At 61.8% G+C, this 48,510-nt stretch carries 45 protein-coding genes and 1 tRNA gene (1 of these 46 cut by a window edge); 23 read left to right on the top strand and 23 right to left on the bottom strand.

Features of this window, described 5'->3' with window-relative positions:
* From ABJ363_09510 to ABJ363_09500, 3 genes are all read right to left on the bottom strand, one after another.
* The coding region (locus ABJ363_09510) for a hypothetical protein (GenBank protein ID MEP4379223.1) at positions 1-198 on the bottom strand (198 nt) is incomplete at its 3' end.
* 205 nt (positions 199-403) lie between these two features.
* Positions 404-480 (bottom strand) — tRNA-Met (locus ABJ363_09505).
* A 111-nt stretch (positions 481-591) separates the two neighbouring features.
* Positions 592-1,614 carry a class I SAM-dependent methyltransferase gene (locus ABJ363_09500; GenBank protein ID MEP4379222.1) on the bottom strand — a complete coding sequence of 341 codons (1,023 nt, stop codon included), beginning with the start codon at positions 1,612-1,614 and terminating at the stop codon, positions 592-594.
* Between the two features lie 330 nt (positions 1,615-1,944).
* Here ABJ363_09500 and ABJ363_09495 point away from each other — a divergent pair, with 330 nt between their 5' ends.
* A complete protein-coding gene (locus ABJ363_09495) occupies positions 1,945-2,559 on the top strand; it encodes a TetR/AcrR family transcriptional regulator (GenBank protein ID MEP4379221.1) in 615 nt (204 codons plus the stop codon).
* A 74-nt stretch (positions 2,560-2,633) separates the two neighbouring features.
* Here the strand turns inward: ABJ363_09495 and rpoD are convergent, their stop codons facing one another.
* The 3 genes from rpoD to ABJ363_09480 all read right to left on the bottom strand — a co-directional run bounded on the left by rpoD (position 2,634) and on the right by ABJ363_09480 (position 7,141).
* Positions 2,634-4,694 carry an RNA polymerase sigma factor RpoD gene (gene rpoD / locus ABJ363_09490; GenBank protein MEP4379220.1) on the bottom strand — a complete coding sequence of 687 codons (2,061 nt, stop codon included), beginning with the start codon at positions 4,692-4,694 and terminating at the stop codon, positions 2,634-2,636.
* 60 nt (positions 4,695-4,754) lie between these two features.
* Positions 4,755-6,578: a DNA primase gene (dnaG, locus tag ABJ363_09485; protein MEP4379219.1), complete on the bottom strand. Its 1,824-nt coding sequence runs from the start codon at positions 6,576-6,578 to the stop codon at positions 4,755-4,757.
* 104 nt (positions 6,579-6,682) lie between these two features.
* Positions 6,683-7,141: a GatB/YqeY domain-containing protein gene (locus tag ABJ363_09480; GenBank protein ID MEP4379218.1), complete on the bottom strand. Its 459-nt coding sequence runs from the start codon at positions 7,139-7,141 to the stop codon at positions 6,683-6,685.
* 262 nt (positions 7,142-7,403) lie between these two features.
* Here ABJ363_09480 and carA point away from each other — a divergent pair, with 262 nt between their 5' ends.
* The 3 genes from carA to greA all read left to right on the top strand — a co-directional run bounded on the left by carA (position 7,404) and on the right by greA (position 12,444).
* Positions 7,404-8,576: a glutamine-hydrolyzing carbamoyl-phosphate synthase small subunit gene (gene carA, locus ABJ363_09475; GenBank protein MEP4379217.1), complete on the top strand. Its 1,173-nt coding sequence runs from the start codon at positions 7,404-7,406 to the stop codon at positions 8,574-8,576.
* Between the two features lie 2 nt (positions 8,577-8,578).
* Positions 8,579-11,845 (top strand): carbamoyl-phosphate synthase large subunit, encoded by a 3,267-nt coding sequence (gene carB / locus ABJ363_09470; protein MEP4379216.1) that lies wholly within the window; start codon positions 8,579-8,581, stop codon positions 11,843-11,845.
* A gap of 125 nt (positions 11,846-11,970) precedes the next feature.
* Positions 11,971-12,444: a transcription elongation factor GreA gene (greA, locus tag ABJ363_09465; GenBank protein ID MEP4379215.1), complete on the top strand. Its 474-nt coding sequence runs from the start codon at positions 11,971-11,973 to the stop codon at positions 12,442-12,444.
* Here the strand turns inward: greA and ABJ363_09460 are convergent.
* The gene (locus ABJ363_09460) at positions 12,441-12,923 is read right to left on the bottom strand and encodes an Lrp/AsnC family transcriptional regulator (GenBank protein MEP4379214.1); all 483 of its coding nucleotides are present in this window, start codon (positions 12,921-12,923) and stop codon (positions 12,441-12,443) included. The genes greA and ABJ363_09460 overlap by 4 nt on opposite strands.
* Before the next feature lie 226 nt (positions 12,924-13,149).
* Between ABJ363_09460 and ABJ363_09455 the strand changes: the two genes are divergently transcribed.
* The 9 genes from ABJ363_09455 to ABJ363_09415 all read left to right on the top strand — a co-directional run bounded on the left by ABJ363_09455 (position 13,150) and on the right by ABJ363_09415 (position 22,729).
* Positions 13,150-14,166, top strand: a complete 1,017-nt coding sequence (locus ABJ363_09455; GenBank protein MEP4379213.1) for a mitochondrial fission ELM1 family protein — start codon at positions 13,150-13,152, stop codon at positions 14,164-14,166.
* A gap of 2 nt (positions 14,167-14,168) precedes the next feature.
* Positions 14,169-14,786, top strand: a complete 618-nt coding sequence (locus tag ABJ363_09450) for a 2OG-Fe(II) oxygenase (protein ID MEP4379212.1) — start codon at positions 14,169-14,171, stop codon at positions 14,784-14,786.
* Positions 14,787-14,796: 10 nt separating this feature from the next.
* Positions 14,797-16,773, top strand: coding sequence for a hypothetical protein (locus ABJ363_09445; GenBank protein ID MEP4379211.1), 1,977 nt, complete (start codon positions 14,797-14,799; stop codon positions 16,771-16,773).
* 160 nt (positions 16,774-16,933) lie between these two features.
* Positions 16,934-17,725 carry a cytochrome c gene (locus ABJ363_09440; protein MEP4379210.1) on the top strand — a complete coding sequence of 264 codons (792 nt, stop codon included), beginning with the start codon at positions 16,934-16,936 and terminating at the stop codon, positions 17,723-17,725.
* A gap of 10 nt (positions 17,726-17,735) precedes the next feature.
* A complete protein-coding gene (locus ABJ363_09435) occupies positions 17,736-18,479 on the top strand; it encodes a dienelactone hydrolase family protein (GenBank protein ID MEP4379209.1) in 744 nt (247 codons plus the stop codon).
* Positions 18,480-18,582: 103 nt separating this feature from the next.
* A complete protein-coding gene (locus ABJ363_09430; GenBank protein MEP4379208.1) occupies positions 18,583-19,392 on the top strand; it encodes a sugar phosphate isomerase/epimerase family protein in 810 nt (269 codons plus the stop codon).
* A gap of 128 nt (positions 19,393-19,520) precedes the next feature.
* Positions 19,521-20,630, top strand: a complete 1,110-nt coding sequence (locus ABJ363_09425) for an S-(hydroxymethyl)glutathione dehydrogenase/class III alcohol dehydrogenase (GenBank protein ID MEP4379207.1) — start codon at positions 19,521-19,523, stop codon at positions 20,628-20,630.
* 161 nt (positions 20,631-20,791) lie between these two features.
* Positions 20,792-21,763: a thioredoxin-disulfide reductase gene (gene trxB, locus ABJ363_09420; GenBank protein MEP4379206.1), complete on the top strand. Its 972-nt coding sequence runs from the start codon at positions 20,792-20,794 to the stop codon at positions 21,761-21,763.
* A gap of 72 nt (positions 21,764-21,835) precedes the next feature.
* Positions 21,836-22,729 (top strand): LysR family transcriptional regulator, encoded by an 894-nt coding sequence (locus tag ABJ363_09415; protein MEP4379205.1) that lies wholly within the window; start codon positions 21,836-21,838, stop codon positions 22,727-22,729.
* A 301-nt stretch (positions 22,730-23,030) separates the two neighbouring features.
* On the opposite strand, the gene msrP is transcribed toward ABJ363_09415, so the two are convergent.
* The 3 genes from msrP to ABJ363_09400 all read right to left on the bottom strand — a co-directional run bounded on the left by msrP (position 23,031) and on the right by ABJ363_09400 (position 26,044).
* The gene (gene msrP / locus ABJ363_09410) at positions 23,031-24,008 is read right to left on the bottom strand and encodes a protein-methionine-sulfoxide reductase catalytic subunit MsrP (GenBank protein MEP4379204.1); all 978 of its coding nucleotides are present in this window, start codon (positions 24,006-24,008) and stop codon (positions 23,031-23,033) included.
* Positions 24,009-24,141: 133 nt separating this feature from the next.
* Positions 24,142-25,353 carry an MFS transporter gene (locus ABJ363_09405; GenBank protein MEP4379203.1) on the bottom strand — a complete coding sequence of 404 codons (1,212 nt, stop codon included), beginning with the start codon at positions 25,351-25,353 and terminating at the stop codon, positions 24,142-24,144.
* 136 nt (positions 25,354-25,489) lie between these two features.
* Positions 25,490-26,044: a tetratricopeptide repeat protein gene (locus tag ABJ363_09400; protein ID MEP4379202.1), complete on the bottom strand. Its 555-nt coding sequence runs from the start codon at positions 26,042-26,044 to the stop codon at positions 25,490-25,492.
* 129 nt (positions 26,045-26,173) lie between these two features.
* Between ABJ363_09400 and ABJ363_09395 the strand changes: the two genes are divergently transcribed.
* Complete coding sequence (locus ABJ363_09395; protein ID MEP4379201.1) at positions 26,174-27,019, top strand: DUF3883 domain-containing protein; 846 nt, start codon at positions 26,174-26,176, stop codon at positions 27,017-27,019.
* 82 nt (positions 27,020-27,101) lie between these two features.
* Positions 27,102-27,518, top strand: a complete 417-nt coding sequence (locus ABJ363_09390) for a lipocalin-like domain-containing protein (protein ID MEP4379200.1) — start codon at positions 27,102-27,104, stop codon at positions 27,516-27,518.
* Positions 27,519-27,533: 15 nt separating this feature from the next.
* On the opposite strand, the gene glcF is transcribed toward ABJ363_09390, so the two are convergent.
* The 6 genes from glcF to ABJ363_09360 all read right to left on the bottom strand — a co-directional run bounded on the left by glcF (position 27,534) and on the right by ABJ363_09360 (position 34,440).
* Positions 27,534-28,826 carry a glycolate oxidase subunit GlcF gene (gene glcF, locus ABJ363_09385; GenBank protein MEP4379199.1) on the bottom strand — a complete coding sequence of 431 codons (1,293 nt, stop codon included), beginning with the start codon at positions 28,824-28,826 and terminating at the stop codon, positions 27,534-27,536.
* A 3-nt stretch (positions 28,827-28,829) separates the two neighbouring features.
* Positions 28,830-30,029 (bottom strand): glycolate oxidase subunit GlcE, encoded by a 1,200-nt coding sequence (gene glcE, locus ABJ363_09380; GenBank protein ID MEP4379198.1) that lies wholly within the window; start codon positions 30,027-30,029, stop codon positions 28,830-28,832.
* An 8-nt stretch (positions 30,030-30,037) separates the two neighbouring features.
* Positions 30,038-31,525: an FAD-linked oxidase C-terminal domain-containing protein gene (locus ABJ363_09375; protein ID MEP4379197.1), complete on the bottom strand. Its 1,488-nt coding sequence runs from the start codon at positions 31,523-31,525 to the stop codon at positions 30,038-30,040.
* Between the two features lie 99 nt (positions 31,526-31,624).
* Positions 31,625-31,750 (bottom strand): type B 50S ribosomal protein L36, encoded by a 126-nt coding sequence (gene ykgO, locus ABJ363_09370; GenBank protein ID MEP4379196.1) that lies wholly within the window; start codon positions 31,748-31,750, stop codon positions 31,625-31,627.
* A 96-nt stretch (positions 31,751-31,846) separates the two neighbouring features.
* Entirely contained in the window at positions 31,847-32,428 is a 582-nt protein-coding gene (locus tag ABJ363_09365) for a peroxidase-related enzyme (GenBank protein ID MEP4379195.1), read from the bottom strand.
* A gap of 122 nt (positions 32,429-32,550) precedes the next feature.
* Complete coding sequence (locus ABJ363_09360; GenBank protein ID MEP4379194.1) at positions 32,551-34,440, bottom strand: calcium-binding protein; 1,890 nt, start codon at positions 34,438-34,440, stop codon at positions 32,551-32,553.
* Positions 34,441-34,845: 405 nt separating this feature from the next.
* Here ABJ363_09360 and ABJ363_09355 point away from each other — a divergent pair, with 405 nt between their 5' ends.
* Positions 34,846-35,823, top strand: coding sequence for a S1C family serine protease (locus ABJ363_09355; GenBank protein MEP4379193.1), 978 nt, complete (start codon positions 34,846-34,848; stop codon positions 35,821-35,823).
* Between the two features lie 12 nt (positions 35,824-35,835).
* On the opposite strand, the gene ABJ363_09350 is transcribed toward ABJ363_09355, so the two are convergent.
* The gene (locus tag ABJ363_09350; protein MEP4379192.1) at positions 35,836-36,810 is read right to left on the bottom strand and encodes a hypothetical protein; all 975 of its coding nucleotides are present in this window, start codon (positions 36,808-36,810) and stop codon (positions 35,836-35,838) included.
* A 161-nt stretch (positions 36,811-36,971) separates the two neighbouring features.
* Between ABJ363_09350 and ABJ363_09345 the strand changes: the two genes are divergently transcribed.
* The 5 genes from ABJ363_09345 (at position 36,972) to ABJ363_09325 (ending at position 42,213) form a co-directional block, all read left to right on the top strand.
* Positions 36,972-38,003, top strand: a complete 1,032-nt coding sequence (locus ABJ363_09345) for an amino acid ABC transporter substrate-binding protein (protein MEP4379191.1) — start codon at positions 36,972-36,974, stop codon at positions 38,001-38,003.
* Between the two features lie 78 nt (positions 38,004-38,081).
* Positions 38,082-39,272 carry an amino acid ABC transporter permease gene (locus ABJ363_09340; protein MEP4379190.1) on the top strand — a complete coding sequence of 397 codons (1,191 nt, stop codon included), beginning with the start codon at positions 38,082-38,084 and terminating at the stop codon, positions 39,270-39,272.
* A 32-nt stretch (positions 39,273-39,304) separates the two neighbouring features.
* Positions 39,305-40,381, top strand: coding sequence for an amino acid ABC transporter permease (locus ABJ363_09335; protein ID MEP4379189.1), 1,077 nt, complete (start codon positions 39,305-39,307; stop codon positions 40,379-40,381).
* A 12-nt stretch (positions 40,382-40,393) separates the two neighbouring features.
* Positions 40,394-41,167, top strand: coding sequence for an amino acid ABC transporter ATP-binding protein (locus tag ABJ363_09330; GenBank protein MEP4379188.1), 774 nt, complete (start codon positions 40,394-40,396; stop codon positions 41,165-41,167).
* 119 nt (positions 41,168-41,286) lie between these two features.
* The gene (locus tag ABJ363_09325) at positions 41,287-42,213 is read left to right on the top strand and encodes an AEC family transporter (protein ID MEP4379187.1); all 927 of its coding nucleotides are present in this window, start codon (positions 41,287-41,289) and stop codon (positions 42,211-42,213) included.
* 16 nt (positions 42,214-42,229) lie between these two features.
* Here the strand turns inward: ABJ363_09325 and ABJ363_09320 are convergent, their stop codons facing one another.
* On the bottom strand, positions 42,230-42,631 hold the full coding sequence (locus ABJ363_09320) for a hypothetical protein (protein ID MEP4379186.1): 402 nt from the start codon (positions 42,629-42,631) through the stop codon (positions 42,230-42,232).
* 245 nt (positions 42,632-42,876) lie between these two features.
* Here ABJ363_09320 and ABJ363_09315 point away from each other — a divergent pair, with 245 nt between their 5' ends.
* On the top strand, positions 42,877-43,320 hold the full coding sequence (locus tag ABJ363_09315) for a VOC family protein (protein MEP4379185.1): 444 nt from the start codon (positions 42,877-42,879) through the stop codon (positions 43,318-43,320).
* Between the two features lie 55 nt (positions 43,321-43,375).
* Positions 43,376-44,071: a cyclase family protein gene (locus ABJ363_09310; protein MEP4379184.1), complete on the top strand. Its 696-nt coding sequence runs from the start codon at positions 43,376-43,378 to the stop codon at positions 44,069-44,071.
* A gap of 6 nt (positions 44,072-44,077) precedes the next feature.
* On the opposite strand, the gene ABJ363_09305 is transcribed toward ABJ363_09310, so the two are convergent.
* The 5 genes in view from ABJ363_09305 to ABJ363_09285 are tightly spaced (at most 28 nt apart) and all read right to left on the bottom strand, a layout consistent with a single transcriptional unit that may run on beyond the window.
* The gene (locus ABJ363_09305) at positions 44,078-44,827 is read right to left on the bottom strand and encodes an SDR family oxidoreductase (protein ID MEP4379183.1); all 750 of its coding nucleotides are present in this window, start codon (positions 44,825-44,827) and stop codon (positions 44,078-44,080) included.
* Complete coding sequence (locus tag ABJ363_09300) at positions 44,824-45,363, bottom strand: cupin domain-containing protein (protein MEP4379182.1); 540 nt, start codon at positions 45,361-45,363, stop codon at positions 44,824-44,826. Before ABJ363_09300 ends, ABJ363_09305 begins: the two co-directional genes overlap by 4 nt.
* Before the next feature lie 28 nt (positions 45,364-45,391).
* Positions 45,392-46,333 (bottom strand): ketopantoate reductase family protein, encoded by a 942-nt coding sequence (locus ABJ363_09295; protein MEP4379181.1) that lies wholly within the window; start codon positions 46,331-46,333, stop codon positions 45,392-45,394.
* Between the two features lie 12 nt (positions 46,334-46,345).
* Positions 46,346-47,464 (bottom strand): ABC transporter ATP-binding protein, encoded by a 1,119-nt coding sequence (locus tag ABJ363_09290; GenBank protein ID MEP4379180.1) that lies wholly within the window; start codon positions 47,462-47,464, stop codon positions 46,346-46,348.
* On the bottom strand, positions 47,461-48,510 hold the 3' portion of the coding sequence (locus ABJ363_09285; GenBank protein MEP4379179.1) for an ABC transporter ATP-binding protein. It continues 54 nt past the right edge of the window; 1,050 of the gene's 1,104 nt are visible here — the last part of the coding sequence; the start codon falls outside the window, past its right edge; it ends in the stop codon at positions 47,461-47,463. Before ABJ363_09285 ends, ABJ363_09290 begins: the two co-directional genes overlap by 4 nt.

Raw genomic sequence — 48,510 nt, 5'->3', positions numbered from 1 at the left:
GTCGTTGCCCGATCCGCCGGAGATCGTATCCTCGCCGCGACCGCCCTTCAGTTTGTCGTCGCCGCCGCCCCCGGAAATCGTGTCGTCGCCGTCGCGACCGTCAATATGGTCGCGGCCGCTCGTGCCAACAAGATTGTCGTCAGAATTCGTACCCTTGAGTTTCTTACTGTGACTCTTGGATTTGCTTTTCTTCGACATCGTCAATCCCCATTCCCAGGGGGCTGGCAAAACCCCCGAATTCCCGGCTCCACCGCAGAAAACCGGTGAAACAAATCGAAGTGCAATGGTACGTGGTGGATCGGGGTAAAAACAATGAAGATTCTGTTAATTGGTTAACGCGCCCCGGGCGGGAAGTTCCGAGCTAAGAATGTCGGTACGCCGGCCGCAGCGATGTCCGGGAAAATGGTGGGCCCGGCAGGACTCGAACCTGCGACATGACCGTTATGAGCGGTCCGTTCTAACCAACTGAACTACGGGCCCACATGCGCGTGATGCGGAACTCCTATAGCACAGGCCATCCGTCCTTCAAGACTGGCGACGGCGAGGCCCGACCAGGCCCCGCCGCTATGCCACGTCATGTGCAAGAACGCCTTACGGTCGACAGACGTAGTAGCAATTCTGCACGTCGTGGGAGAGTTCGTTCACCTCGACCGACCCGAAGCCCGCCTCGGTAAATATCTCGACCGCCTTCTGGCGACCCCACATGGCGCCGAGCCCCTGGCCGTCCTTCTGGGCCAGCGAGACCGTCATGCAGTGCATGCAGGAGATCGTGTAGAGCAACGTCCCGATCGGGTGATCGGCATTCTCGTGGACATGGCTTGAGCCGTTAATGTCTTGCGCCATATACACCCCGTCCACGGCGAGCGTCCGGCGGATACCGCGCACCATGGCGCGAGGGTTCCCTTGGTCATGCACCGCATCAAAGGTGGTCACGAAATCATATGCTCCCGGCGCCGCCTCCTGGTCGAATCTTGCGAGATCACGCACCTCGAAACGAAGGTTGCCCAGGCCACGCTCTTCGGTTTCCGCCGTCGCCCACGCCACCGCTTCAGCAGACAGGTCAAATCCGGTGAACTCGCTCGCCGGGTAACGCGCCGCCATGTCCATCAATGCGCGTCCTCGTCCGCACCCCAGATCGAGCACGCGAATGCCCGATGCGAGCCTATCCTGGATGCCGGGTATCAACGGCAGGATATCCGTCTCGAGCGCCGGCAGAACCGACTGACCACTGTCTTCGGCCATGATTTCGTGGAACCGGCCAAAGCGCTCATAGGGAACGCCGCCGCCATGTTCGAAACAATGGACGATGTCGCTCTCGACGCTGCCGAGTTCGCCAACATACTGGGCGAACACGGCCATGTTGTTCGGGGTCGCGGCTCGGGTCAGGCACCCTGCATGTTCGGGTGGCAGGCGATAGCTCGGAATATCTCCGTCGCACTCGACAATGCCACTGGTCACCATCGCGCCGAGCCATTCACGCACATAGCGCTCATCAAGACCCGCACGCGTGGCCAGGGCATCACTCGATACCCACGCACCGTCATCCAGCGCGTCAAACAATCCCGTGCGGTGACCGACGGACGCCATGAGGCAAGCCGCGCCGCCATTGAGCATTTCGACGAACCGTTCCTCGAAAGCCTCGGCGCGCGCCTGAGAAAAGGCTTTGTCGATGGGGGTGCCTCCATCAACCTCCTGAATTTCTGCAACTGACATTGTTCCATCTCCGTTTGATGTTTCGGTCCATATTTTTATACCGACCAGTTGGTATTGTTTAAACTAGCATGGCCGTTATGAGTCAATCGGATTTTTCCATACTTTAGTCGGATACCGTGGCACCACCCGAATATCAGCAGATTTTCCGCCTCATATTCGCGCCGGTGGACTTGCCGGTAACAAACCGAACAGTATATATTAGGAACAGTTAATTCGAATCGGCAGGAACAGATGCCCCGCGACGGCAAAATCACCCGCGACAAGATCCTCGACACGGCCGAGGCCCTGATCCTCGACCAGGGCTATTCCGCGACTTCAATCGACAAGCTGATCGACGCGGTCGGTGTGACGAAGGGCGCCTTCTTCTATCACTTCGACAACAAGGCCGCGCTCGCCTACACGCTTGTCGAACGGTTCGCGAAGGCAGACCTGACCTTGCGTGACGAGTTCCGGGCACGGGCCGCCAAGCTCTCACGCGATCCCCTGCAGCAACTCCTGATTTTCATCGGGCTCTACGAGGAATTGATGGAAGGTTTCGACGAGCCCTACCCCGGCTGCCTGTTTGCCTCTTACCTGTATGAGGCAAACCTGTTCGATGACCGGACCATGCAGGTGATCGACGACACCTATCGCGACTGGCGGGTCACGCTAGGCGGCATGATCGATACCGTTGCCGAGGCCCACACACCAAAACTACCGGTCGACAGCGCCGACCTTGCCGACATGTTCACAGGCACCATCGAGGGCGCCTTCATCATGTCGAAGACGCTGAAGGAGCCGAAGCTGGTCGCGGCCCAGGTCGGGCTCTATCGGGATTTCGTGGAGCTGTTGTTTTCGGGCGCGTAACACGACCACGATCCCCAACGAAAAAGGCCGGCGAAACCGCCGGCCTTATCTATTCTTTCAAAGCTGCAATCGATCTAGTGATCGAGGAAGCTCCGCAGCTTGCGTGAGCGCGACGGGTGCTTGAGCTTGCGCAGCGCCTTCGCCTCGATCTGCCGGATACGCTCGCGGGTGACCGAGAATTGCTGGCCGACCTCCTCGAGGGTGTGGTCGGTGTTCATGCCGATGCCGAAGCGCATGCGCAAGACGCGCTCCTCGCGCGGCGTGAGCGAGGCCAGTACCCGGGTCGTGGTCTCGCGCAGGTTCGACTGGATCGCTGCATCGACCGGCAGGACGGCATTCTTGTCCTCGATGAAGTCGCCGAGATGCGAGTCTTCCTCGTCCCCGATCGGCGTTTCGAGCGAGATCGGCTCCTTGGCGATCTTGAGCACCTTGCGCACCTTTTCGAGCGGCATGTGCAGGCGACCGGCGAGCTCCTCGGGGGTCGGCTCGCGGCCGATCTCGTGGAGCATCTGGCGTGACGTGCGCACCAGCTTGTTGATCGTCTCGATCATGTGGACCGGGATACGGATCGTGCGCGCCTGGTCGGCGATCGAGCGGGTGATCGCCTGGCGAATCCACCAGGTGGCGTAGGTGGAGAACTTGTAACCGCGGCGATACTCGAACTTATCGACCGCCTTCATCAGGCCGATATTGCCTTCCTGGATCAGGTCGAGGAACTGCAAGCCGCGGTTGGTGTATTTCTTGGCAATGGAAATCACGAGCCGCAGATTGGCCTCGACCATTTCCTTCTTCGCACGACCGGCTTCCTTCTCGCCCTGCTGGACGGTCTGAACGATCCGGCGCAGCTCGGAAATCGGCAGGCCGACACGCGCGGCGATCTCGATGATCTCCTTGCGGATGGCCCGAATCTCGTCGGCATTCTTGTCGGCGTATTTCTTCCAGCCCTTGCGCTTCAGCCGCGCGATCCTGCTGACCCAACGCGGGTCGAGCTCGTTGCCCATATACTCGTCGAGGAAGTCCGTGCGCGACACGCCGCTGTCGAGTGCCATGCGCAGCAACTTGCCCTCGAAACTCGTAAGCCGGCGGTTGAGACCATAAAGCTCGTCAACCAGGGCCTCGATCCGGCCGTTGTTGAGCCGCACCTGCTCCATATATTCGACGAGATCATGCTGCAGCTTGGCGTAACGCTTCTCCTGGGGGTTGGAGAGCTGGTCGGACTTGTTCTTCATGCCGGCGAGCCGCTGCTCCTGCAGCTTGCGCAGCTTCTTGTAGGTCTTGTCGATGGTGTCGAAGAGGCCCAGCACTTCCGGCTTCAGCTTGGCTTCCATCGCCGCGAGGGAGAGGTTTGCACCTTCATCCTCGTCATCATCGTCATTGTCGTTGTCGGCCTTCTTGTCGTCGCTGCCGTTGGCACCATTCGCCGCCGCACCATTGGCACGGTTCGCGCCATTGGCACCATTCAACGCCTTGGCGCGGTTGGCCGCATTGGCCTGTGCGCCGCCATTGGCCGAATTGTCTTCGCCCGGTCCGCCGCTGTGGGTCGCATCGAGGTCGATGACGTCGCGCAGCAGGATCTGTTCCTTTTCGAGCGCGTCGCGCCAGGCGATGATCGCACGGATTGTCAGGGGCGATTCACAAATCGCGCCGATCATCTTCTCCCGGCCGGCCTCGATCCGCTTTGCGATGGCGATTTCGCCCTCACGCGACAGCAGTTCGACCGAACCCATCTCGCGCAAATACATGCGGACAGGGTCGTCGGTCCGGCCCAGATCCTCGGCTCCCGTCGCGCGCGTCTTCGTCGCCGGTGCCGGGGCCACTTCCTTGGTCTCTTCCGGGGCGGGCGCGGCAGCTTTACCGCCATCTCCGGCAGCCTTCGCGTTCGTGTCGTCTTTCTCTTCTTCTTCGACGACGTTGATGCCCATTTCCGAAAGCTGCGCGAGGACGTCCTCGATCTGCTCGGAAGACACCTGGTCTTGCGGCAGCGTCTCGTTCAACTCGTCATAGGTGATGAACCCGCGCTCCTTGCCGCGCGCGATCATCTTCTTGACGCCCTGAACCGAGCCATCCATCAGCGGACCGTCGGGCGTGTCGTCACGCTCTTCGGTGGTTTCTTCCTGGGCTTCGTTACGTGCCATATTTTTCCCTCGCAGCGGCGGCGGACAATGCCGCGCTATCGCGCACTTGCCAAAATATTACTACAGACTACCCGCACCTGATTCTTCGCGGACCAACTCGAGAAGTCTTTTGCTACTCGTCTCGTTGTTGTCGTCCTTAAGTTCATTCGTCGCGTCAACTCGATCAGGGGCCAGGCGTTCCCGCCGGTATCGATACTGCCCCAGAATTTCATCCAGCGCAGCACGCGCATCGGCAATCGTCGCATCCGGCGCCGCAAAGGACGCCTGCCGGTACACTTGTGTATGCAAGACCCGTCCCAGCGCCACTTCGTGGCCACTCTGGATCAAATGGCGTTGCAGGTCCCGAGTGTCAAGCGCCGGCTTCGTGACCGCGAGGTTTAAGATTTCCTGCAGCAGGGTGTCAAGTTCCTTGCTTTGCAGGGAAATTTCGTTCAGCGGCTCCAGTGAGTCATGCAAAAGGTCAGGGTGATTGACCAGTGTGGCGACCAGCATCCGCTCCTGTTGCAGCTTCATTGCCCCGATATCGCCGCGCGCGCCGAGCCCGGGTGCCAATTCCGGGCGTTTCGGGCCGCCGCCGCGCGCCCCGAATTGCTGTTTGCCGGTCTTCGCGGGACGGGCGACAAAAAACAGGTCGCGCAGGCGCTGTCGCAGGCTCTGCTGGTAGTGATACTTGACCCCTGAATCTTCAATTTGTACCAGCCGGGCATTGATCCGCCGCTCCAGATCCGCGCGGCGTTCTGGCGTGTCATGACTGGCGGCGGAGACTTCGGACTGCCACAGCACATCCACCAGTTGGCGGGCACCCTTCAGAAGCGTCCGGAATCCCTCGGCGCCGCGCGCCCTGATCAGCGTATCGGGATCGTCGCCTGACGGCAGCGCCATGAACCGCAATGTCTTGCCCGGCTGCAACAGGGGTAGCGCCCGTTCCGCCGCGCGCAAGGCGGCCCGTTCACCCGCCGTATCCCCGTCAAAACACAGCACCGGTTCGTCGGCGACGCGCCAGATCAGCCTGATCTGATCTTCGGTCAGCGCCGTCCCCAGCGGGGCGACGGCATTGGGCAGGCCCGCCTGGGCCAGCGCGATCACATCCGTATAGCCCTCGGCGACGATCACCGTGCCGGCATCGCGCGACGCCTCCCGCGCCATGGTGAAGTTGTACAGGCTGCGGCCCTTGTGAAAGAGGGGGGTCTCGGGGGAGTTGAGGTATTTCGGTTGTCCCTCCCCCAGAATACGCCCGCCAAACGCAATCACCCGGCCGCGGCTGTCGGAGATCGGGAAGATGACCCGGTTGAAGAAATAGTCGCGCGGATTGCCGCCGCCCTCCGGCAGCTTGATCAACCCAGCCTCGACGAGTTGATCCTGGCGCAGGCCACGGGCCTCCATGGCCTGCAGTAGCCGGCCGCGGCCATCGGGCGCGAAGCCCAGACGAAACCGGCCGATCGTCTCGTCGGTGAACCCGCGGTCATGGAGATAGTCATAGGCTGCCCGCCCACCCGGCTGAGAAAGCTGTTCCTCGTACCAGCCGCACACCTGCTCGACCACGTCATAGAGGGTCGAGCGTACCTTGGCCCGTTCGCGTTCCTGCGGCGAGGATTGCGGCACCTCGAGACCCGCCAGGCCCGCGAGGCGCTCGATGGCCTCGGGGAAGCTCAGCCCGTCAGTTTCCATCGCGAACGAAATGACGTCGCCATGCTGTCCGCAACCGAAGCAGTGATAGAAGGCCTTGTCGTCATTCACCGTGAAGGACGGGGTCTTTTCGTTGTGGAACGGGCAAAGGCCGCTGAACTCGCGCCCCTTGCGGGTCAGGCGCACTTTCTTGCCCACGACTTCCGATACTGGAAGCCGCGCGCGCAACTCATCGAGAAATTGCGGCGGAAAGGCCATAAGCTATCTGTTCCAGGACTGCAACGGCGGACAGAATAGCCCTCTCTTCAGAGTCAGGCCCTGAGGATAATTAATTTTGTCGGGGACTAATTTGGCGTCCGCGCTCAGGCACCGAGACGCGCCTTGACGATCGCGCTGGCCTTGCCAAAATCCATCTGTCCGGCATAGCCCTCGCGCAGGGCGCCCATGACGACACCCATATCCTTGAGCCCGCCGGCTCCGACCTCGGCGATCACCTTGTCGACGGCCGCCTCGATATCGTCGTCGCCGAGCTGTTCGGGCAGGTAACGCTCGATGATGGCGATCTCTTCGGCTTCCTGTTGCGCCAGCTCCAAACGCCCGCCCTTCTCGTACATCGAAATGGATTCGCGCCGCTGCTTGACCATGGTCTGAAGCATCTGGAGGATCTCGTCCTCGTCGATCCCGTCATCGTTGCCCTTGCTGCGGGCCGCGATATCACGGTCCTTCAGCGCCGCCATGATCAGGCGAAGCGTCGAGACCGCACGCTGGTCTTTTTCTTTCAACGCAGCGCGGAGCGCTTCGGGAAGTTGTTCGCGAAACATGAACCATATGACCTTTTGCTGAAGCGGCAGACCGTAAAGGATTTAGTGTGTGAACGCAATCCGATCAACAAGACGTTAAGTTGCTGTTTTTTATACATTTTTTCTTTCCCACCCGCGCTTGACGACTCCCGCCCGGTGCCGTAAACAACGCGGCAATTTGCGCCCCTGACAGGTGCTCCCGGTCACAGGACGGTCGGTCCAGGAACAAATCTGCCCCGGCGGCCCCGCGATTGCGGCCCCGCCACCCCGAGGATCTGAAGACATGGCTGTTGCCGCGCCACAAGACCGGAGCCAACCCGAATGGGCGACCGGCGCATTGGTCCTGCCCGACGGTTCGGTGTTCTGGGGCCGCGGGATCGGCGCCACGGGTGTCGCGGTCGCCGAAGTGTGTTTCAACACGTCGCTGACCGGTTATCAGGAAATCCTGACCGACCCGTCCTATGCGGGCCAGATCATCACCTTCACGTTCCCCCATATCGGCAATGTCGGTGCCAACCCCGAAGACATTGAGACAACCACGCCCGCCGCGCGCGGCTGCGTATTGCGCGCCAACATCACGGACCCGTCCAACTGGCGCGCCGTCGAGCATCTGGATGCCTGGCTCAAATCCCACGGCATGGTCGGTATCGCGGGCGTCGACACGCGCCGCCTGACCCGGCATATCCGCGACGCGGGCGCGCCCAACGGCGCCATCGCCCACCAGCCCGACGTGCCGATCAACGCGGCCGCGCTTCAGGCGGCGGCGAGCGACTGGTCCGGGCTCGAGGGCGCTGATCTGGCCAAGGATGTCTCCTGCACACAAACCTATGAATGGACCGAAACACCCTGGGCGCTCGGCACCGGTCATGGCGAAATGACCGAACCGACCCGCCATGTGGTGGCCGTCGATTTTGGCGCCAAGCGCAACATCCTGCGATCGCTCGCCGGTCTCGGTTGCAAGGTCACCGTGGTACCCGCCTCGGCAACCGCAAAAGACATCCTGCGTCACAAGCCCGACGGCGTATTCCTGTCGAACGGCCCGGGCGACCCCGCCGCGACCGGCGAATATGCCGTGCCGACGATCAAGGCGGTCGTCGACGCAGGCGTGCCCACCTTCGGAATCTGCCTCGGCCACCAGATGCTCTGCCTGGCCCTGGGTGCGAAGACGGAAAAGATGCATCACGGCCATCGCGGGGCGAACCACCCGGTCAAGGATCTGGCCACCGGCAAGGTCGAGATCACCAGCCAGAATCACGGCTTCGTGGTGATCGAGAAATCCCTGCCCGCGAATGTGGAGATGAGCCACCAGTCCCTGTTCGACGGCACACTCGAAGGCATCCGGGTAAAGGACGCGCCGGTCTTCTCGGTCCAGTATCACCCCGAGGCCTCCCCCGGCCCCCATGACAGCCACCATCTGTTCGAGCGGTTCGTGGAAATGATCGACGAACGAGCCTGACCATGCCCAAACGCACAGACATCAACTCCATCATGATCGTCGGCGCCGGGCCGATCATCATCGGCCAGGCCTGCGAATTCGACTATTCGGGCACCCAGGCCGTGAAGGCGCTGAAGGACGAGGGCTACCGGGTCATCCTGGTGAACTCGAACCCGGCGACGATCATGACCGACCCCGAATTTGCCGACGCCACCTATGTCGAGCCGATCACACCGGAGATGGTGACCAAGATCCTCGAGGCCGAACGGCCCGACGCGATCCTGCCGACCATGGGCGGCCAGACGGCGCTCAACACCTGCCTGACCCTCGCCCGCGACGGCACGTTCGACCGGCTGGGCATCGAGATGATCGGCGCGCGCGCCGACGTCATCGACAAAGCCGAAGACCGGCTGCAGTTCCGCGAGGCGATGGACAAGATCGGCCTGGAATCGCCGCGTTCGATGCAGGTCAACAACCGCGAGGACGCCGAGACTGCGCTCGACATGGTGCGCCTGCCGGCGATCATCCGGCCAAGCTTTACTTTGGGCGGCCAGGGCGGCGGCATCGCCTACAACCGCGACGAATTCTTCGACATCGTCATGGGTGGGATCGACGCGTCGCCAGTGAGCGAAGTCCTGGTCGAGGAATCGGTGCTCGGCTGGAAGGAGTATGAGATGGAGGTCGTCCGCGACAAGGCAGACAATTGCATCATCATCTGCGCCATCGAGAATATCGACCCGATGGGCGTACACACGGGCGATTCCATCACGGTCGCTCCGGCGCTGACCCTGACGGACAAGGAATACCAGATCATGCGCGACGCCTCGATCGCGTGTCTGCGCGAGATCGGGGTCGAGACCGGCGGCTCGAACGTGCAGTTCGCCATCAACCCCAAGAACGGGCGGATGGTGGTGATCGAGATGAATCCGCGGGTCAGCCGCTCGTCGGCGCTGGCATCCAAGGCCACCGGGTTCCCGATCGCCAAGATCGCGGCGAAGCTCGCGGTCGGCTACACCCTCGACGAACTGACCAACGAGATCACCGGCACGACCCCGGCGAGTTTCGAACCGACCATCGACTATGTCGTCACCAAGATGCCACGCTTCACGTTCGAGAAATTCCCGGGCACCGAGGCGACCCTGACAACATCGATGAAATCGGTCGGCGAGGTCATGTCGATCGGACGCACCTTCGCCGAGAGCCTGCAGAAGGCCTATCGGTCAATGGAAACCGGGTTGACCGGCCTCAACGAAGTCACGATCCCCGGCGCGCGCTCGGGCCGGGGCATCGACGAGGACGCGGTATTCGCCGTCCTCGGTCAGCCCACGCCGGAGCGCCTGCTGAACATCGCCCAGGCCTTCCGGCTCGGTATTTCCGCCGACGATATCCAGCGCGTTACCCATTTCGACCCGTGGTTCCTGAACCAGATTTCGGCGATCGTTCAGGCGGAGACCCATGTGCGTGAAACCGGGCTTCCGGACAATTTCGACGGGCTGATGCGGCTCAAGCGGATGGGCTTTTCCGATGCGCGTCTGGCCGAACTGTCAGGCATATCGGAAACAGACGTGGCCGCGCGCCGCGACAAGCTCGACCTGCACCCCGTGTTCAAGCGAATCGATACCTGCGCAGCCGAATTCCCCAGCCTGACACCGTATATGTACTCCGCCTATGAGGGAGATTCCTCCCAACCGGGCGAATGCGAGGCGGAGCCGAGCGACCGCGAGAAAATCATGATCCTCGGCGGCGGGCCGAACCGCATCGGCCAGGGCATCGAGTTCGACTATTGCTGTGTGCATGCCGTCTTCGCACTCGAGGAAGCCGGCTATGAAACCATCATGGTCAACTGCAATCCGGAGACCGTCTCGACCGACTACGACACGTCCGACCGGTTGTATTTCGAACCGTTGACCGCCGAAGACGTGATCGAAATCTGCAAGCTCGAGCAGACCAACGGCACCCTCAAGGGCGTAATCGTGCAGTTTGGCGGCCAGACGCCGCTCAAGCTGGCCCACGCGCTCGAAGCGGCCGGCATTCCGATCCTCGGCACCTCACCCGACGCGATCGATCTGGCCGAAGACCGCAAGCGGTTCCAGAAGCTGCTTCAGGACCTGGACCTGCGCCAGCCCGAGAATGCAATCGCGACCAGTGCGGAAGAGGCGCTGGCGGCGGCCGAGGAACTCGGTTTTCCGATCCTCATCCGGCCCTCCTATGTGCTGGGCGGCCGGGCCATGGAGCTGGTCCATGAGATGGACGCGCTGACCCGCTACATCAACGAGGCCGTGCGCGTGTCGGGGACCAGCCCGGTGTTGCTCGACCGCTACCTGCAGGACGCCATCGAAGTCGATGTGGATGCCCTTTGCGACAGCGCGGGAAATGTCCACGTTGCGGGCATCATGGAGCATATCGAGGAAGCGGGCATTCATTCCGGCGACAGCGCCTGTTCCCTGCCCCCCTATTCGCTCAGCGAACCCGTGCTGGCCGAGATTCGGCGCCAGACCGAAGTCCTGGCACAGGCGTTGAAGGTGCTCGGCTTGATGAATGTGCAGTATGCGGTGAAGGACGAAGAGGTCTACCTGATCGAGGTCAACCCGCGCGCCAGCCGCACCGTGCCCTTCGTCGCCAAGGCCACCGGCGTGCCGATAGCCAAGATCGCGGCCCGGCTGATGGCAGGCGAGATGATCGCCGACTTCGATCTGCCGGATACCGCCAAGCCCAGCGGGCATGTGGCGGTCAAGGAAGCGGTCTTCCCCTTCGCCCGGTTCCCGGGGGTCGACACGATTCTCGGCCCGGAGATGAAATCCACCGGCGAGGTGATGGGGCTCGACCGCGATTTCGGGCATGCCTTTGCAAAGTCCCAGATTGGCAGCGGCGCTGTGGTGCCGGTCGCCGGCCGGGTGTTCATTTCCGTGCGCGAGCGCGACAAGAACGCCATGATCGAAATGTCGCGCGCGCTCGTCGACATGGGTTTCGAGATCGTGGCAACGAGCGGCACGGCGCGCCATCTTGCGGACAACGGCATTCCCGTCGACACCATCAACAAGGTGCTCGAGGGACGCCCGCATATCGTCGATGCGATGCAAAACGGCGAAATCCAGCTGGTCTTCAACACCACCGAGGGCGCGCGCTCGATTGCGGACAGCTACAGCCTGCGCCGCACAGCCCTGAATCAACGCATCCCCTACTACACCACAGTCGCGGGCGCGCGGGCTGCGGTGGCATCGATTGGTGCAATGCGCAGCGGTGCCCTTGAAGTCGCGCCACTTCAGTCGTATTTTAGTATCGACTTTTGAACGGCTTAGGCCCGCTGGATGTCCGCGTTACGCCAAAATGGCTGGCGCGGCCCGAGGCGGGTGTTTTAGTCTTTCGTTCGTAACAATTTATCGTTCGTAACAAGCGATCGAACAGCGGTCGGACCATGGATAAGATTCCAATGACACCGGAGGGCCACGAGGCCCTTCAAGATGAGTTGAAGAACCTCAAGACCGTCGAACGTCCGGCGATCGTGAAGGCCATCGCGGCGGCACGCGAACATGGCGATCTCTCCGAGAACGCCGAGTATCATGCTGCGCGTGAACGCCAGAGCTTCGTCGAGGGCCGTATCGGCGAGCTCGAGGACACGACCAAGCGCGCCGAGATCATCGACACCACCAAGCTCAAAGGCAAGACCGTGCGCTTCGGTGCGAAGGTCAAACTCGCGGACGAGGAAACCGACGAGGAAGCCACCTATCAGCTGGTTGGCGAGTTCGAGGCGGACATCGAGAAGCGCAAGATCTCGATCATGTCGCCCCTGGGCAAGGCCCTTATCGGCCGCGAGACGGGCGACAGCGTCGAGGTCACCACGCCCAACGGTGTGCGCTATTTCGAGGTTGTGTCGGTCCGCTTCCGCTAGACCTCGGGATCGTCCACCGGGACACCCGAGACGTATTTCGAACTCCGGATCACCTGGAACGTCTGCACCGTCGAAACATGCGCGACGGCGGTAAGGCGCGTGGTGAGTTCGTTCTCATGAGCGGTGTTGCGCGCCACAAAACGCAGCATGAAGTCGCCGCCGCCGCGGATCATGTCGCAGCGACGCACTTCCGGCCAGTCGGCGACTTCCCGTTCGAACGCCGACAATACGGCATCCGACTGGTTGTCGAGCCCGACCAATGCGTGAAACGCGACCTCATAGCCAAGTTGCTCGGCCTCGAGTTCGGCGTGGTAGCCCGTAATATATCCCGCCGATTCCAGGGCGCGGACACGGCGCAGGCACGGCGGCGCAGAAATGCCCGCCCGCCGCGCAAGTTCGACGTTGGTGATGCGGCCTTCATCGCGGAGATTACGGAGAATGCGCCGGTCGATCGCATCCAGTTTAACTTTGCGGTTCAAGGCGCCGTCGCCTCCCCGATCACTGTCCGGCATGCTTTCCACTCTCCAGGACGGCCCGGCGCCCGAATTCGCGGGAACCGCAATGGGAATCACCCATTGCCCCGCCTATAGTCACCGTTACAGCCGACCGGGATGCTAGCAGATTGAAATTATATTTCAAACGCAAGCTTGCTCAAATTGCGCCGAATTCCCGGCGATTCAACCCCCGGCGGTGTAAACATTGTCGATGACCGCGCCGCCGCCCACCCCGTCCTGCTGGATACTGACCGATGGCAAGATCGGCATGGTGAACCAGTGCCTCGGTCTGGCCCGCGCGCTCGGCCATGACCCGGTTATCAAGACCATCGACCTCCGCCGTCCATGGGCTTGGCTGCCGCCGGTGTTGATCCCGGCCAGGACGAGCGTGATCACCACGGGCTCCACGCCGCTTGCACCACCCTGGCCCAAATTGCTGATCGCGTCCGGCCGCAAATCGGTGGCACCCGCCCTGGCGATCCGACGTGGCAGCGCAGGCGAGACCTTTTGTGTCCAAATCCAGGATCCGGGCGTCGCGACGGGTTCGTTCGACCTCGTGGTGGCACCGGCCCATGACCGGCTGTCCGGCGACAATGTGGTGACAACGCTGGGTTCCATGCAGGGCGTCGACCCTGCGGCACTGGAGGGCGCACGGGTCGCATTCGCCGACCGGATGGAAGGCCTGCCGCGACCGCTCGCGGGTGTGCTCCTGGGGGGCGACAACGCGGTCTACCGCATGACGCCGGCGCTGGGTGAAAGGCTGGCCGAGCAATTGCGCGTCCTCGCCGCTGATCGGGGCTTGGGCCTGGCGATTACACCGTCCCGGCGCACACCTGAATTCGTGCTCGATGCGATCCGGGCGTCGCTCACCGGGCTGGATGTCGATATTTGGGACGAAACCGGCCCGAACCCGTATCTGGGCATTCTGGCCCACGCGGACTCGCTCATCGTGACCGGTGATTCGGTGAACATGGTCAGCGAGGCGGCGGCCACGGGCAAGCCGGTGCATGTGGTATCCCTCGAAGGCGGGTCGAAAAAGTTCAGCCGTTTCCATGAGGCATTGACAGCGCGCGGCATCACCCGACCCTTTGCCGGCGTGCTCGAAGAATGGACCTATGACCCGCCGGATGACATGGCCGTGGTGGTGGGCGCGATTCAGCGGCGTATGGCCGCAACGGACAGGAACGGGCATCGTTTGCATTCGCAAGGGTCGCGATCTAAGAAATGACCATGTCAGTCATCGACTTTACAGCCCTGGGATCAGCCCCCGTCGGTCGTGATCCGTTCGATCATGTCCTCGTGCCCGGCCTGATTTCCCGGGATGCCTTGCGCGCGGCCAACGAGGATTTTCCTTCAATCGAACGCCCCGGCAGCTTTCCCACAACCCATCTGCGCTACGGGCCGGGATTCGCGGCCTTGCTGCGCGCCCTCGAAGGGCCTGAAATGGCGGCCGCCCTGGGCGAAAAACTGGGAATCGATCTGGCTGGCAAACCGACGATGGTCACGGTGCGCGGGCGCGCGCGTCCCACCGACGGGAAGATCCATACCGATTCATCCGGCAAGCTGGTCACGGTCCTGCTCTACATGAACCCTGCTTGGGAAGATTCCGGCGGGCAACTCCGGCTGCTTCGCAGCCCCGACGACCTCGAGGACTACGCCGTCGAGGTGCCGCCCGACGAGGGGACCCTGTTGGCGTTCCCCTGCATCCCCAACGCCTGGCACGGGCACCAGCCCTTTGACGGCGAGCGCCGGACGATCCAGCTGAACTGGGTCACCAGCCGCCGGTATAAATTGCGCGAGCAGGTGCGACACTCGGTCTCCGCGTTTTTCAAGAAGTATGCGGGATAGCAGGCGCGCCATGACGCTCAACATCGACACCTTCTCGAATATCAAGGGCGGGTTCCCGTTCTTCAAGGCGGCCGGCCACCCCGCGGTGGCCCCGCTGGCGGAGGCCATGATCGCACGCCTCAGCGCGGCACGCGCCATCGCGGTTTACGACCCTTCGGGGTTTGCCCCGGCGCTCGCGGAGCTGTTTCCACTCGCCACACTGCCGATCCAGGAAATCCTGGTTCAGGATTTGTCGGCACTTGGTCAACCGGTGTTGGGCAAGACGACCCAGCCTGTGACCGACTTGGCATCGTCCACCGCGTCGCATCTCCTGGTCGTCGCCTTCGACGCGGAAAAAGTGCTGCGTGACATCGCTCAGCTGGTGCCCGAGGGCATGGAAGTCGTCACCCTCGACGCACTTCGATTGCCCAAGGACCGGCTGACCAACAAGCGGCGCTATCTCGATCCGCTGAACTTCGCGACCAATTTCGCCTTTTTCCGCGATGTCCCCGACGGACGGGGCGGACGCCTGCACACGCGGGTGGCAACGGCCAACTACTGGCATCGCTACGGCGGTGCGAACGTTACACTTTGGCTGACCCTCATCGACGAGGGAGGCGAGGCCCTTGCGCAATGGGATATGGATTTGCCGGACGCACCGGGCGGCGTGACCATCGACAGCGCGGAAATCTGTGCGCGCTTCGGACTCGAAGACTTCAGCGGCCAGTTGTTTATCCACGCGATCGGTGCAACCGGACACGACATCGTCAAATACGCCCTCGACACCTATGGGGATGATCCGCGCGATCTGTCCTGTACGCACGACGCCAATGCCTGGCCCGCAGACTTCTATGCCGGTCTTCCCGCGCCGAAGCCTGACGAACGGGTGGTCTTGTGGATTCAGAACAGCCACCCCTGCCCTATTCCGTCGGGCGCTGTCGGCCTCAACCTCATGGGTGATGACAAAACGTTCTGGCTCGATCGCGAGATCGCGCCGTTCGGCACCTATTCGCTCGACACCGCCGACCTGCTGCCCGACACCCGATGGCCGGCACAGATCGAAGTCCATGCGGGCAAGCATTTCGTGCGCCCGCGCTACGAGGTCGAAACAGTTTCCAAAAATCACGTGGACCGAAGACGTACGGCCCATGTGAATGTGGAGCGCACGGACCTGGCGCCCGACCCGCGGATTGCGGAGATTGGCAATCTGATGGGCAAGGGCTTCATCTTGCCCGCACCGATTCTGCCGCGTGACGACTTCCGGTCGATCGCACTGCCCACCCCCATGGCCACGACCCAGGAAACCCTGCCCCTGCGCGCGCTGTTCTATGACGGCGACGGACAGGAAATCGGCCAGCATGCCTTCGGCGAACTCACGCGCGCGCAGAGCGTTGCGCTGGATGTGGATGATATCCTCGACGGCACGGACGCGCTCCGCGACGCCGCCGGCCATATGGAGCTGATCTATGATTTCGCGGTCGCCACCCGCGGGGTCGATGGCTGGCTGCACGGACTGTTCCGCTACGAAGCCCGGGGGTCCGGACACGCCGCCGAGACCAGCTTCGGCGCACATATCTTCAACACGGTCCTGACCTGGAACAACGAACCCCAATCCTATTCCGGCGCGCCCCCGGGCCTGTCGACGCGCCTGTACCTGCGCACCGATCCCGCCATGGCCGTCGCCGGCGACGATCACGATACCTTCTGCCATCTGATCTACCCCGCCTCGACGCCCTGGCATGCGACGTCGAAGACACAGCTGCTGCTGCATGACGGCGGCGGCCATGTCGTGGCCGAAGAAACCCTGCACATCGCCTGCGGCGGGTCGGTGCATTTCCGGCTCAGCGAGACCTTCGATGCCGCCGCGCGCAAGGCAGCGGCCGAACCCGGCGCGGCCGGCGCCGGTTACGTGCTGATCCGTGACACGACCTGCCGTTTGTTCGGCTATCACGGCCTGATCGCACGCGACGGAAGCGCGTTCTCGCTCGATCACATGTTCGGTTTCTGACCGACACTGCGATCGACACCGGCGCCGAAGAGCCTTCGCGCGCGCCCATTCGCGATGCTAATCTCCCTGTGTGGGAACGACGTGTCTCTGGGGGGATCACATGAAAATTCGTAAAATGACGGCAGCGTTCGCGGCGGGATTGTCTTTTGGCTTGTTGACCATGACACCAAACGCATCGGCTGAAACATTGCTGGAACGGGGCACATACCTGATGCAATCGGTCGTGGCATGCGGGAACTGCCACACACCGAAGGGCCCCGACGGGGACATTCCGGGCATGGAACTGGCCGGCATGGCGCCGTTCGAGAAGACGCCCGCCTTCGACGCCAATTCGCCGAACATCACCCAGGATATGGAAACCGGCATCGGCGGCTGGACCGACGCGCAGATCATCGCCTCGATCCGCGAGGGCAAGCGCCCCGACGGCTCGATCATTGGCCCACCGATGCCGATCGGGCTCTACCGCGGCATGTCGGACTGGGACGTGCAGGCGATTGTCGCCTACCTGCGCACGGTAAAGCCGATCAGGAACGAAATTCCCAAGTCGGTCTACCGCATCCCGCTGCCGCCGGCCTATGGCCCGCCGGTCGGATCGGTCCCATCCGTATCGCCCGATGATCGCGTGGCCTACGGTGCCTATCTCGCCGGCCCTGCCGGACATTGCATCGAATGCCACTCCCCGCTGGGCGAGAAAGGGCCGGACTGGGTCAACAGAACCGGCGCGGGCGGCTTCGAGTTTCACGGCCCCTGGGGCGTAAGCGTGTCATCGAACATCACGCCGGCAGGCCTGGGCAATCGCAGTTACGCGGAGATCCGGCGGATGATCACCGAGGGCATCCGGCCGGACGGCTCCAGAATGCTGCCGCCGATGGCGTATTCCTACTACGCCAACATCAAGGAAGAGGATCTCCGGGCCATCGTCGCCTATCTCCGCACCCTGCCGGCGAAATAGTTCACCAACGATGGCCGAGAAAGAATTCGACATCACGACCGCTGACGGGGTGATGCCCGGTTTCGCCGCCTGGCCCGACCCGGGCGCGCACGGCGACGGCCCTTACCCGGTGATCGTCATGTATATGGACGCGCCGGGCATCCGCGAAGAGTTGCAGGACTTCGCGCGTCGGATCGCGGGTCAGGGCTACTACGCGGTACTGCCGGACCTGTACTACCGGCTCGGTTTGCTGCGCTTCAACCTGGCCGAACGCACCGAGAAGATGGGCGAGATGATCTTCGCCGCATGGCACAGCCTGACGAATGCGGGCGTCGCCAGCGACACCGGTGCCATTCTGTCAGAACTGGAGAATGAGGACGCGGCGTCGGACGGCCCCATGGGCTCGGTCGGCTATTGCATGAGCGGCGCCTTCATCACCACCGTCGCGGGCAAATTTCCCGACCGTTTTGCGGCGAACGTCTCACTCTACGGAGTCTGGATCGTCACCGAACACGAGGATTCCCCCCACCTGCTCGCACCCCGGATCGAAGGCGAGCTTTACTATGCCTTCGCCGAACATGATCAGTGGGTGCCGGACAATGTCATCCCCGATCTGAAGGCGGCGCTCAACGCGAGCGGGGTTCCCCACGAGATCGAGACATTCGCGGGCACGGAGCACGGCTTCGCGTTTCCGCAACGCGATGTCTATCACGAACCGTCGGCCGAGATCGTCTGGGGCAAGATGTTCGAACTCTACGCCCGGGTGTTGGGTTAAACACCCGAAAACCTACCTCACAACTGTGTTGCTGTATCAGGTAGCACAAGACAAACGGCTGCAAGGACTGTCGGCTCCAGCACAGCCATAGCGGGAGAAAATCATGGAATACTCACTTTCGGTAAACCACTACATCTGTGACGAGAAAACGCCATTTCCCAAGTTTGCCGAAATCGTTCAACAAGCCGGCATCGGGTCGGTCGGCGTCACCCGTGCGGCGTTGTTTGAAATGGGTGTACCCGCGCTTGGCCAATGCCTGAAAGACAACGGTCTGGGCGTATCGTCACTGTGTAGCGCGGGGTACTTCACCGGCACACAACCGGATACCAAGGCCAAATTCGACGATGGCGAGATGATCGACATCGCAGCGGAGCTCGGCGCCGAGACATTGACAGTCATCAGCGACGGCGCCGGTGACCCGTCCCGGCCCTTTGCCGATGCCTACGCGCGCGTCGAAGAGGGCCTGGCGAAGATGGCGGTGCAGGCTGAAGCAAAAGGCGTGATCCTGGGCGTGGAGCCAATCCACCCCAATCACTTCCTGGCGCGGGGCTGCATCAACACAATTGCCCATGCGCAGAAGATCATTGAGCCCCACGCCAGCGCCAAGCTGCTGCTCGACTTCAATCATTCCTGGTGGGACCCCGACTTTCCGGGCTTGCTGACTCGAGCGCCGGAAACGGTCGCACTGATCCAGATATGTAATCTGAAATTCAAGGATGGTTATGCCGCCCGACGCGAAACCATGGCTGGTGGTGATCTTGATATGGGCCGGTTGGTTCGTGAATCGATGGCCGGAGGTTTCCGAGGTCCGTTCGAGTTCGAGCTTTTCCCCGGCGACCTGCGCGGCCGGGATGTTCAGACGTTGATTTCCGATTTCCCGAAGGAATTCGCCGAGGGCGTTGCTGCGGCGTAACCCGGTGGCGGAAACCCGCGGACCCATGCATATCCGCCCAGATTTCCGGACCAGCAGGGTTGCACTGCCCCGCCCGCCTTGGGACACTCCACGGCAGGAGAACAAACGCGTATCCCGGAGAAAACACCATGGAAACCCGCGCCGCCGTCGCCCTTGAGGCCGGCAAGCCCCTGAGCATCGAAACGGTCAATCTGGACGGTCCGCGCGACGGCGAGGTCCTCGTCGAGATCAAGGCGACCGGGATATGTCACACGGATTCGTTCACCCTGTCGGGCGCCGACCCCGAGGGGCTGTTCCCCGCGATCCTCGGCCATGAGGGGGCGGGCATCGTCGTCGACGTCGGCAAGGGCGTCAAATCGGTGAAGAAGGGTGACCACGTGATCCCGCTCTACACGCCGGAATGCCGCGAATGCGATTACTGCACCTCGGGCCGCACCAATCTGTGTCAGGCGATCCGCGAGACCCAGGGCCAGGGGCTCATGCCCGATGGCACCTCGCGCTTCTCGATCGGCAAGGACCGGCTGTTCCACTATATGGGCACCTCGACCTTCTCGAACTACACGGTGCTGCCCGAAATCGCGGTCGCCAAGGTGCGCGAGGACGCCCCGTTCGAGAAAATCTGCTACATCGGCTGCGGCGTGACCACGGGCATCGGCGCGGTGATCAACACCGCCAAGGTCGAACCCGGCGACAATGTGGTCGTGTTCGGCCTCGGCGGCATCGGCCTCAACGTGATTCAGGGCGCGCGGCTGGTCGGGGCCAACAAGATCGTCGGCGTCGATCTGAACCCGGGCCGCCGGGCCATCGCGGAAGCCTTCGGCATGACCCATTTCGTGAACCCGTCGGAAGTCGAGGGCGACCTCGTCCCCTATCTGGTCGATCTGACCGACGGCGGGGCCGACCACTCTTTCGAATGCATCGGCAATGTCGAAGTGATGCGCCAGGCGCTCGAATGCTGTCACAAGGGCTGGGGCAAATCGACGATTATCGGGGTCGCGCCGGCCGGCGCGGAGATCGCCACCCGGCCGTTCCAGCTGGTCACGGGGCGCACCTGGCAGGGGACGGCCTTCGGCGGCGCCAAGGGCCGCACGGATGTGCCGAAAATCGTCGACTGGTACATGGACGGCAAGATCAACATCGACGATCTGATCACCCACGTCATGCCGCTGGACCAGATCAACAACGGGTTTGACCTGATGCACAAGGGTGAGTCGATCCGCGGGGTCGTGACTTTCTAGCGAAACGCGCCGATATCGCATTCTGAACCTGACTTCACGGGTGAGTTTCCGGCAGACGGCTTGCCACCCGCCGGTGTGCAGATTATCTATCTACCCCCAACAGGGCAGGCCCGCGCGTGGCGCGTACCGCCGCAACAAATCAACCAGAGGACGCTCACATCATGTCCGAGACACATCACACCAAGGTTCTGATCCTAGGCTCCGGGGCCGCCGGCTGCACCGCCGCCATCTACGCCGCACGCGCGAACCTCAAACCCATCATGGTGCACGGCATGCAGCCGGGCGGTCAGCTCACGATCACGACGGAAGTCGAGAACTATCCGGGCTTTGCCGACGTGATCCAGGGCCCTTGGCTCATGGAGCAGATGGTCGAGCAGGCCGAAAAAGTGGGGACGGAAATCTTCGACGATCTGATCGTCGACGTGGACTTCAGCACCACGCCCTTCACCTGCACCGGTGATTCCGGCGACGTGTACACCGGCGACACGGTCATCGTGGCGACGGGTGCCTCGGCCAAGTGGCTGGGCCTAGAAAGCGAGCAGAAATTCTCGGGCTTCGGCGTGTCGGCCTGCGCCACATGCGACGGGTTCTTCTATCGCGACAAGCCGGTCGCCGTGATCGGCGGCGGCAACACGGCCGTCGAAGAAGCGCTGTTCCTCACCAATTTCGCCTCGAAGGTCACCCTGATTCATCGCCGCGACGAGCTCCGCGCCGAGAAGATTATGCAGGACCGCCTGATGCGTCATGAGAAGATCGACGTCGCCTGGGACACGGTCCTGGAAGAGGTCGTGGGCACGGATGAGCCGCTTGGCGTGACCGGCGCCAAGCTCAAGAACACCAAAAGCGGCGACAGTCAGGACCTCGAAGTGGATGGTGTCTTCATCGCCATCGGGCATGACCCGAACACCAAAGTGTTCCAGGGCAAGCTGGATATGGATGACGAAGGTTACCTCGTCACCGCACCGGACAGCACGGCCACCAACATCCCGGGCGTCTTTGCTGCGGGTGACGTCAAGGACAAGATCTACCGTCAGGCCGTGACGGCCGCAGGCATGGGCTGCATGGCGGCACTTGAAGCAGCGAAGTATGTTGCCGAGCATGAAGACGAGGCCACGCAGAACGCGGCCGAATAAGCCAGCGCACACGCAATTTCGCATCGCGCGCGTCTCGTGTGAGACGATCCGTGGGGGAACGGCCTTATGGCCATGGATTGGGACAAACTGCGTATTTTTCACGCGGTGGCAGATGCTGGCAGCTTCACCCATGCGGGTGAGGTCCTGCATCTGAGCCAATCGGCTGTCAGCCGGCAGATCAGTTCCCTCGAGGACAGCCTCGGCTCGCGACTGTTTCACCGTCATGCGCGCGGCCTGATCCTGACCGAACAGGGCGAGCTTTTATATCGCACCGTGCACGATGTGTTCGCCAAGCTGACCATGGTCGAGGCACGGTTGACAGATTCCCAGGAGCGGCCCCAGGGTCCGCTCAAGATCGCCACGGCCGTCGGACTGGGCTCACTCTGGCTGACACCGCGCATCTCCGAATTCATCGATATGTACCCGGACATCGAGGTGAACCTCGTCACCACCGACGAGGAGCTTGATGTTTCCATGCGGGAAGCGGACTGTGCGATCCGGCTCACCCCACCGACCCAGGGCGACCTGATCCAGCGCCGCCTGACGCGTGTGCACACCCACATCTTCGCGTCGCCCGACTACCTGCAGAACCGGGGAATGCCGGAGAAGGTCAGGGACCTGGCGAACCATGACCTGATCGCCTATGGCGAGGATGTCGCCATGCCGGTGGCCAATATCAACTGGCTCCTGAATGCGGTACGCGATGCCACCAACGAAGAGCCACGCAAGGTCCTGACCCTGAACAATCTCTACGGGATGTTTCGCGCGGTCGAGGCGGGGGTCGGTGTCGCAGGCTTGCCGGATTTCCTGGCCCGCGAAGGCAAGAGCCTTGTACGAATCCTGCCCGAACTCGAGGGTCCGGGGAACGATGCGTATTTCGTCTATCCAGAGGAACTGCGCAACTCGCAACGAATCGCGGTTTTCCGGGATTTTCTGCTGAGCAAGGTCGCAGAAACGCGTTTCTAGGGCATTGCGTTCCGCCAAGCCTCTGGAATCACACACTTTCAAGCCATGCAATACGCGCATGTCTGGTTAACGGTTTAGCGGCCTCCTCCTCGGGGCTTCGGCACACTATCTAATGGATACACACGGTGCGACACGCACCACGCTGCCGGTCTGTTCCTCCCAGCGGACCTGCGGCTTTCGAGGCCATTGAACACGGCCTCGGCGTCTCCCAAAGACGTAACGCCTCCCTGTTCACTTGCCGGGCCCTTCGGGGCCCGGCTTTATTTTTGGAAAACGGGTTTGCGCAAGCCCGCGTCCGTGTCTAGCGGAAGTAGACGTCACCCGCATCGGCGGGATACATGCCTGCCACGAACTCCGTGTAGCCGTTGTAGAGCCGCGTCGGCACACGGTCGCTCTGGCGACCACCCAGCAGCCATTCGGTGGCCTGGCTCCAGCGCGGATGATCGATCTCCGGATTGACGTTGGCCCAGAAGCCATATTCCTTGGCCTGAAGCGATTCCCAGAAGGTCATGGGCTGTTTGTCCGTGAACGAGAAGCGGATGATCGACTTGATCGACTTGAATCCGTACTTCCACGGCACCGCAAGGCGCAGGGGCGCACCATTTTGGGGTGGGACCGGTTTGCCGTACAGGCCGGTAACCATGAAGGCCAGGTCGTTGGTCGCCTCTTCCATCGTCAGGCCTTCCTGATAAGGCCACGGATACCAGAACTGGCGCAGGCCCGGCATTTCCGCCTTGCTCTCGGCAATCGTCTGCATCGTCACATACTTCGCGCCGGACGTCGGCTTGGCCAGATCGACCAGCTGTTTCATCGGAAACCCGGACCAGGGCACCGTCATCGCCCAGGCCTCGACACAGCGATGGCGATAGACCCGTTCCTCCAGCGAGACCTGCTTCAACAGATCGTCGATCCCGATCTCAAACTCCTTCTCGACCATCCCGTCGATGACGATATTCCAGGGACGGGTTTCAAGACGTTGTGCGGCGCGCGAGATCTGTTTGTGGGAGCCGAATTCATAGAAATTGTTGTAGCTCGTCGCCTCTTTCTCTGCCGTGAGCGCACGGTCGACCGTGTACTTCTCGTTACGTGGCACGGGATAGAGGCCGGCGGACGGGTCGGTCGCGGCCATCGCCATGCCTGACGGCAAAACACTCGCGGTCGCCGCGATAGCGGGAGCGACCCCCAGCGCCTTCACGATCTGCCGGCGATTGAGATAGATATCTTCGGGCGTCACCGCGCTCTCGGGCAACTCCCAGCCCCGCTTCACCTTCACCAGCATGTCGATCTCCGTTCGTTCGTGCGTGACCCTACGATGGGGGTGCGCACGAACGAAAACAAGTCACGCCTGCTTGAATTCCGCATAACGGAATAAATGCGTGTTTGCGGTGTTATCCCCGGAAACCGGGGCGAAATCAGGCAGATTGCGGAGACAAAAGCCGCTCCACAGGCTCGTCGCGGATCGGCCAGTGCAGCGCCGCCGCCAGCAGCCCGAGCAGGATCGAGGTGAACCAGACCGCGTTATAATCCCCGGTTACGTCGAAGTTCAGGCCACCGAGCCAGGCGCCGAGGAACGCGCCGATCTGATGGCTGAAGAAGACCAACCCAAACAGCATGCCGAGATGGCGTGCGCCGAATATCCTGGCCACCACGCCGCTGGTGAGCGGCACCGTGGAGAGCCAAAGCAATCCGAATACACCGGAGAAGATGTAGATCGTAAGCTCGGTCTTGGGCATCAGCATCATCCACGCGATCAGAGCGGCGCGCGCCAGATAGATCAGACTCAAGAGGTTTTTCTGCTTGAACCGGTTGCTGAGCACACCCGCCGTAAAGGTGCCAATGATGTTGCCGCCGCCGATCATGAACAAGGCCCACCCCCCGACCGTCGCCGCGAGCCCGCACCAGGCAACAAAACCTGGCAGGTGGGTGCCGATGAACGTGACGTGGAAGCCGCAGACGAAGAAACCCGCGACCAGGAGCAGGTAGCCGCGATTCTTGCGCGCTTCGCCGAGTGCCTGTGTCCAGCTCTGTGGCGCCGCGCCGGCCTCGTTGTCGGCCCTGCCGCGGATCATCGCGCCGAGCGGAATCATCAACGCCACCACACCTGCGGTTGCGACGAGCGACACTTCCCAGCCAAAGCCGCCGATTACGATCTGGGTGACCGGGGGCAACAGGAACGGGCCGAGCGCACCGATCGTGCTGACGATCGCCATGGCATAGGTCCGTTTTTCGGGAGCCACCATCCGCGCAACGGCGCCATAGACGACAGCCATGCCCACACCGCTCATGCCGAGACCGATCAGTACGCCACCGGAGATCAACAATTCCGTCGGCGTGATCGCGCTCGCCATACCCAGTACGCCAAGCGCATAACAGATCGCGCCGCCGACAATGACCCGGCCAGAACCGTAGCGGTCGGCAAGCCCGCCGATGAAGGGTTGCGATGCCCCCCAGACCAGGTTCTGGAGCCCCATGGCTATTCCAAAGAGCTCGCGGCTCCAGCCAAGGTCTATGGTCATCGGCACCAGGTACATCCCGAGCACCTGGCGGACGCCGAGCACCACCGCGAGCAGGAATGCGCCGGCACCCATCACCATTACCTGTTGTCGGTTGAGAGCCAGGGTCATCGATACCTTCCGGTGTTTGAAACCAAATGCGGGTCGGGAGAACCGCAGCATTCAGCATGGAATCGCTTGATTGCATGAACATCGGTCGCGCGACACAAAAAGTCGAGCACCGATCAACCCCAATGCCCGGTCGCGCCTACAGTTCCTGCCCGCGCACCCGCTGTTTCAGGTCCCGAATGAGGTCATGCATCCCCGCCATTCGGGGGTGGACCTTCACCGCATCCTCGAACGCCTGCAGCGCAGCATCCCCGTTGCCGCGCAGCATTTCGATCTGTCCCAACCCACTGAGGGCACCGAAATGCCGGGGCTCGAGCGCCAATGTCTGTTCGACATCGGCCGACGACAGGGCGAGCTTGCCTTGGATGAAATAGACGGTGGCCCGCTTGTTCCAGGCCTCGGCATAGTCCGGCGCCTGGTCGATCAGCGCGGTATACAGCTCCACCGCGTCGTCGAAACGCCGGTCCGCCATGGCCTTGATCCCCATGTACATCAACCGCGTGTTCTCGCTGTTCTCATGCGCAATCCAGGTCGTCCAGATCAGATTCTCGGCCGCGCGTATCTCAATCTCCTCTTCGCTCGACTGCAGGATCAGGAAGAGATTGTCGAGGCGCGGGTCGTTCTGGTCCGCCCCAGCGTGGCGCGGCCCGGTGATCGCGATGGCAATGACGATGGCGAGGCACAATTTGCGCATGTACCAATTATGCGACGACCCCTGCGAGCGGCTCAAGTGGGTTCATAGAAGACCACACGGATGTGAACAGGAGTTGGCACGAAGATAGAGAAACTTGTCGTTCGTTCCTGTTCGTGCTTTTTCTATTTCATGGTCGACGGTAACCCTTCCGGAACTCCTTGGTCTGCCAGTGAGATTGATCTCATCGTGGCGGACTACTTTGGGATGCTCTGGAAAGAACTAGCTGGTGAACCATACATAAAGTCTCAGAGAAACACTGAACTTCAAAGGCTAACCGGTAGATCAAAAGGCTCGATCGAGTACAAACATCAAAACATAAGTGCGGTGCTGGAGCAGCTCGGACGACCATGGATTCTCGGCTACAAGCCGGCTGTTAATTTTCAGAAAACTCTCATCGACGGAATTGAAAGATATCTGGCAAGCCGAGGACAGGAGATGGAAACCCGGCTGAATAGCTCGTTGGCCGAAGTAACCGACTCCAGCACACTGTATTTCGAGCCTCCGCCGATTCTAAATGAGTCTGAAACACCTACCAACGAAGACATCAAACGCCTCGTTCGCAAGTTCAATCCCGCCGAGCGCGATGTTCGCAACCGCGAACTAGGTGAGCAGGGTGAAAGGAAAGTGCTGGATTCGGAGCGAGCAAGACTGAATGCCGCAGGAAGGGAGGATCTAGCGCGTAAAGTGGAGTGGACATCCAAAGAGCGCGGAGACGGTGCCGGCTACGACATTCTATCGTTCGCGTCATCAGGACAAGAGCGCCTTCTTGAGGTCAAAACTACTACCGGGCCTAAAAAAACGCCCTTCTATCTGACAGAGAACGAACGTTCACTATCGGCCGAACGTCCGGATTCATTTCGAATCGTACGTCTCTACGACTTTGTCCGCGAGCCAAAGGCATTCAAAATTTCTCCGCCGCTTGAATCATCTGTGATCCTGAGTGCCACGAACTACCGTGCATCGTTCGGAACGTAGCGCCCGGTCGGTCGCAGCTTCGTCGACCACCGGTTCGCGCTATAATGGAGTTCTCGTTTCTTCTGCTCAGGACACCCCCCTCATGGCCCTCAAACCCGAAGACATCATCGGAGCCTGGAATCTCGTCGACACCTTCCGGGAGAACCCCGACGGCACCACAACCCCGAACCAGGGTGCCGACCCCATGGGCATCATCATGTACAGCCCCGACGGCCATATGTGCGCGATCACCCGGTCGCGCAGCCGTCCGTTCCCCGCCATGCCCGACGCCACGGATGCCGATAAAGCCCGCATGTTCGACAGCTATCTGAGCTACGCCGGACGCTGGTCGCTCGACGGCAACACCGTCACACACCATGTCGAGCATGCGCTGAACGAGAATTTCGTGGGCCAGGACCGCAAACGCGTGATCGATCATCAGGGCGATCGCATGGTGCTGAAGGGTGAAGGCAGCGACGGCGTGTCGACCTCCACCATCATCTGGGAACGCCACAAATAGACCGGATCTGGCGGTCTAACCGAGTTTCTTCGGTTTCGGACCGCCCGTCGCCCAGTCGAGCAGCTCGACCGTATGGACCACCGGCGCGTCGAGCGCCCCGGCAAGCTGTGTGATGCAGCCGATGTTCCCCGTGGCAACCACTTCGGGCGTCGTGCGGGCGATGTTCGCCGCCTTGCGGTCCCGCAAACGCCCGGCGATCTCCGGCTGCAGGATGTTGTAGGTACCGGCCGAGCCGCAACACAGATGCCCCTCGCCAGGCTCGCTCACCGTGAACCCGGCCGCCGCCAGCAACGCCTTGGGTGGCGTACGGATCTGCTGACCGTGCTGCAGCGAGCAGGCCGCGTGATAGGTCACCCGCATATCGGGGATGTCTGCGACCGGCTTCAGCTCGGGCTCCAGCGCCGCAAGATACTCGCTCACATCGCGGGTCAGAGCCGAAACACGCGCGGCCTTGTCCGCATACGCCGCATCCTCGCGGAACATGAACCCGTAATCCTTGACCGTGGTGCCACAACCGCTGGTGTTGATGATAATGGCATCAAGGCCTTTGCCATCTGCTTCGGCGATCCAGGCATCGATATTCGCGGCAGCTTGCGCGTGGGACGCATCGACCTTGCCCATATGATGCACGAGAGAACCGCAGCAGCCCGCGCCGTCCGCCACCACGACCTCGACACCGATCCGGGTCAGCAACCGCACGGTCGCCTCGTTGATCTGTGGCGCGATCACGGTCTGCGCGCAACCGTTCAGCAATGCAACCCGGCCGCGGCGCGTACCTTCGGCGGGGAAGACCTGGGGTACGTCCACGGGGGACGGCGGGCCCAGATCGGTCGGGGCGAGATCCAGCATCGCGCGCGTACGCCCGCGAAACAGTCCACGCAGCGGACGTGCCAGCGATGCCGCAGCCAGCAATGTGCGAAACCGCAACGGATGGGGGATGGACCAGGCCAGCGTCCAGCGGATCATCCGCTCGAACAGGGGCCGGGTGTATGTCTGTTCGATATGTTTGCGGCCGTGATCGACCAGATGCTGGTAGTGCACGCCAGACGGGCATGTGGTCATGCAGGAAAGGCACGACAAGCATCGGTCCACATGCCGGACGGTCTCCTCATCGGCCGGCGCGTCGGCTTCAAGCATCTGCTTCATCAGGTAGATGCGTCCGCGCGGGCTGTCGAGTTCGTCGCCCAACAAGGCATAGGTCGGACAGGTCGCGGTGCAGAAGCCGCAATGCACGCAGGCACGCAGGATGTCGTTGGCGACCGCGATGTCGGGATCGGCGAGCTGGGCGAGTGAGAAGTGCGTTTGCATCGATCAGACCCCGTTATACATGCGGCCGGGGTTGAGGATATGGCGCGGATCGAAGCTTTCCTTGACCCGGCGCGACAGCGCCGCCAGCGGGGCGGGCTGCGGCTCGAACACATCGACATTGCGGCGCGTATTGTTCGGCGCACGCACCAGGGTGGCATGACCACCGCCGTTTGCGGCGAGCGCGGCGCGTACGTTTGCCGCGACGTCCGCGCCATCGGCGCGGAACCAGATCAATCCACCCCCCCAGTCATACATTACCGTCCCCGGGACTTCGGCCAGGATGGCGGCCGTAACATCGGCCGCCCTGTCCGGTGTGACGGAGAGGCGCCAGAGCGGCGATTTACCGTCGCCCACACCCTCGGCGTCGCGCACGGATGTCCAGAAGGCTTTTGACGCCTCACGATCAAGCGTCGTGACCCTCCCGCGTGTGCCAACCAGCTCCTGTAGCGCTTCGGCACGTGCCGACACCGAGGGAACGAAGCCCTCGACCCGGAACGCGGTGACCGGACCTTGGGTGGATGCCAGTCCGTCCGGCAAATGTGCCGCCCCGGACACCTCGTTGCTGGAGTTCAGCGCCGCCGTCATGGTTTCGATAGCCGCAGCGTCGTCCAGGCCGGACAGCAGGATTGTTTCCTCGGTCTCCGCGGCGGGCAGCACCTTGATCGTGATCCGGGTCAGCGCCGCCAGAGTGCCGAAGGACCCGGTCAACAGCTTCGACAGGTCGTAGCCGGTAACGTTCTTGACCACCCGGCCGCCGCTCTTCACCAGATCGCCACGGCCCGTCACCGCCTCGATCCCCAGAATATGGTCGCGCGCCGCGCCCGCCTTGACCCGACGCGGGCCGGCCAGATTACAGGCGATCATGCCGCCCAGCGTACCGCCCTCGTTTCCGTACAAGCGTGCGAAATGCGGCGGCTCGAACGCCAGCATTTGCCCTTTCGCCGCGACGGCGGCCTCGATTTCGGCCAGCGGCGTGCCCGCCCAGGCCGACAGGACCAGCTCCTCTGGCTCGTACAGGGTGATGCCCGAAAGTCCGGAAAGATCGATCGCGTGGGCGATGGTGCGGTTGCCGTCGCCCATGGGCCGCCCGAAGCCGTGCTTGGTCCCGGTACCGACGATTTCGACGGGCGTCTCCTCGCCGGTCGCCCAGGCAATCGCCTCAACGACCTGTTCGGCGGTTTCGGGTTTGAAGGTTTCAACCATCGCCAAACTCAAAAACGCGGCAGATCGGGAAACGGCATCTTGCCGCGATGAATATGCATGCGGCCGAGCTCGGCGCAGCGGTGCAGGGTCGGGAAGACCTTGCCCGGATTGAGCAGCTGGTTCGGGTCGAACGCACATTTGACCCGCTGCTGCTGGTTCAGATCGTCCTCGCTGAACACCTCGGACATCAGATCGCGCTTCTCGACGCCGACGCCATGCTCGCCGGTCAGGACGCCGCCCACTTCGACGCACAGGCGCAGGATGTCGGAGCCGAAATTCTCCGCCCGGTCCAGCTCACCCGGCTTGTTGGCGTCATACATGATCAACGGATGCAGGTTGCCATCGCCGGCATGAAATACGTTGGCGACGCCGAGACCGTATTTCTCGGACAGGCCCGACATGCGCTCGAGCACCTCGGGCAGGCGGTGACGCGGGATGGTGCCGTCCATGCAGTAATAATCCGGCGTCAGGCGACCGATCGCAGGGAACGCCGCCTTGCGGCCCGCCCAGAACTGATTGCGTTCGTCTTCGCTCTCCGAGACCCGGATCGAGACCGCGCCCAGCCCTTCGGCAATCTCGCGCACCCGGCCGATCAGATAGTCCACCTCGACCGGCGGGCCGTCGAGTTCCACCAGAAGCAGCGCCTCCACATCAAGCGGATATCCGACCTGGACGAAGGCCTCCGCAGCCTTGATCGCGGGCCGGTCCATCATCTCCATGCCGCCGGGAATGATGCCCGCGCCGATGATATCGGCAACGCACTGGCCGCCGGCGGTGCTGGATTCAAACCCAATCATCAGTGCGCGCGCCGTGGCCGGCTTTGGCAGGATACGGACCGTAACCTCCGTGATCACGCCGAGCAGACCTTCCGAGCCGGTCATCAGGCCGAGCAGGTCATAGCCTTCGGAATCCATATGCTTGCCGCCGAGACGCAGTATCTCGCCATCGGGCAGGACCATCTCGATGCCCAGGATATTGTTTGTGGTCAGGCCGTATTTCAGGCAATGCACGCCCCCGGAATTCTCCGCCACATTGCCGCCGATTGTGCAGGCGATCTGGCTCGAAGGGTCGGGCGCGTAGTAGAAACCATCCGCCTCGACCGCGTGGGTGATTCCCAGATTTGTGACCCCCGGCTGAACGACGGCGCAACGATTCTCGTAATCGATCTCGAGCACACGGTTAAACTTTCCAAGCCCGAGCGTGATGGCATCGGCGGCAGGCAAGGCGCCGCCCGACAAGGACGTGCCGGCGCCACGCGGGACGATCTTCACCGCATTCTCGTTGCAATAGCGCATGATCGCCGAGACCTGCGCGACCGTTTCGGGCAGGACGACGATCATCGGCAGTTGCCGGTAGGCGGTCAGCCCGTCGGATTCATAGACCGCCAGGCCTGTCTCATCGGCGATGACCCCTTCGCCCGGCACGAGCTCACGCATGGCCGCGACGATCTCCTCGCGCCGGGCCAGGGTCTGGGCATCGGGTTCAGGCATCTTCATGTGAAATCTCCAAAACGGGACCTGGAGTATAGCGGGCAGAGGGCAACAAAAAACCGCGCAAAACGCGCGGTCTTTTCAGCACTTCGTAAGACGCGAGGCTCAGCCCTGGCGCGCCTTGAAGCGGGGGTTGCGCTTGTTGATCACGTAGATGCGCCCACGCCGGCGTACGACCTGGCAGCCACGGCCGCGCTTCTTGAGTGTCTTCAGCGAACTTGCGACCTTCATCGGACCGCTCCCAAATATAAAAATGCCGCCCCAAATGGCGGAAACGCGCGGAAACTAGCCCCGCCACACCATCATGTCAACGGTCCGGAACCGGATTCATCGCGCCCTGGCGTGATATTCCGGATTGGGCATCCGGTCCAGCGCTGTCGAGACCCGGTTCGTCATGTTGAAGAAGGCCGCGACATTGGCAATATCGAGAATATCGCGCTCGTCGAAACCCGCGTCCCGCAAGGCCTGACGGTCGGTTTCCTCGACCTCAGCAGGGGCGTTGGTCATTTTCACGGCGAAGTCGAGCATCGCACGCTGGCGCGGCGGAATCTCTGCGGCGCGATAGTTAATGGCCATCAGTTCTCCGAGTGCCGGGTCGCCCGACAGTTCGCGAACACCCGCACCATGGGCCACCACGCAGTAAAAGCATTTATTTTCCGACGAGACGACGGTCGCGATCATCTCGCGCTCCAGAGGGCTCAGGCTCATCTCGGACAACATCAGTTCGTTGTACATGGCGATGAAGGCGCGCAGGCGCTCCGGCACCACCGCGTAACTCTGCAGCACGTTCGGCACCATGCCGAGCTTATCCTGGCAAACGGCGAAATACTTCCGCAAATCCTCGTCCAAATCTTCGGCGCCGGGAATCTGTAAATCGAGGGCATGGATATGGTCGGGCTGCGCGGTCATTTCACGGGTCCATCATGTTCATCTGGGCATGACGACCAGTATAGGTCGCAACCAAGAAAAAGCGCGACCGGCAATGCCGATCGCGCAGTGGATCATTGGAGTTGGAGAGGTAAGTAAATTCGTCAGACGACGTCGTAATTGTCGGTGCCGTCGTTGTAGGTGTACTGCACGACGGTCGAGCCATCGCGCAGGTTGATATCGCTGATTTCACCAGCCGCGAAGGTGATCGTCCCGTCGCCATTGGCCTGCTGGGTCACCGGGTTCACGAACTCGATCTTCCAGGTACCGTCGCCGTTGTTGGTGAACTTGATGTCGTTCACGCCGACACCCTCGGTGCCCTTGTCGCCGTTCGAGTCAAACCCCTCGAACAGAACCAGCGCGTTGGAATAGCCCGAACCATCCTCGCCGTTGCCGTCGAAGATGTAGTCCTTCCCGTCACCGCGGCCGAAATAATAGACGTCGTAGTCCGCACCGCCGACGAGGATGTCGTTGCCGTGACTGGCATAGATATGATCGTCATAGCCGTTGGCATCGGTGATGCCGTCCGCCTCGCCGCCGAAGATAATATCGGTGCCCTCGGATCCCTCGACCCGCTGGTTTGCGCCCGCGCCGCCATCGAAGAAATTGCCCTTGGTGAAGTTCGCGTTGTCGAATATCGACTTGGCACTCTGCTGCGGATCCCAGGTCGATTCGGCCTGGACCTGGGCCTGCGTGAGGACCACGGACTGGCTGCCACCCTGCCCGTTGAACTGAATCGTCCACTCGCCGTTCGCGTCGTTGTAGGACGGGTCGATGTGGGAAATGTTCTTGTTGGGGGTGTTGGTGCCAAATGCCGAAATCACATCGGACCCTTCGCCGCCATCGATGGAGAATGCGGTATTCACGGTGATGCCGTCCTCGCTGAGGATCACATCATCACCCTTGCCGCCTTCGATCCGCTCGAAATTGCCTTGCTTGCCGGCAAAGGCATCGTCGCCCAGATCGATTAAATCGCCGCCGTCGGTACCGACCAGCGTATCGTAGTTGCTGCCGCCATCGACCAGCGTATCGGCAAGTCCGTAGACATCGAGACCGAACATGGTCTGCATGACATCGGAGGCGTCGAAATAGACCGTGTCATTGCCGGACTCGCCTTTCAGGGTATCGGCACCGTCGCCGCCGTCGATCGAATCATCGCCGCCATCGCCTTCAACCAGATCGGCACCCGCACCGCCATTGAGCGTGTCATTGCCGCCGCCGCCATACAGCCTGTCGGCACCGTCGTCACCGAACAGATCATCGTTGCCGCCGTCACCGTAGAGCCTGTCGTCGTCCCCGCCGCCATGAAGTTCGTCTTCATCATTGCGACCGCGCAGCGTGTCATTGCCCAGTCCGCCGAAGAGGATGTCGTTGTGATTTCCGCCGTCGAGGGTGTCCTTGCCCTCGCCGCCATCAAGGGTGTCGTTGCCATCCTGCCCGGAGAGGATATCGGCTCCGAGACTGGCCTGCAGATTGTCGTTGCCCTTGCCGCCATAGAGCTTGTCGTTGCCGTCATCGCCCCAGATGTGGTCGTCACCATCATCGCCATAGAGAATGTCGTTACCGGCACCGCCGTGGAGCTGATCATCGCCAATGCCGCCCCAGGCCTTGTCATTGCCGACATCGCCCCACAGAAAATCGTCGCCGTCATCACCGCGGAGTTGATCGGCGCCGTCACCGCCGCGCAGCTGATCGTTGCCGTCACCACCCCACGCCCTGTCGTTGCCAGCGTCGCCCCGGACGTCGTCATTCCCGGCGCCGCCATAGAGCCGGTCCGCGCCGTTGCCGCCGTTCAGCGTATCGGTTCCATTGTCGCCATACAGGCGATCGGCGCCATCACCGCCGTTCAGAATGTCGTTGTTGTCGCCACCGTAAAGCTTATCGCTGCCGCCCAACCCGTTCAGGATATCGTCGCCGCCATAGCCCTTGATGGTATCGCCGCCCAACGTCCCATTGAGCAAATCCAGAATGCCGCTGCCATTAATCTTCGCCATCGTCACCTGCCTCTACGCGCCTGATTCTCGGTCTGAACGCCCGCCAATACGCTATTCGAAATGCGAAAATCTGTCGCATTCTGCATATTTTAGTACCGCATATTGAATCAGTCTCGTAAACTCCTCTTGTCCATTATCTATGTAAATTACTGTTTTTACACATAAAACAACGACACCGAGAGTTTCTGGTCCAGTATCTGGGGGTGCCGCGAAGGCCGCCCTTAGCCAAATAGAAGCAATAAATATGCCGAATTCGACTGTAGTCGGTCGGGTCATATGGGAAATGCGCGCTGTTTCGAATCGCATCCGGACCCCCGATACTTGACGGCAGGGGTGCAAGACCACTACCCCTCCTGCCCGTACATGCGCGACGAAGCGCAGGCACAAGCAACCGGAGCGCAAGGCGTGAGTGAATCGCACCCTTGGAACCTGAACCTCGGACGGCACCCGAAACCCGATGAAGTGTCGTTCGACCTGGAGCGCACACTCTCCTCGGTCGTGGCGCTGCAGTCACGTGTTCCCGATGACGCCTTCACGGCGCCGATTCTCGGCACCGAACGAGAAGGCCAGGGCGTGGTCATCAGCAACGACGGCATGGTCCTGACCATCGGTTATCTCGTGACCGAGGCCGAGGATGTCTGGCTGATCGACAACCATGGCGGCGCCCATGCTGCCCATGTCGTCGGCTATGACCAGGAAACCGGATTCGGGCTTGTGCAGGCATTGGGCGTTCTGAACCTGCCAGCGATGCCGCTGGGAGAATCCGCCGAGATATCGACTGGTGATTCCTTGATCGTTGCCGGACAGGGCGGGCGCGAGGCGGCCATCAACACCCAGGTAATCTCGGTTCGCGAGTTCGCCGGGTCCTGGGAGTATGTGCTCGACAGCGCCATCTTCACGGTGCCTGCACACCCGCGCTGGAGCGGCGCCGCCGTGATCAACCAGGCGGGCCACCTCGCCGGCATCGGCTCGCTGTATATCCAGCAGGCCGCCGGCGACGATGACGAGATCGATGGCAACATGATCGTACCCATCGACCTGCTGAAGCCCATTCTCCATGAGATTATCGAGCTCGGCGGCCGACGCCGGGCCGCACGGCCCTGGCTTGGGATGACGACGGCCGAGGCCGAGAACCACCTCGTTGTCGCCGGGATCGCCGAGGGCGGGCCCGCGATGCGCGCCGGTGTCGAGCCCGGGGATATGGTGCTCGGCGTCGACGGCGAGGAAATCTCCGGCCTCTCGACCCTCTTCCGGAAGATATGGTCCCTGGGCGATGCCGGGGTGATGGTACCGCTGACCCTGCATCGCGACAGCCAGGTTGTTTCGGTCAGCGTCGAGAGCGCGGCACGCGCGGACTATCTGAAAAAGCCCCGCGTCAACTAGCCTCAAGCCGGCTCAGAAAGCTTCGACTGCGAATATTCTTGGCGCACCTGGGTCGACCCGGATCCGGACCGCGCGAATATCGAGCGCGCCGGGCACCTCGACCCGAAACACATTCTCCAGTTGATTGCCGAAACTATCGTGGAACGGGTTGTCGACGGTGAACACATGCCCGTCGCCGTGAATCACAAGCACGGGGCCGCCAAACGCGATCGCACCTTCGGTGATTGCGGCCAGGGTTGCATGGAATCCCCCACCCAGGCCGTAAAGCAGGTAGGGATCGGCCTGAAACGCCAGCACCACCGCCGTCGAGCGTGCGGCGCGTGCGATCTCGAAGAGCTCCGAGATCCAGGCAATGTTCGCGGCATTCCGACTTTCATACTCCGCAATCGCTGCAGCGTCGCCCGCCCTGCGCCCGTTGTTTGAACCGACCACATGGGCCGTCCCGAACAATATCCCGTTGATCCGCCAACGCGCATTCTCCACAAGCGCGCTGTGCGCCGGAGAGAGATCGGATTGGCGCTCAAGCATGATCGGCGCGCGCCCCAGGCTGACCGGTTGAGCGAAAAACAGATCGCGCAATACCGACAGGCGTTCGCGCGGGTCATAGTCGCCCCAGCCGTCCCGATGGCAGTCCGTCCATTCATTGTCGCCGGGGGTATAGACCAACGGGCCGGCCACGCTGTTCATATAGTTGCGCTGGCGCAGGTAGATCGCCTCGTCACATGGTCCGCCCCCCTTGATATCACCCACATTGATGGTGACATCCGGCGCCGTGGCGCTGATCGACTGAAGCAGTCGCTCATACGCGGGAAAATCTTGAGCGCGATACGGCATGTCGCCGAACGCCACGACCGTGACCGGCCTTCCCGGCGCCCCTCCGGTTCCGGTCGTCACTTCCGGCGGCGACGCGCAGGCAGCCAGCCCGACACATATCGCACCCGCGCCCCAACGCTTCCAACCCTGCACAAATGCTTGAAAAACAGGCATTCCGGGAGTCTGACTCCAACGGACCGTCTCGATCAATTTTTTTGATAACCCTGTTGTCGGGCACAGCCCGAAACAGGCAAGATCACCCACGATAAGAAAATAATATCCAACCGCCTATGTGGGGGAAATCCATTAGTGGATAACAACCAGGGAGTATCGAGATGAAAGTCAAACTACTGACAGGCGTGATCGCCGTCGCCGGGCTCATGGCGATTGGCGGCAACACAAACGCCGCACACGCGGCCACGCTGGACGACGTCCGCGCCGCAGGCGTGTTGAACTGTGGGATGAACACGGGCCTTCCCGGCTTTGCCTTCACCGACGACAAGGGCAACTGGCAGGGGTTCGATGTTGCCTACTGCAAGGCGCTTGCCGCCGCGGTGCTCGGTGATCCGAGCAAGGTCAAATATGTCAGCCTCACCGGCAAACAGCGCTTCCCCGCACTCGCCTCGGGTGAAATCGATGTGCTGTCGCGCAACACCACCTGGACATTGTCGCGCGATGTCGATCTCGGATTTACCTTCGTCGGCGTGAACTACTATGACGGCCAGGGCTTCATCGGCCGCAAGGCGCTGGGCATCACGAGCGCCACGGAGCTCGACGGTGCGTCGATCTGCATCCAGACCGGCACGACGACGGAGCTGAATCTCGCCGACTTCGCCCGCGACAACGACATCAGCTACGAGCCGGTGCCGATCGAGACGAACGCCGAGGCCCGCGCGGCCTATGAAGCGGAGCGTTGCGACGTCTATACGACCGACGCCTCGGGCCTGGCGGCCACGAAGGCGACGTTCGACGACGCGCAGAACCACATGGTCTTCCCGGAGATCATCTCCAAGGAACCGCTCGGACCTCTCGTCCGCCAGGGCGACGACCAGTGGGCTGACATCGCGCGCTGGACACTCAACGCGCTGATTTCCGCCGAGGAACTCGGCGTTACAAAGGCGAATGTGGCCGAACTGGCGAAGGGCACCGACAATCCGGAAATCAACCGGATGCTCGGCTCCGAGGGCTCGACAGGCGAGATGTTGGGTCTCAGCAAGGACTGGGCAGTCAACGCAATCGCCGCAGAAGGCAACTATGCCGAGATGTTCGACAAGTATCTCGGGCCGGACACGGCATTGGGTCTTGAACGGGGTCTCAATGCCTTGTGGACCAACGGCGGCATCCTTTACTCGCCGCCGATCCGCTAGGCACCGCCGAAACCGAGACCGCCCGGCACCGACGCCGGGCGGTCTTAATTTCGCAAGCTCGTATTTGATGGTCCGGACATGACCCAGACCACGGCGACCGCCGCCGACCCAACAGGTATCACCCGCCTGTGGCGAGACGAGTATGCGCGCGGAATCATCTTGCAGCTGGCGCTCGCGCTCGGGCTGCTGCTGTTCATCGCCTTCATTGTCTCGAACACGATTGCCAACCTGCAAAGCGCCGGTCTCGCCGCAGGCTATGGATTTCTTGACGACACCGCGTCATTCGATATCAACCAGCGGCTCATTGCATACGCCTCGACCTCGACCTACGGCCGCGCGATTGTCGTGGGCGGGCTCAACACGATCCTGGTCGCCGCACTCGGTATCATCACGGCGACGATCATCGGTTTCACCGCTGGTGTCCTGCGCCTGTCGAACAACTTCCTGATCAGCCGGCTCGTCGCGGTCTATGTCGAGTTCACCCGCAACGTGCCGGTCCTCCTCCAGATCATCTTCTGGTGGGTGATCCTGCTCGCATTGCCCAAGGTCCGGGACAGTCTGCACATCGGCGATTCCCTATTCCTGAACAACAGCGGTATCTCCGCCCCGGCACCGGTTTTTCTCGACGGCTGGGGTTTCGTACTCATTGCGATCGCCGCGGGGCTGATCGGCACCTTCGCGGTCGCGCGTTGGGCGCGTGCACGCCAGGAGGCAACGGGGCAAACCTTCCCGGTCGGCGCGGCAGGGCTCGCCCTCATATTCGGATTGCCCGTTATCGTCTTCTTTGGCGCCGGACAGCCGCTCGACTGGAACGTGCCCGTCGCGAACCGGTTCGGTCGCCTGCGCGGCGGACTGACCATCACGCCCGAACTGGTCGCCCTCTGGCTCGCGCTCGCGACCTACACGGGCGCGTTCATTTCCGAGATTGTGCGCGCGGGCATCCTATCGGTCTCCAGGGGCCAGACCGAGGCCGCATTTGCGCTCGGCCTGCGCCCCGGCCTGACGACGCGCAAGATCATCCTGCCCCAGGCGCTGCGTGTGATCATCCCGCCGCTGACGAGCCAGTATCTGAACCTGACCAAGAACTCCTCACTCGCGGTCGCGATCGGCTACCAGGACATCGTTTCAATCGGCGACACGGTCCTGAATCAGAGCGGCCAGGCGCTGGAGGTGATCTCGATCTTCATGGCGTTCTACCTGACAATCAGCCTGCTCACGTCGGCCTTCATGAATTGGTACAACAAGCACATTGCGCTGGTGGAACGATGAGCGAACACGCTTTCCATCGCAATCATTCCGAGATGCTGGAACAGCGCCCGGCCCCGACATCGACGGTCGGCGTCATCGGCTGGGTGCGCACAAATCTTTTCGGCGGCCTGCTGAACACCGTGCTGACGCTGCTGTCTGTTCTGTTGCTCTATTGGACGTTTCCCCCCCTGCTCGACTGGGCGGTGCTCTCGGCAGACTTCACGGGCCAAACCGGCAAAGAATGCACGGCCGAAGGAGCCTGTTGGGCCTGGCTCGACCAGCGCATCGATCAGTTTCTGTATGGCTTCTATCCACAGGATGCGTACTGGCGGGTCAATTTGAGTGTCATCCTGCTGTTCCCGGCGCTTGCCTTCATTCTTTTCGACGGGCTTCCCTATGCTCGTTACGGACGCTGGTACTCGCTGTTCTATCCGGTCATCGCCGCGATCCTGCTGGTGGGTGGCTTCGGGCTCGAAGGCGTGACCACGGACAAGTTCGGCGGCTTCATGCTGAACCTGGTGGCCGGGCTTGCGGGGATCGTTCTGTCCCTGCCCGTCGGCATCCTGCTGGCGCTCGGCCGGCGATCGAAGCTTCCGATCGTGCGCTACTTCTCTGTCGGGTTCATCGAGTTCATTCGCGGCGTGCCGCTCATCACGCTTCTGTTCGTCGCAATCGTGATCCTGCAGCTCTTCCTCCCGCCCGAGGTATCGCTCGATCAGCTCGTTCGGGTGATGATCATGATCACGCTCTTCGCGTCGGCGTACATGGCGGAGGTGATCCGTGGCGGCCTGCAGGCCATCCCGCAGGGCCAGTTCGAGGCGGCGCAGGCCATGGGGCTCCGCTACTGGCAGTCGATGCGGCTGATCATCCTGCCCCAGGCCCTCAAGATATCCATCCCCGGAATCGTCAACACATTCATCGGCCTGTTCAAGGACACGACGCTCGTCATCATCATCGGTTTGTTCGACATCCTCGGTCAGGCCCGTCTGCTGCAAACCAATCCGGATTGGATCGGCAAGGTCGATCACGAAACCTTCCTGCTCGCCGCCCTGTTCTTCTTCGTGATCTGCTTCTCGATATCGCGATACTCGATTCGCCTCGAACGGCGGCTCGACACAGACCAACGCTGACCGGAGGACCATATGTCCGTAACCGAAGATCACGTGCCTGCACCATCGGAAACACCCGCCATCGAGATTGATGGTCTCAACAAGTGGTATGGCGCCTTCCATGTGCTCCGCGATATCAATCTGGATGTCGCGGAGCGCGAACGGATTGTCATCTGCGGCCCGTCGGGCAGCGGCAAGTCCACCCTGATCCGCTGTATCAACCGCCTGGAGGAACATCAGGAAGGGCGCATCGTGGTGGATGGCACCCGCCTGACCAACGACCTCAAGAACATCGACGCCGTGCGCCGGGAGGTCGGGATGGTGTTCCAGTCCTTCAACCTGTTCCCCCACCTCACGGTGCTGGAGAACTGCACCCTGGCGCCAATCTGGGTCCGCAAGACCCCCAAGGCGGAGGCCGAGGCGGTGGCGATGGAGTATCTCGAGCGGGTGAAGATCCCCGAACAGGCCGACAAGTTCCCCGGTCAGCTCTCCGGCGGCCAGCAGCAGCGCGTCGCCATCGCGCGTTCGCTCTGCATGAAGCCCAAGATCATGCTGTTCGACGAGCCGACCTCGGCACTCGACCCCGAAATGATCAAAGAGGTGCTCGACGTGATGGTCGATCTCGCGGAGACCGGCATGACAATGCTGGTGGTCACCCACGAAATGGGTTTCGCTTCGCAGGTTGCCGACCGGGTGATTTTCATGGACGAGGGCCAGATCGTGGAGCAAAACAACCCCGACGCGTTCTTCAACAACCCGCAGTCGGACCGAACCAAGCTCTTCCTCAGCCAGATACTGAGCCACTGACGTTTCGCACCAATAGAAAAATGCGGGCCCGGTCTGTCGGCAGGCTCAGGACGAGGCCGCCATGTTGAACCTGTCGAAATATGCGGGCCATCGCCCGGTTCCTCACACGCAGAAAATCCATGCTTGAAACTTTTCTCGCGCTCGCGCCCGTATTCCTGCTTATCGCCATCGGCTGGGCGCTGAAGGCCCTGTGGCTGCACGACGAGGCCATGTGGCGTCCGGCGGAGAAGCTGGCCTACTTCGTCCTGATCCCGGCCCTCGTCGTGCATGACTTGTACAATGCGGACCTCGCCTCCCTGCCCTTCTCACGCATGGTCATCGCGCTTCTTGGCGCCGTGATCGTCGTCGCGCTGATCCTGTTGGCATTGCGTCCGCTCCTGTCCAGGATTCTTGTCGAGGGCGATGTCGGGTTTACGTCCGTGTTTCAGGGTTCGATACGAGCCAACTTCTTCATCACCCTCGCCGCCGCGCCGGTGCTCCTGCCCGCCGATGGTGCGGCGCTGGTGATCATCGCCGTCGCATTCTTTACCGTAATGGTAAACATCTTTGCCGTGCTGGTTCTGGCCCGCTGGGGACGTGATGGGCAGGCCGACATCGGTGCATTGATTAAACGCCTCGCGACCAACCCGTTTATCGTCGCCACCCTGGTCGGGATCGCCGTGAACCTCACCCATTTGCCGGTGCCACAGGTCATGGACTCGACCTTCGCCTTGCTGGCTGCCGCCGGACTGCCCCTGGCACTCCTCACGGCAGGCGCCGGACTGCGGCTCGCAACCGTCGGCGTACATCTGCCGGGCATATTCATCGCCAGCCTCGGCAAGCTCCTGATCCTGCCCGCCGTCGCCGTCGGACTCGGCACGTTGCTTGGCCTCGAGGCCTCGGTGCTGGCGATGCTGGTGTTGTTCCACAGTCAGCCAACCGCCATCACGTCCTATGTGTTGGCCAAGCAGATGGGCGGCGACCATGAGCTGATGGCCGGAATCCTGACGACCCAGACGTTGCTGGCCGTGTTTACGGTTCCGGTGATGCTGGCGGTGTTTGGCTAGGCCGGTAATATTCCTGTCACGCGCGGGCCAGTTCCATTGCCAGAGCGACGCTGTCGAATATCCCCTTGGCATACGCAACGGCACACAAGACGATGGTCAAAACCAACAAACCGACCACGACCCCGACCAGACCTCGTTTCTCGTCAAACACCGCACCGACAAACGCTGAAATGCCCAATGCGCCTGTCAGCGCCAGCAGGCCATAGCCAGACATCTCGACAACCCGCGCCGCCTGATCTGCCAGAATGCCCCCCTGCACTGCGACCGCACCGCCCAGCGACTGCGTGGACAGGGATTCTGACAAGAGGTCCCAACCCTTGAACCAGCCCGCCCCGTAGGCAACAACGAATCCGATCGCGACTTTTGTTATTCCTGCTTGATTGAGCAAAAGCTTTTCGACGACACGACCTGCAAGCATGGTTTCCCCCGTTACCCGAACCCCTCACACACCCGGCAACCTGAACAAGGTGCGAGAACCCTTCATCTACATCATTCGTGTTCAAGTTGTTTTTGGAAACAGTCAATAAAGGCTTTTACCGGAGGTCTGGTCGCGCACGAACAAACAACGTGTAGCCTGCCAATGAATTGCGCTCCAGACACATTGGCCGAATGGAGACACAGGACTAAACTCGTCTCGAACACCCGTTTGGAGGACACCACAGCATGAAGATTGAAACCATCGACCATATCGGTATTCGCGTGGCCGACCTCGACCGCGCCATGGCGTTCTATGAAATTTTCGGGTTCAGCGTTGTTCACAAGGCAGACAATGACCCGGTAGCCGTGGTGGAAAACGATGCCGGGGTCGAATTGAACCTCGTGTTCAACGCCAACGATGACAATGGCGGCGACAATATCCTGATGGATGTCGACACCAAGTATCCGGGCTTCACTCACGTGGCCTTCCGGGTCGACACCATTGCCGGAACCATCCGCCTTCTAAACGAGAATGGCATCGAAGTAACGCAGGGGCCGGTCAAGTTCGGGCGCGGAGGCCATGTCTCGGTCTTTGTACGCGACCCCGACCGCAACACCGTTGAACTGCGCGGCCGGGAAGAGGACCTGTCCGATCTCGGCGGCGTCGAGACTTACGAAAACGAGAACTGATTCAACCCGTCGCGGAAGACTAATTCCGGCGGGTATTATGGGGGAGTAAAAAGCCATGCAACTGGTCGACCTGAGCGGCGAGATTTTTCATAAATGCCCGACCCTGGTGAACCATCCGCCCGCGGTCATCACCGACTGGAACACCCATGACACCTACCGCGAGGCAGAGGGGGTCAAATTCTCCATCGCATCCAAGTTCATGTCTTTCGGTGAGCACACCGGCAGCCATGTCGACGCGCCGGTGCATTTCGACGCCGACCCGAATGCATTGTCGGTCGACCAAATGCCGCTTGAGGATTTCTACACCGAGGCCGTTTGCCTCGATCTGTCTCATAAGGAGTTGAAAAGCCGGATTTCCGTGGAAGAGCTCGAAGCCGCCGAAAAGGCCGCCGGCGTCGAAATTCAACCGCGCGACACCGTGTTTCTCTATATGGCCCACTACGACCGCACCTTCGGCACGCCGGAATTCCTCACGGATTTTCCGGGGCTGACGAAGGAATCCGCCGAATGGCTGGGTGACAAGGGCATCGTCATGTTCGGTGTGGAGGCGGTGAGCCCCGGTCGCCCCGGCAAGGACAATTTCGAGGTGCATCTGGTGTGCCGTGACATGGGCTTCACCCATATGGAAGGGCTCACCAACCTCGACAAGGTCGTGGGCAAGGGGCGGTTTCGGTTTATCGGCTTTCCGTTAAAGATCCGCGGCGGTACGGGCAGTCCCATTCGCGCGGTTGCGGTGCTCGGCGAGGAATAAGCGGACTTATTCGGCCGTCAGCCCACCGTCGACCGCGATCACCTGGCCCGTGAGCGACGGGCCGGCGCTCGCGAGATAGAGCACGGCGTCGGCGATCTCCTGGGCCTGCGGAAACTGCCCGGTCGGGATACGGGCCTGCATGCGCGCGCGATGCTCGGGATCTTTCAGGAGTTTCTGGCGGGATTCCGTCATCACGGTTCCCGGTGAGACGGCATTTACACGAATGCCCGCGTCGGCCCATTCGATGGCCAGCATGCGGGCCATCTGGATGAGACCGCCCTTCGAAATACCGTAGACGGAACGACCTGCGAACCCGGTCATCCCGTGGGTCGAGGCGATATTGACCACCGATCCGGGCTTTCCCTCGGCAATGCAATGTTCGGCCAGCCGCGCGGCCGCGAAGTAAGCACCCTTGAGATTGATGCCGATGACCGAGTCCCATTCTTCCCAAGTGACGTCGACCGCCTGCGCCAGGAGCGTGCGGCCGGCGTTGTTGACCAGCGTGTCGAGCCCGCCGAGCCCCGCGATGGCCGCCGCGACCCCGTCGCGGATGCTCGTCTCGGACAAAAGCTCAATCTCCACCGGCATGGCCGTTACACCCGCAAGGTCCGGGTGGGTCATCACCTCATCGAGAAGCCCGATCTCACGATCCGCCAGCGCCACATTGAATCCTGCGCGCGCCAAGGTGAGCGCCGTCTCGCGACCCAGGCCGGTGGACGCGCCGGTCACCAGCGCGGCATGCACAATCTCACTCATGCCGTCACCTGCAGATCGCCTGCCGCGTCACGAGCCAGGCCGGTCTCGGAGGCCGCATCGGTGATCGTCGGATGCCATTCTACCCGCCCGGCCTCCGGCCCGCCGATGATCGTCAGGAGCGTACCTGTGCCCTCGCCGACATGGCGAAATCCGCGGTAGACCCCCATCGGTACGCTGATTGAATCGAACGGTTGCAGCGTGATCGATCGGTCACCCTCCTCGGTCGCCCAGTAGACCTCCCACGGCCCGATCAGGGGCATGAAGACTTCTTCCGTTTCATGAGAATGCAGCGCGGCGCCATTGCCTTTCTCGGCCTGGATCATGCCGAGATTGAAGCCCTTTGCCGGCAGCGGAATATTCGGGCGGAGTTCCGGCTTGTCCGTGGCCTCGACCACGCCCATGCCGACAAGATTGATCTTGAACCGCTTGTGGCCCGGGAGACGGCTGTCGACGAAGGCCTCGTCGGACCCGGTCAATTCGGAAAATCGCGCCACGAAGGCTTCCATTTCCGTGACCGAAAGATTGTTGACGTCCATCGAGGTCTCCTGACGCAAATAGTCGTATCTAGGCGGCAGTCTCTGCGACTTTTTTCTCATGAACCGCAAGCCCGGCACGCGCCGCCAGCAGGATCGGTGTGTGCAGCCCGGCCGCCTCGGCTCGGTCCACCATATCGCCAATAATGTGATCACCCTCGGTGCGGTTTCCGGCCAACACATCGCGCAGCATCGACGAGGCAAATTTCGAGCCCTGGGTCGAGAACATTTTTTCATAGGTCGCGATAACCTTGTCGGACACCGTATGGCCCAACGCATCGGCCGTGCTCTGACATTCCGCGAGCGCGGCAGTCAGAAAAGCATGGCCCGACGACGTGTCGAGAATCTCGCCCACCGTGCCGCGCGTCAGCGTGTTGACCGACGACATGGCACACAGCATCGCAAACTTGTCCCACATCACCTGCGAGACATTGGGGCTCGGGTCGATATCGAACTTGACCACATCGTTGAGCGCCGCGAAGGCCTCCACCCGCGCGGACATGCCACCCGCCATCTCGCCGTAAGCGATGCGGTGAAAATCACCGAAATGCGTAATGTCCCCGTTTTCCGGGTCTCGCTTGGCGCCGATGTAGCAGGTGCCGCCAAGCACCTTGTCGTCACCGAATTTCGCCTGCATCAGGTCGATCTGCTTTATGCCATTGAGCAGCGGCAGGATCGTGGTCTGTGCCCCGACGGCCGGCGCGATCACCTCCATCGCGGCCCCGAGATCGTAAGCCTTGCAGGCGACCAGGATCAGGTCGAATTCGCCCGACAATTCGTCTGCGGTGACGGTCTGAACCGGGACGGTGAAATCATCGAAGAAGTCGCTGTGCACGACCAGCCCGCGCTCGGCGAACTGCGCCTGGCGCTTGGGACGGACGAGGAAGGTTACATCACAGCCGCCTTCCGCGAGACGACCCCCGAAATATGCCCCGACGCCGCCAGCACCAAATACAAGAATACGCATACTCATGACTATAAGTTCCTAGTCGGTCAGGCAGAGACCATGTTCGGGCTGGAATGTGAGCCATACCGTCTGGTCAGGACTCAAATTTTCGTAATGGTCGATCTGGATGCCGATCTCGTGGCCGCTTGCACGGACCCGGCCCTCGAGGAAACTGCCGAGATAAATGGTGTCGATGACCTGGCCCTCGATGACATTCTTCCCGTCGGAGACGTCCGGCGCCTCAAGGTGCAGCTGCACGTCTTCAGGGCGCAGGTTCAGGAAGATCGCATCGCCTGGCTGTGCGCCCGATGCTCCGGCCCCGCGCAGATGGAGCGGTGCGCCACCGTTTGCCGATTGCACCTCGATCTCGCAGGCCTCGCCGTTGCGCGCGGTCAGCTTTCCCTCGAGCAGGCTGGTCACGCCGATAAAGTTGGCAACGAACGAGTTTACCGGGTTGGCGTAAATATCCTCGGGGTCCCCGATCTGCTGTATCACCGCCTTGTCCATCACCACGACGCGGTCGCTCATCACGAGCGCTTCCGACTGGTCATGGGTGACAAAAATCGAGGTGATCCCGACTTCCTTCTGCAGGCGGACAATCTCGTCCCGCATCTGTTCGCGGAGCTTTGCGTCGAGGTTCGAAAGCGGTTCATCAAAGAGGATGACCTCGGGCTCATAGACGATCGCGCGGGCAAGCGCGACGCGTTGACGCTGGCCGCCCGAAAGCTTGGTCGCGAACCGGTCAGCCAGATGATCGAGCCCGACAAGTTCGAGCGCCTTCATGGTGCGGGTCTTGATCTCGGACCCCGAAGCGCGCCGCACGCGTAACCCGTAGGCCACATTGTCGAACACGGTCATGTGCGGCCACACCGCGTAGCTCTGGAAAACCATGCCGATATTGCGGTGCTCCGGGAACAGGTAGATGTCCTTCTCCGGCGCCACGACGATCTCGCTGCCGATCCTGATTTCGCCCTCTTCCGGCCGCTCGAGCCCCGCGACACAGCGCAAGGTCGTGGTCTTGCCGCAACCCGACGGGCCCAGCAACGTCACGAACTCGCCCTGGGTGATGTCCAGGTTGAAGTCCTTGACGGCCGTTTCCGCACCGTAACTCTTGTAGAGATGCTCGATCGAGACTTTGACGTTTGTATTCGTGGTCATGGCTGCACCGCCAGAGTGTGTTCGGCATCGAAGCGCAGATGCACTTTCTCGCCTGTACGGGGATGATTACGGGGATGGGTGATGACTTTCCATTCGAACTCGCCCCATTGCACGCGGCAGTCAACGTAGCTGCCGAGGAAAATCGCATGGGTACACTCGCCCATCAGCGTGCCCTCGCCGCCCTCGCGTTCGGCGTGAACATTCTCGGGCCGGACAGACAGGACAGCATCCTCGCCGGCCTCGATCCCGGGGCCGAGGCGGCACGGCAGCTGCACGGTCTGTCCACCCTGAGCCACCTCGAACTTGCCGATGCCCGGTTCGCTGACTTCAACGACCTTGCCCTTCACGAGGTTGGCAATACCGATGAAGTTGCTGACATACTCGTTGACCGGCTGCGAATAAATTTCGACGGGCCCACCGCGCTGTTCGATCTTGCCCTTGCTCATGACGATGATCTCGTCGCTCATTACCAGCGCTTCGGACTGGTCATGGGTCACATAGATCGAGGTGATACCCACCTCGTTCTGAATGCGCTTGAGCTCGACGCGCATATGTTCGCGCAGTTTGAGGTCGAGGTTCGACAAGGGCTCATCGAACAACAGCAGGCTCGGGCTGGATACGACCGCGCGCGCCAGCGAAGCCCGCTGCTGCTGTCCACCCGACAGGTTGGTCGCAAGGCTGTCGGCCCAGTCGGTCAACCCCACCAGCTTGAGCACCTCGGCAACGCGGTCATCAATGTCCGACTGGTTCCAATTCCGGATTTCCAGGGGGTAGGCGACATTCTGGGCCACCGTCATATGCGGCCAGATGGCGTAGCTCTGGAAAACCATGCCGATATCGCGCTTCTCCGGCGGCAGGAAGAGACCTTCCTTGGGTGACGTAAACACGGTGTCCCCGACGCGAATGCGCCCGCCGTCTATCGAATGCAGCCCGGCAATGCTCATCAATGTCGTGGTCTTGCCGCAGCCCGAGGGGCCCAGCAGGGTCAGGAACGAACCCTTCGGAATGCCGAAGGAGATGCCGTCCACGGCCTTGTCGTTGCCGAA

Source organism: Alphaproteobacteria bacterium, from assembly GCA_039980135.1.
Taxonomy (GTDB): domain Bacteria; phylum Pseudomonadota; class Alphaproteobacteria; order UBA6615; family UBA6615; genus UBA8079.
Note: the sequence above shows the minus strand (reverse complement) of the source record. Positions and strands in the feature narration are given on the sequence as shown.

Bases quoted from the DNA above. Each gene is read 5' to 3' on its own strand.
- ABJ363_09500 (MEP4379222.1), bottom strand. From the start codon at position 1,614: ATGCTCAATGGCGGCGCGGCTTGCCTCATGGCGTCCGTCGGTCACCGC.
- ABJ363_09495 (MEP4379221.1), top strand. From the start codon at position 1,945: ATGCCCCGCGACGGCAAAATCACCCGCGACAAGATCCTCGACACGGCC.
- rpoD (MEP4379220.1), bottom strand. From the start codon at position 4,694: ATGGCACGTAACGAAGCCCAGGAAGAAACCACCGAAGAGCGTGACGAC.
- dnaG (MEP4379219.1), bottom strand. From the start codon at position 6,578: ATGGCCTTTCCGCCGCAATTTCTCGATGAGTTGCGCGCGCGGCTTCCA.
- ABJ363_09480 (MEP4379218.1), bottom strand. From the start codon at position 7,141: ATGTTTCGCGAACAACTTCCCGAAGCGCTCCGCGCTGCGTTGAAAGAA.
- carA (MEP4379217.1), top strand. From the start codon at position 7,404: ATGGCTGTTGCCGCGCCACAAGACCGGAGCCAACCCGAATGGGCGACC.
- carB (MEP4379216.1), top strand. From the start codon at position 8,579: ATGCCCAAACGCACAGACATCAACTCCATCATGATCGTCGGCGCCGGG.
- greA (MEP4379215.1), top strand. From the start codon at position 11,971: ATGGATAAGATTCCAATGACACCGGAGGGCCACGAGGCCCTTCAAGAT.
- ABJ363_09455 (MEP4379213.1), top strand. From the start codon at position 13,150: ATGACCGCGCCGCCGCCCACCCCGTCCTGCTGGATACTGACCGATGGC.
- ABJ363_09450 (MEP4379212.1), top strand. From the start codon at position 14,169: ATGTCAGTCATCGACTTTACAGCCCTGGGATCAGCCCCCGTCGGTCGT.
- ABJ363_09445 (MEP4379211.1), top strand. From the start codon at position 14,797: ATGACGCTCAACATCGACACCTTCTCGAATATCAAGGGCGGGTTCCCG.
- ABJ363_09440 (MEP4379210.1), top strand. From the start codon at position 16,934: ATGACACCAAACGCATCGGCTGAAACATTGCTGGAACGGGGCACATAC.
- ABJ363_09435 (MEP4379209.1), top strand. From the start codon at position 17,736: ATGGCCGAGAAAGAATTCGACATCACGACCGCTGACGGGGTGATGCCC.
- ABJ363_09430 (MEP4379208.1), top strand. From the start codon at position 18,583: ATGGAATACTCACTTTCGGTAAACCACTACATCTGTGACGAGAAAACG.
- ABJ363_09425 (MEP4379207.1), top strand. From the start codon at position 19,521: ATGGAAACCCGCGCCGCCGTCGCCCTTGAGGCCGGCAAGCCCCTGAGC.
- trxB (MEP4379206.1), top strand. From the start codon at position 20,792: ATGTCCGAGACACATCACACCAAGGTTCTGATCCTAGGCTCCGGGGCC.
- ABJ363_09415 (MEP4379205.1), top strand. From the start codon at position 21,836: ATGGATTGGGACAAACTGCGTATTTTTCACGCGGTGGCAGATGCTGGC.
- msrP (MEP4379204.1), bottom strand. From the start codon at position 24,008: ATGCTGGTGAAGGTGAAGCGGGGCTGGGAGTTGCCCGAGAGCGCGGTG.
- ABJ363_09405 (MEP4379203.1), bottom strand. From the start codon at position 25,353: ATGACCCTGGCTCTCAACCGACAACAGGTAATGGTGATGGGTGCCGGC.
- ABJ363_09400 (MEP4379202.1), bottom strand. From the start codon at position 26,044: ATGCGCAAATTGTGCCTCGCCATCGTCATTGCCATCGCGATCACCGGG.
- ABJ363_09395 (MEP4379201.1), top strand. From the start codon at position 26,174: ATGGTCGACGGTAACCCTTCCGGAACTCCTTGGTCTGCCAGTGAGATT.
- ABJ363_09390 (MEP4379200.1), top strand. From the start codon at position 27,102: ATGGCCCTCAAACCCGAAGACATCATCGGAGCCTGGAATCTCGTCGAC.
- glcF (MEP4379199.1), bottom strand. From the start codon at position 28,826: ATGCAAACGCACTTCTCACTCGCCCAGCTCGCCGATCCCGACATCGCG.
- glcE (MEP4379198.1), bottom strand. From the start codon at position 30,029: ATGGTTGAAACCTTCAAACCCGAAACCGCCGAACAGGTCGTTGAGGCG.
- ABJ363_09375 (MEP4379197.1), bottom strand. From the start codon at position 31,525: ATGAAGATGCCTGAACCCGATGCCCAGACCCTGGCCCGGCGCGAGGAG.
- ykgO (MEP4379196.1), bottom strand. From the start codon at position 31,750: ATGAAGGTCGCAAGTTCGCTGAAGACACTCAAGAAGCGCGGCCGTGGC.
- ABJ363_09365 (MEP4379195.1), bottom strand. From the start codon at position 32,428: ATGACCGCGCAGCCCGACCATATCCATGCCCTCGATTTACAGATTCCC.
- ABJ363_09360 (MEP4379194.1), bottom strand. From the start codon at position 34,440: ATGGCGAAGATTAATGGCAGCGGCATTCTGGATTTGCTCAATGGGACG.
- ABJ363_09350 (MEP4379192.1), bottom strand. From the start codon at position 36,810: ATGCCTGTTTTTCAAGCATTTGTGCAGGGTTGGAAGCGTTGGGGCGCG.
- ABJ363_09345 (MEP4379191.1), top strand. From the start codon at position 36,972: ATGAAAGTCAAACTACTGACAGGCGTGATCGCCGTCGCCGGGCTCATG.
- ABJ363_09340 (MEP4379190.1), top strand. From the start codon at position 38,082: ATGACCCAGACCACGGCGACCGCCGCCGACCCAACAGGTATCACCCGC.
- ABJ363_09335 (MEP4379189.1), top strand. From the start codon at position 39,305: ATGCTGGAACAGCGCCCGGCCCCGACATCGACGGTCGGCGTCATCGGC.
- ABJ363_09330 (MEP4379188.1), top strand. From the start codon at position 40,394: ATGTCCGTAACCGAAGATCACGTGCCTGCACCATCGGAAACACCCGCC.
- ABJ363_09325 (MEP4379187.1), top strand. From the start codon at position 41,287: ATGCTTGAAACTTTTCTCGCGCTCGCGCCCGTATTCCTGCTTATCGCC.
- ABJ363_09320 (MEP4379186.1), bottom strand. From the start codon at position 42,631: ATGCTTGCAGGTCGTGTCGTCGAAAAGCTTTTGCTCAATCAAGCAGGA.
- ABJ363_09315 (MEP4379185.1), top strand. From the start codon at position 42,877: ATGAAGATTGAAACCATCGACCATATCGGTATTCGCGTGGCCGACCTC.
- ABJ363_09310 (MEP4379184.1), top strand. From the start codon at position 43,376: ATGCAACTGGTCGACCTGAGCGGCGAGATTTTTCATAAATGCCCGACC.
- ABJ363_09305 (MEP4379183.1), bottom strand. From the start codon at position 44,827: ATGAGTGAGATTGTGCATGCCGCGCTGGTGACCGGCGCGTCCACCGGC.
- ABJ363_09300 (MEP4379182.1), bottom strand. From the start codon at position 45,363: ATGGACGTCAACAATCTTTCGGTCACGGAAATGGAAGCCTTCGTGGCG.
- ABJ363_09295 (MEP4379181.1), bottom strand. From the start codon at position 46,333: ATGAGTATGCGTATTCTTGTATTTGGTGCTGGCGGCGTCGGGGCATAT.
- ABJ363_09290 (MEP4379180.1), bottom strand. From the start codon at position 47,464: ATGACCACGAATACAAACGTCAAAGTCTCGATCGAGCATCTCTACAAG.